This is a genomic window from Plantibacter sp. lyk4-40-MEA-4 (assembly GCF_030209415.1).
Lineage (GTDB): Bacteria > Actinomycetota > Actinomycetes > Actinomycetales > Microbacteriaceae > Plantibacter > Plantibacter flavus_A.
On record NZ_JARVSA010000005.1, the window covers coordinates 631379 to 687906 of the forward strand.

52 protein-coding genes and 2 tRNA genes (2 of these 54 running past the window's edge) are annotated in these 56528 nt (G+C 69.6%); 15 read left to right on the forward strand and 39 right to left on the reverse strand.

The window, feature by feature from the left end; genetic code table 11:
• On the forward strand, positions 1-540 hold the end of the coding sequence (locus QRN44_RS12895) for a class II fumarate hydratase (protein WP_079002052.1). It extends 864 nt beyond the left edge of the window; only the last 540 of its 1404 coding nucleotides appear in the window; its start codon lies off the left edge, out of view; it ends in the stop codon at positions 538-540.
• 72 nt (positions 541-612) lie between these two features.
• Here QRN44_RS12895 and QRN44_RS12900 read toward each other — a convergent pair whose 3' ends face one another.
• The 4 genes from QRN44_RS12900 to QRN44_RS12915 all read right to left on the reverse strand — a co-directional run bounded on the left by QRN44_RS12900 (position 613) and on the right by QRN44_RS12915 (position 4868).
• On the reverse strand, positions 613-1194 hold the full coding sequence (locus tag QRN44_RS12900) for a prepilin peptidase (RefSeq protein WP_121289946.1): 582 nt from the start codon (positions 1192-1194) through the stop codon (positions 613-615).
• A gap of 100 nt (positions 1195-1294) precedes the next feature.
• The gene (gene phoH2 / locus QRN44_RS12905; protein WP_079002048.1) at positions 1295-2719 is read right to left on the reverse strand and encodes an RNA 5'-3' helicase PhoH2; all 1425 of its coding nucleotides are present in this window, start codon (positions 2717-2719) and stop codon (positions 1295-1297) included.
• A gap of 203 nt (positions 2720-2922) precedes the next feature.
• Positions 2923-4089 carry an aminotransferase class V-fold PLP-dependent enzyme gene (locus tag QRN44_RS12910; protein ID WP_175116143.1) on the reverse strand — a complete coding sequence of 389 codons (1167 nt, stop codon included), beginning with the start codon at positions 4087-4089 and terminating at the stop codon, positions 2923-2925.
• Positions 4086-4868 carry an isoprenyl transferase gene (locus QRN44_RS12915; RefSeq protein ID WP_064296447.1) on the reverse strand — a complete coding sequence of 261 codons (783 nt, stop codon included), beginning with the start codon at positions 4866-4868 and terminating at the stop codon, positions 4086-4088. The genes QRN44_RS12910 and QRN44_RS12915 overlap by 4 nt, the downstream gene beginning before the upstream one ends.
• A 73-nt stretch (positions 4869-4941) precedes the next feature.
• On the opposite strand from QRN44_RS12915, the gene trhA reads away from it, so the two are divergent.
• Positions 4942-5658, forward strand: coding sequence for a PAQR family membrane homeostasis protein TrhA (trhA, locus tag QRN44_RS12920; RefSeq protein WP_121289943.1), 717 nt, complete (start codon positions 4942-4944; stop codon positions 5656-5658).
• 43 nt (positions 5659-5701) lie between these two features.
• Here the strand turns inward: trhA and QRN44_RS12925 are convergent, their stop codons facing one another.
• Both QRN44_RS12925 and mca read right to left on the reverse strand, forming a co-directional pair.
• Positions 5702-6025, reverse strand: a complete 324-nt coding sequence (locus tag QRN44_RS12925) for a hypothetical protein (protein ID WP_079002042.1) — start codon at positions 6023-6025, stop codon at positions 5702-5704.
• Positions 6022-6897, reverse strand: a complete 876-nt coding sequence (gene mca / locus QRN44_RS12930; RefSeq protein ID WP_285039314.1) for a mycothiol conjugate amidase Mca — start codon at positions 6895-6897, stop codon at positions 6022-6024. The genes QRN44_RS12925 and mca overlap by 4 nt, the downstream gene beginning before the upstream one ends.
• Positions 6898-7065: 168 nt before the next feature.
• On the opposite strand from mca, the gene QRN44_RS12935 reads away from it, so the two are divergent.
• Complete coding sequence (locus QRN44_RS12935; RefSeq protein WP_158596544.1) at positions 7066-7500, forward strand: DUF4307 domain-containing protein; 435 nt, start codon at positions 7066-7068, stop codon at positions 7498-7500.
• Between the two features lie 156 nt (positions 7501-7656).
• Positions 7657-8148, forward strand: coding sequence for a transcription elongation factor GreA (greA, locus tag QRN44_RS12940; RefSeq protein ID WP_240555708.1), 492 nt, complete (start codon positions 7657-7659; stop codon positions 8146-8148).
• 86 nt (positions 8149-8234) lie between these two features.
• Here greA and ilvA read toward each other — a convergent pair whose 3' ends face one another.
• Both ilvA and QRN44_RS12950 read right to left on the reverse strand, forming a co-directional pair.
• Positions 8235-9491 (reverse strand): threonine ammonia-lyase, encoded by a 1257-nt coding sequence (gene ilvA, locus QRN44_RS12945; RefSeq protein ID WP_285039315.1) that lies wholly within the window; start codon positions 9489-9491, stop codon positions 8235-8237.
• The gene (locus QRN44_RS12950) at positions 9488-10810 is read right to left on the reverse strand and encodes an AI-2E family transporter (protein WP_285039316.1); all 1323 of its coding nucleotides are present in this window, start codon (positions 10808-10810) and stop codon (positions 9488-9490) included. The genes ilvA and QRN44_RS12950 overlap by 4 nt, the downstream gene beginning before the upstream one ends.
• A gap of 109 nt (positions 10811-10919) precedes the next feature.
• Between QRN44_RS12950 and QRN44_RS12955 the strand changes: the two genes are divergently transcribed.
• Together QRN44_RS12955 and QRN44_RS12960 are read left to right on the forward strand one after the other, a co-directional pair.
• Positions 10920-12254 (forward strand): winged helix-turn-helix domain-containing protein, encoded by a 1335-nt coding sequence (locus QRN44_RS12955; RefSeq protein WP_285039317.1) that lies wholly within the window; start codon positions 10920-10922, stop codon positions 12252-12254.
• A gap of 44 nt (positions 12255-12298) precedes the next feature.
• On the forward strand, positions 12299-13816 hold the full coding sequence (locus QRN44_RS12960; protein WP_285039318.1) for a zinc ribbon domain-containing protein: 1518 nt from the start codon (positions 12299-12301) through the stop codon (positions 13814-13816).
• 80 nt (positions 13817-13896) lie between these two features.
• Here the strand turns inward: QRN44_RS12960 and QRN44_RS12965 are convergent, their stop codons facing one another.
• The 6 genes from QRN44_RS12965 to QRN44_RS12990 form a co-directional block, all read right to left on the reverse strand.
• Entirely contained in the window at positions 13897-14781 is an 885-nt protein-coding gene (locus tag QRN44_RS12965) for a M48 family metalloprotease (protein ID WP_121289934.1), read from the reverse strand.
• A gap of 19 nt (positions 14782-14800) precedes the next feature.
• Positions 14801-15367 (reverse strand): LemA family protein, encoded by a 567-nt coding sequence (locus QRN44_RS12970; protein WP_064296457.1) that lies wholly within the window; start codon positions 15365-15367, stop codon positions 14801-14803.
• Between the two features lie 134 nt (positions 15368-15501).
• Entirely contained in the window at positions 15502-16812 is a 1311-nt protein-coding gene (locus tag QRN44_RS12975; RefSeq protein ID WP_285039319.1) for a D-arabinono-1,4-lactone oxidase, read from the reverse strand.
• On the reverse strand, positions 16812-18056 hold the full coding sequence (locus QRN44_RS12980; protein WP_121289930.1) for an alanine racemase: 1245 nt from the start codon (positions 18054-18056) through the stop codon (positions 16812-16814). The genes QRN44_RS12975 and QRN44_RS12980 overlap by 1 nt, the downstream gene beginning before the upstream one ends.
• Positions 18056-19312: an MFS transporter gene (locus QRN44_RS12985; RefSeq protein ID WP_285039320.1), complete on the reverse strand. Its 1257-nt coding sequence runs from the start codon at positions 19310-19312 to the stop codon at positions 18056-18058. The genes QRN44_RS12980 and QRN44_RS12985 overlap by 1 nt, the downstream gene beginning before the upstream one ends.
• On the reverse strand, positions 19309-19938 hold the full coding sequence (locus QRN44_RS12990) for a TetR/AcrR family transcriptional regulator (protein ID WP_285039321.1): 630 nt from the start codon (positions 19936-19938) through the stop codon (positions 19309-19311). Before QRN44_RS12990 ends, QRN44_RS12985 begins: the two co-directional genes overlap by 4 nt.
• A gap of 197 nt (positions 19939-20135) precedes the next feature.
• On the opposite strand from QRN44_RS12990, the gene QRN44_RS12995 reads away from it, so the two are divergent.
• Positions 20136-22322, forward strand: coding sequence for an Ig-like domain-containing protein (locus tag QRN44_RS12995; RefSeq protein WP_285039322.1), 2187 nt, complete (start codon positions 20136-20138; stop codon positions 22320-22322).
• A 41-nt stretch (positions 22323-22363) separates the two neighbouring features.
• Here the strand turns inward: QRN44_RS12995 and QRN44_RS13000 are convergent, their stop codons facing one another.
• The 3 genes from QRN44_RS13000 to QRN44_RS13010 all read right to left on the reverse strand — a co-directional run bounded on the left by QRN44_RS13000 (position 22364) and on the right by QRN44_RS13010 (position 23517).
• Positions 22364-22675 (reverse strand): rhodanese-like domain-containing protein, encoded by a 312-nt coding sequence (locus QRN44_RS13000; protein WP_285039323.1) that lies wholly within the window; start codon positions 22673-22675, stop codon positions 22364-22366.
• 275 nt (positions 22676-22950) lie between these two features.
• Positions 22951-23205, reverse strand: a complete 255-nt coding sequence (locus QRN44_RS13005) for a hypothetical protein (RefSeq protein WP_064296578.1) — start codon at positions 23203-23205, stop codon at positions 22951-22953.
• Between the two features lie 96 nt (positions 23206-23301).
• Positions 23302-23517: a histone-like nucleoid-structuring protein Lsr2 gene (locus tag QRN44_RS13010; protein WP_350310099.1), complete on the reverse strand. Its 216-nt coding sequence runs from the start codon at positions 23515-23517 to the stop codon at positions 23302-23304.
• Between the two features lie 62 nt (positions 23518-23579).
• On the opposite strand from QRN44_RS13010, the gene QRN44_RS13015 reads away from it, so the two are divergent.
• On the forward strand, positions 23580-24266 hold the full coding sequence (locus tag QRN44_RS13015) for a HEAT repeat domain-containing protein (protein WP_285039324.1): 687 nt from the start codon (positions 23580-23582) through the stop codon (positions 24264-24266).
• Positions 24267-24502: 236 nt separating this feature from the next.
• Entirely contained in the window at positions 24503-24805 is a 303-nt protein-coding gene (locus tag QRN44_RS13020; RefSeq protein WP_285039325.1) for a hypothetical protein, read from the forward strand.
• A gap of 82 nt (positions 24806-24887) precedes the next feature.
• Here QRN44_RS13020 and QRN44_RS13025 read toward each other — a convergent pair.
• The 12 genes from QRN44_RS13025 to mfd all read right to left on the reverse strand — a co-directional run bounded on the left by QRN44_RS13025 (position 24888) and on the right by mfd (position 40182).
• Positions 24888-24964 (reverse strand) — tRNA-Leu (locus QRN44_RS13025).
• A gap of 102 nt (positions 24965-25066) precedes the next feature.
• Positions 25067-26620 (reverse strand): NAD(P)/FAD-dependent oxidoreductase, encoded by a 1554-nt coding sequence (locus tag QRN44_RS13030; protein WP_285039326.1) that lies wholly within the window; start codon positions 26618-26620, stop codon positions 25067-25069.
• A 66-nt stretch (positions 26621-26686) separates the two neighbouring features.
• Positions 26687-27925: a S8 family serine peptidase gene (locus QRN44_RS13035; RefSeq protein WP_285039327.1), complete on the reverse strand. Its 1239-nt coding sequence runs from the start codon at positions 27923-27925 to the stop codon at positions 26687-26689.
• Between the two features lie 104 nt (positions 27926-28029).
• Complete coding sequence (locus QRN44_RS13040; protein WP_064296467.1) at positions 28030-28551, reverse strand: DUF501 domain-containing protein; 522 nt, start codon at positions 28549-28551, stop codon at positions 28030-28032.
• 38 nt (positions 28552-28589) lie between these two features.
• Complete coding sequence (locus tag QRN44_RS13045) at positions 28590-29366, reverse strand: septum formation initiator family protein (protein WP_121289911.1); 777 nt, start codon at positions 29364-29366, stop codon at positions 28590-28592.
• 74 nt (positions 29367-29440) lie between these two features.
• The gene (eno, locus tag QRN44_RS13050) at positions 29441-30721 is read right to left on the reverse strand and encodes a phosphopyruvate hydratase (RefSeq protein ID WP_079002010.1); all 1281 of its coding nucleotides are present in this window, start codon (positions 30719-30721) and stop codon (positions 29441-29443) included.
• A gap of 116 nt (positions 30722-30837) precedes the next feature.
• Complete coding sequence (locus tag QRN44_RS13055; RefSeq protein WP_167620447.1) at positions 30838-31827, reverse strand: endonuclease/exonuclease/phosphatase family protein; 990 nt, start codon at positions 31825-31827, stop codon at positions 30838-30840.
• A gap of 151 nt (positions 31828-31978) precedes the next feature.
• The gene (hisS, locus tag QRN44_RS13060; protein WP_285039328.1) at positions 31979-33286 is read right to left on the reverse strand and encodes a histidine--tRNA ligase; all 1308 of its coding nucleotides are present in this window, start codon (positions 33284-33286) and stop codon (positions 31979-31981) included.
• Positions 33287-33345: 59 nt separating this feature from the next.
• Complete coding sequence (locus QRN44_RS13065) at positions 33346-34014, reverse strand: nucleoside triphosphate pyrophosphohydrolase (RefSeq protein WP_285039329.1); 669 nt, start codon at positions 34012-34014, stop codon at positions 33346-33348.
• The gene (locus QRN44_RS13070) at positions 34011-35462 is read right to left on the reverse strand and encodes an aldehyde dehydrogenase family protein (RefSeq protein ID WP_285039330.1); all 1452 of its coding nucleotides are present in this window, start codon (positions 35460-35462) and stop codon (positions 34011-34013) included. The genes QRN44_RS13065 and QRN44_RS13070 overlap by 4 nt, the downstream gene beginning before the upstream one ends.
• 77 nt (positions 35463-35539) lie before the next feature.
• Positions 35540-36484, reverse strand: coding sequence for an alpha/beta fold hydrolase (locus QRN44_RS13075; protein WP_285039331.1), 945 nt, complete (start codon positions 36482-36484; stop codon positions 35540-35542).
• Between the two features lie 86 nt (positions 36485-36570).
• Positions 36571-40182, reverse strand: coding sequence for a transcription-repair coupling factor (gene mfd, locus QRN44_RS13080; RefSeq protein WP_121289903.1), 3612 nt, complete (start codon positions 40180-40182; stop codon positions 36571-36573).
• A 124-nt stretch (positions 40183-40306) separates the two neighbouring features.
• Between mfd and folP the strand changes: the two genes are divergently transcribed.
• The 3 genes from folP to QRN44_RS13095 all read left to right on the forward strand — a co-directional run bounded on the left by folP (position 40307) and on the right by QRN44_RS13095 (position 44169).
• Positions 40307-41239 (forward strand): dihydropteroate synthase, encoded by a 933-nt coding sequence (gene folP, locus QRN44_RS13085; protein WP_121289901.1) that lies wholly within the window; start codon positions 40307-40309, stop codon positions 41237-41239.
• Between the two features lie 22 nt (positions 41240-41261).
• Positions 41262-42014 carry a pyrimidine reductase family protein gene (locus QRN44_RS13090; protein ID WP_121289899.1) on the forward strand — a complete coding sequence of 251 codons (753 nt, stop codon included), beginning with the start codon at positions 41262-41264 and terminating at the stop codon, positions 42012-42014.
• A gap of 112 nt (positions 42015-42126) precedes the next feature.
• Positions 42127-44169, forward strand: coding sequence for a DUF7933 domain-containing protein (locus QRN44_RS13095; RefSeq protein WP_285039332.1), 2043 nt, complete (start codon positions 42127-42129; stop codon positions 44167-44169).
• 7 nt (positions 44170-44176) lie between these two features.
• Here QRN44_RS13095 and pth read toward each other — a convergent pair whose 3' ends face one another.
• The 3 genes from pth to QRN44_RS13110 all read right to left on the reverse strand — a co-directional run bounded on the left by pth (position 44177) and on the right by QRN44_RS13110 (position 46179).
• A complete protein-coding gene (gene pth, locus QRN44_RS13100; protein ID WP_285039333.1) occupies positions 44177-44758 on the reverse strand; it encodes an aminoacyl-tRNA hydrolase in 582 nt (193 codons plus the stop codon).
• Between the two features lie 128 nt (positions 44759-44886).
• Positions 44887-45501, reverse strand: coding sequence for a 50S ribosomal protein L25/general stress protein Ctc (locus tag QRN44_RS13105; protein ID WP_064296478.1), 615 nt, complete (start codon positions 45499-45501; stop codon positions 44887-44889).
• Positions 45502-45675: 174 nt separating this feature from the next.
• Positions 45676-46179 carry a gluconokinase gene (locus tag QRN44_RS13110; protein ID WP_285039334.1) on the reverse strand — a complete coding sequence of 168 codons (504 nt, stop codon included), beginning with the start codon at positions 46177-46179 and terminating at the stop codon, positions 45676-45678.
• 265 nt (positions 46180-46444) lie between these two features.
• Between QRN44_RS13110 and gnd the strand changes: the two genes are divergently transcribed.
• Positions 46445-47905, forward strand: a complete 1461-nt coding sequence (gnd, locus tag QRN44_RS13115; RefSeq protein WP_121289895.1) for an NADP-dependent phosphogluconate dehydrogenase — start codon at positions 46445-46447, stop codon at positions 47903-47905.
• Between the two features lie 74 nt (positions 47906-47979).
• On the opposite strand, the gene QRN44_RS13120 is transcribed toward gnd, so the two are convergent.
• The 3 genes from QRN44_RS13120 to QRN44_RS13130 all read right to left on the reverse strand — a co-directional run bounded on the left by QRN44_RS13120 (position 47980) and on the right by QRN44_RS13130 (position 50592).
• Positions 47980-48957, reverse strand: a complete 978-nt coding sequence (locus tag QRN44_RS13120) for a ribose-phosphate diphosphokinase (protein WP_064296480.1) — start codon at positions 48955-48957, stop codon at positions 47980-47982.
• Between the two features lie 35 nt (positions 48958-48992).
• Complete coding sequence (gene glmU / locus QRN44_RS13125; protein WP_285039335.1) at positions 48993-50474, reverse strand: bifunctional UDP-N-acetylglucosamine diphosphorylase/glucosamine-1-phosphate N-acetyltransferase GlmU; 1482 nt, start codon at positions 50472-50474, stop codon at positions 48993-48995.
• Positions 50475-50520: 46 nt separating this feature from the next.
• Positions 50521-50592, reverse strand: a tRNA-Gln gene (locus QRN44_RS13130).
• A gap of 113 nt (positions 50593-50705) precedes the next feature.
• On the opposite strand from QRN44_RS13130, the gene QRN44_RS13135 reads away from it, so the two are divergent.
• Positions 50706-51200 carry a MarR family winged helix-turn-helix transcriptional regulator gene (locus QRN44_RS13135; RefSeq protein WP_064296482.1) on the forward strand — a complete coding sequence of 165 codons (495 nt, stop codon included), beginning with the start codon at positions 50706-50708 and terminating at the stop codon, positions 51198-51200.
• Here the strand turns inward: QRN44_RS13135 and QRN44_RS13140 are convergent, their stop codons facing one another.
• The 4 genes from QRN44_RS13140 to QRN44_RS13155 all read right to left on the reverse strand — a co-directional run bounded on the left by QRN44_RS13140 (position 51201) and on the right by QRN44_RS13155 (position 55839).
• Entirely contained in the window at positions 51201-51860 is a 660-nt protein-coding gene (locus QRN44_RS13140) for a methionine ABC transporter permease (RefSeq protein WP_056007493.1), read from the reverse strand.
• 1 nt (position 51861) lies between these two features.
• On the reverse strand, positions 51862-52890 hold the full coding sequence (locus QRN44_RS13145; protein ID WP_121289891.1) for a methionine ABC transporter ATP-binding protein: 1029 nt from the start codon (positions 52888-52890) through the stop codon (positions 51862-51864).
• 103 nt (positions 52891-52993) lie between these two features.
• Positions 52994-53902 carry a MetQ/NlpA family ABC transporter substrate-binding protein gene (locus QRN44_RS13150; RefSeq protein ID WP_175116165.1) on the reverse strand — a complete coding sequence of 303 codons (909 nt, stop codon included), beginning with the start codon at positions 53900-53902 and terminating at the stop codon, positions 52994-52996.
• 137 nt (positions 53903-54039) lie between these two features.
• Positions 54040-55839 carry an ABC-F family ATP-binding cassette domain-containing protein gene (locus tag QRN44_RS13155; RefSeq protein WP_121289887.1) on the reverse strand — a complete coding sequence of 600 codons (1800 nt, stop codon included), beginning with the start codon at positions 55837-55839 and terminating at the stop codon, positions 54040-54042.
• Positions 55840-55900: 61 nt separating this feature from the next.
• Between QRN44_RS13155 and QRN44_RS13160 the strand changes: the two genes are divergently transcribed.
• On the forward strand, positions 55901-56528 hold the 5' portion of the coding sequence (locus QRN44_RS13160) for a spermidine synthase (protein WP_121289885.1). It continues 248 nt past the right edge of the window; the window shows 628 of its 876 coding nt (coding positions 1-628); the start codon lies at positions 55901-55903; its stop codon lies beyond the right edge, outside the window.

Sequence of the window (56528 nt, forward strand, 5' to 3'; positions counted from 1 at the left end):
AAGATCTGCAACGACCTCCGCTGGATGGGCTCCGGCCCGAACACCGGTCTCGGCGAGCTGCACATCCCCGACCTCCAGCCGGGATCCTCGATCATGCCCGGCAAGGTGAACCCCGTGATCCCGGAGGCCGTCCTGATGGTCGGCGCACGGGTCGTCGGCAACGACGCGACCATCGCCTGGGCCGGCGCCTCTGGCTCCTTCGAGCTCAACGTCGCGATCCCGGTCATGGGCACGGCGCTCCTCGAGAGCATCCGTCTCCTGTCGAACGCGACCCGGGTCCTCGCCGACAAGACCGTCGACGGCCTCGAGGCCAACCTCGACCGCGCTGCGGCACTCGCCGGCTCCTCGCCGTCGATCGTCACCCCGCTGAACAAGATCATCGGCTACGAGTCGGCGGCGAAGATCGCCAAGCACTCCGTCGCCAAGGGCCTCACCGTCCGCGAGGCCGTCGTCGACCTCGGCTTCGTCGAACGCGGCGAGATCACGGAGGAGCAGCTCGACACGGCGCTCGACGTCCTCTCGATGACGCACCCCGGCTGAGTCGACCCGCTCGTCGAAACACCGAACGGCCCCGGAACCCTCGCGGTTCCGGGGCCGTCTCCGTCCGTGTGGTCACGCCGTGGCGGCGACCGCGCTCCAGCAGCCGAGGAGCAGGAACGGGCCGAACGGGATGCGGGTGCGCCAGCCAGCGGAGCCACCATGTGAGCGTGCGAGAAGCACGACGACCACACCCGCGAGGCCGGCCGAAAAGACCGACACCACCGCGAAGAGCAGCACCGCGGACGTCCCGAAGCAGCCGACCGCGAGGCCGAGCAGCGCGCCGAGCTTCACGTCCCCCATGCCCAGCCCGCCGAAGAGGGCGCATGCGTACAGGACGGCGCCGACCGCGGACCCCATCAGGAGCGGTTCGAGCGGGGCCACCTGACGCACTGCGGCATCGATGGCCGTGAGCGGCACCGCGATGGTGAGCGCCGGCAGCACGAGACGGTTCGGGAGCCGCCGCTCCGCGACGTCGATGCGCACGAGCGGCGGCGTGATGCAGGCGAGCCAGACGAGCACGATGACGACCGGACGCGGGTCGGGGTCGAGTCGGCCCAGAGTGACCGCCACGAGCAGCAGCGTCGAGCCGGCCATCGCCGCGGTGGCGACACGCGGGCGGAGCCGCCTGCCGGTGGAGGTCGGTCGCGAGGGCATCCCGTCAGGATAGGAGGATCATCGTGCCGGCCTCCGGCGTTCTCCACAGGCGGCCGGAGGCGGCGGAGCGAGCCTTGTCGGCCCGCTCCGCCGACGGCCGCTAGGCCAGCTCGTTCCCTTCGAGCATCTCGGTCACGAGTGCCGCGATGGCCGAGCGCTCCGAGCGCGTCAGCGTGACGTGCGCGAACAGCGGGTGCCCCTTGAGCGTCTCGATCACCGAGGCGACGCCGTCGTGGCGGCCGACGCGCAGGTTGTCGCGCTGGGCGACGTCGTGCGTGAGGACGACCCGCGAGTTCTGCCCGATCCGGCTGAGGACCGTGAGGAGCACGTTGCGTTCGAGCGACTGCGCCTCATCGACGATCACGAAGGCGTCGTGGAGCGAACGGCCTCGAATGTGCGTCAGCGGCAGCACCTCGAGGATGCCCCGCTCCACCACCTCGTCGAGCACGTTCTGCGAGACGACCGCGCCGAGCGTGTCGAAGATCGCCTGTCCCCAGGGGTTCATCTTCTCGCCCTGGTCGCCGGGCAGGTACCCGAGCTCCTGGCCGCCGACCGCGTACAGCGGCCGGAACACCATGATCTTCTTGTGCGCCTGTCGCTCGAGGACGGCCTCCAGACCCGCGCAGAGGGCGAGCGCGGACTTCCCCGTCCCGGCTCGACCTCCCAGCGAGAGGATCCCGATCTCGGGGTCGAGCAGGAGGTCGATCGCGAGCCGCTGCTCGGCCGAGCGTCCGTGCAGACCGAAGACGTCGCGGTCGCCGCGGACGAGCTTGTAGCTGCGCTTGCCCGTGACCCGCCCGAGTGCGGATCCCCGGTCGGAGTGGATCACGAGGCCGGTGTTGATCGGCAAGTCCTCGATGATCGGCGTCGTCCCCTCCTCGCGCTCCCACAGCGTGCTCATGTCCTCGGAGCCGAGGGTGATCTCGGACATGCCCGTCCAGCCGGAGTCGACCGCGAGTTCCGCCCGGTACTCCTCCGCCTGCAGACCGATGGACGCCGCCTTGACGCGCAGCGGCAGGTCCTTGGACACCACCGTGACCGTCAGGCCGTCGTTCGCCAGGTTCAGCGCGACCGCGAGGATGCGCGAGTCGTTGTCGCCGAGCTGGAGACCGGACGGCAGCGAGGCCATGCTCGAGTGGTTGAGTTCGACCCGCAGGGATCCGCCGTCACCGACCGGGATCGGGAAGTCGAGGCGTTCGTGCTCGATGCGGAGCTCGTCGAGGATGCGGAGTGCCTGACGTGCGAAGTAGCCGATCTCGGGGTCGTTGCGCTTGCCCTCGAGCTCGCTGATGACGACGACCGGGATGACGACGGCGTGCTCGGCGAACCGGAAGAGCGCCTTGGGGTCCGACAGCAGCACGGAGGTGTCGAGCACGTAGGTGATCTCGGCCTGCGCCTGATCTCCCCCGCTCACCGTGTGGTCGGCAGGTCGTCGGCTCGGTCTCGTCGACGCATCCCGCGTCTCGATGTCGGCTGACGTGTTCTGGATTTCTCGCGAGGCCACAACCACTCCCACCCCGAGCATCTGATGCTCGGATCACTGTGCGAAACGGCCGCCTGCAGGGTTTCGAGCCGAACTTGTGTGGCCGTCTCGACCGGGCTCCATGCCCGATGAGATGAACGTACGTCCGGCCACCGACATCGGTGCGACGACACGCCCCGTGTCCTGTTACGGGGAGGTGAACAGATGGGGGCCGTCTCCTGGACCGCCGGTGGTCGGACGGCGGCTCAGTAGCTCGCGGCCGTCGCGAACGAGAGCAGCGCACCGCGCAGTCGGTCCAGCGTCTGCCGACTGGTGCCGGCGTGCACGCTGAGCCGCACGGCCCCGGCGCGGATCGTCGCGGTGACGCCGTGGTTCTCGAGCGAGGTCCACAGCGTGTCGAGGACGGACTCCTCCGGCTCCAGGACGACGATGCCCGCGCGATCGTGTTCGTCTCGCGAGGAGACCACCGCGACACCGAACTCGTCCGCGAGCTCGATCACCTCGGCCGTGAGCTCGGCGATCGCCGCGTGCACCGTCGCGGTCCCGACGGCGACCGTGTCCTCCAAGGACGCCGCGAACCGCGCCGCCGCGAGCGGGTCGGGCCTGGTGATCGAGTATGCGCGCACGGATCGGCTCGGTGCCGGGGTAGCGCTGAACGGCCAGGCCTCGTCGGTGCCGGTCACGCCCGAGAAGACCGGCTCGAGCCGCTCGACGGCGCGGTCGCTCAGGGCGAGGAATCCGGTGCCCCAGCCTGCGCGCATCCACTTCTGCCCGCCCGAGGCGACCACGTCGGCGACGGCGTAGGGGGCGTCGACCACGCCGAAGCCCTGGATGGCGTCGACGATCAGGAGGCGGTCGCCGATCACCTCGCGGACGGCTTCGAGGTCGCAGACGTATCCGGTGCGGTAGTCGACGAGGCTCACGGCCACGGCGGTGACGGTGTCGTCGAGCTGTTCGTGCACGCTCTCGGCCGTCACGTGTCCGCGTCGCGTCTCGAGCCATCTCGGCGTGAGCACGTGCCGGTGCTCGGCGGCCCGCTCCGCGGCGAGCGGCAGCGTGGGGTATTCCAGGCGGGAGAGCAGGACCGTGCCGCTCAGACCGAACATCGCGTGCATGAGGCCCTGCGAGGTGTTGGGCTGGGCGACGACCTGATCGGCGCGGAACCCGGTGAGCGTCCCGACGGCGGTCCGCATCCGTTCGTCTTGCCCGTCGACCGCGCCGAGCGTTCCGGGCGTCGCACTCGCGAGCACGTCGTTCCAGCGGGCGGCCTCGAGGACGACGGACGCGGCCAACGGACCGACACTGCCGTAGTTGAGATAGCCGTCGACCTCACCGAATCCTGCTTGGAAGGTCTCCAACCGGGACGCCGTCTCCGGCTCGTCCGGCTCCGAGGCGGGCGTGGACCGGCTCATCCGCCGAACCGCCGCTGCCGCCTGGAGAAGTCGCGGAGGGCGCGGAGGAAGTCGACCTCGCGGAGGTCGGGCCCGAGCGCCTCGACGAAGTAGAACTCGCTATGGGCGCTCTGCCAGAGCATGAAGTCACTCATCCGCTGTTCGCCGCTGGTGCGGATGACGAGGTCGGGGTCGGGCTGGCCTCCCGTGTAGAGGTGCTCACCGATGAGGTCGGGGGTGAGCAGCGCCGCGAGGTCTTCCAGGCTCCGACCCTCGAGGTGGTGCTTGGCGACGATCGCGCGCATCGCGTCCACGATCTCGGTGCGACCGCCGTAGCCGACCGCGAGGTTGATGTGCATGCCGGCACGGTCGGCCGTGCGCTCCTCAGCACTCGTCAACGCCGTGCGCAGCGACTCCGGGAGACCGTCGCTCGAACCGACGTGCTTCACGCGCCAGTCACGGTAGTGCGACAGCCCCTCGGCGAGGTCGGCGATGATGTCGACGAGGTCGTCCAGCTCGTCCGGCGCGCGGTTCACCAGGTTGTCGCTCGACAGCAGGTACAGGGTGACGACGCCGATGCCGAGATCGTCGCACCAGGTCAGGAACTCACGCATCTTCGCCGCACCGGCCCGGTGGCCGTGCGCCGCGGTGTCGTACCCGAGCTGCTTGGCCCACCGCCGGTTGCCGTCGATGATCATCGCGACATGGTGCGGCAGCGTCTGCGGAGTGAGCGCCTTCCGGAGGCGCCGTGCGTAGACGCCGTACAGGAAGCCGTCCACCGGTGCGGAATGCCTCGTCATCACCCTGCAACGCTAGTGCAGTTTCCTGCATCGCTCCCAGTACGGGTTCCGTGCCACCCCGTATCCTGGACCCATGACGAGTGGAGATCCCGAGCTGCCGAAGCTGCCGTTGCTCGAGGTCGCCGCCGACGATGCCGCCGCACCGGAGGAGGTCAAACCGACCTGGCGCGGATGGCTGCACGCCGGGATCTTCCCCATCTCGATCGTCGCCGGCATCGTCCTCGTCGTGCTCGCACAGGGTGCGGCCGCGAAGTGGAGTTCGACGGTGTTCGTGCTCACCTCGATGCTGCTCTTCGGGAACTCGGCGCTCTACCACCGGTTCTCCTGGCGACCCTCGGTCAAGCTCCTCCTCAAGCGGATCGACCACGCCAACATCTTCCTGTTGATCGCCGGCACCTACACGCCGCTCGCCGTGCTCGCGCTACCACCGGCGCAGGGCAACCTCCTGCTCGTGCTCGTCTGGGGCGGCGCGCTCCTCGGCATCGGTTTCCGCGTGTTCTGGATCAACGCCCCGCGGTGGCTGTACGTCCCGCTCTACCTGGCACTCGGGTGGGGTGCGGTCGCGTACCTCGGCGACATCGCCCGCGGCAACCTCACCACGATGGTGCTCGTCGCCGCCGGTGGCCTGTTCTACACGGTCGGCGCGGTCATGTACGCGATGAAGCGCCCGAACCCCTGGCCGGGGCGGTTCGGGTTCCACGAGCTCTTCCACCTGTGCACGGTGCTCGCGTTCCTCTCCCACTGGACCGGGATCCTGCTGATCGCGATCGACCCGGTCTACAACCGCTGACGACCCGCCTCCCGGCGAGCGGCGAGGCGTCGCGGTGGTGGTGTCAGCGGGCCGACCGGTCCGACGGCGGGCGAGGGTCGTCCTCGACGCCTGCGGGGGCCGCGTCACCGGTGTCGCTCCCAGCGCGGTCCGCGGCTGCCCGCTCGGCGACCTCGGCCTGGAGCCGCTCGTCGATCTCCGCGCGATAGTTCACACGGCGCACGCGACGCACCATGTCGATGACGAGGAAGACGACGATGCCGGCGATGGCGAAGGTGATCACGAAGCCCCACGGTCCCGGCGTCACCTGGTTCTCGTCGAACGCCGGCGAGGGCGACGGCGACGGCGTGACCGCCAACAGGACCTCGGTGAACAGGTGGTGCATCATGCGGTTCCTTCGCTGGTGTCGATGCCGTCGAACAGCTCCGACTCTGGAGTGGTCGACGCGACGTGCGACGTGACCAGTTGGTAGTCCTCGAACGGCCATGCGGCACGGAGGACGTCGTTGGGCCAGAAGAAGAACGGTGAGTCCGGCGGCACCTGGCTGCCGTGCGCCCGGAGCGCGGCGTCGCGAGCCTCGAAGAAGTCGCCGACGGGCACGTGCGTCGTCGCGAGATCGGGCCGGCCGGCCATCCACTCCCGCATCTCGGCCAGCCGCTCGACCGCCGGGTCGTCGGGGTGGTGCTCCAACAGGTAGGCGTACACGGCCTCGAGCCGGGCGGGGCTGAACGAGCGGTCGTAGTACAGCTTGTCGACGCGCCAGGGCTCGCCCGCTTCGGGATAGCGCGCGGGATCGGCCGCCGCTTCGAACGCGGCGACGCTCACCTCATGGCACCGGATGTGGTCGGGGTGCGGGTAGCCCCCGTTCTCGTCGTAGGTGATGATGACCTGCGGTCGGAAGGAGCGGACGATGCGCACGAGCACACCGGTCGAGACCTCGAGGGGGATGTCGGCGAAGCTCGCGTGTGGGACCGTACCGTCGTCACGGGCCATCCCGCTGTCCTGGTAGCCGAGCCACCGGTGCTCGATGTCGAGGATGTCCTGCGCCGCAGCCATCTCGAGGCGACGGTACCCGGGGAGGTCGCGCTCGATCATCGCGACGTCGGCGAGCCCGGGGTTCTGGAGATCGCCGCGTTCACCACCGGTGCAGCTGACGACCATGACCTCGGCGCCGAGGCTCCGGTAGTGCGCGAGGGTCGCCGCGCCCTTGCTCGACTCGTCGTCGGGGTGCGCGTGCACGGCGAGCAGTCTCATGGTCATGGTGCTCCGCCTTCCGGCTGGTCTGCGCGAGGGGACCGCTTCGCGACTCGTGACGTGACGACGCGGTCGGGACTCCGCATCCAGGAAGAGGCAATACGCTTGAGGTGTCGACCTCGAGGCGTCTCGCACTCCTGGTCCAGCTTAACCGTTCGAACCGGAGCCCGTGACGTGACCTCTCCCCTGCAGGATGCCGGCCCTCAGGACGCCATCGCGGCGCGTTACGGACGCACCCCTGGCAACCGTGCCCGTGACCGCCGCCTGATCTGGCTGGCCGCCGCAGCGTTCGCCGTCGTCTTCATCGCGTGGGTCGTGTGGGCCGGTCTCGACGGCAGTCGGCCGAGCATCGAGTCGCGCAACACGGCGCACGAGATCGTCGACGACACGATGGTCAGCGTGTCCTTCGAGGTCACCGGTCCGCAGGACACCCCCATGGCCTGCTCGGTCCAGGCACTCAACGAGCAGTTCGCGGTCGTCGGATGGAAGGTCGTCGAGCTGCCGCCGTCTGAGCAGCGCACCCGCACCTTCACGGAGAGCGTCCGCACCACGGAGCTCAGCAACACCGGCGTCGTCGACACCTGCTGGGTGGTCGAGCACCGCTCCTGACCAGCGAGGGCGTCGGCGCGCGAGCCACACTCCCGCGCCGATCGTGCGATACTCGAAGACAGTACTTCATACGCCCCGGCATTCCGCCGGGGCGTCTGGCATATGACGGGCGTTTCGGCCGTCATGTGCGGACCCACCATGCAAAGGAGTTCCATCGTGTCCGAGCAGATCCAGGAGACGTTCCTCACCCAGCAGGCCTTCGACCGACTGCAGGCGGAACTCGAACACCTCAGCACGACGGGCCGCGAAGAGATCGCCAAGCGCATCGAAGCGGCTCGCGAAGAGGGCGACCTCAAGGAGAACGGCGGCTACCACGCCGCGAAGGACGAGCAGGGCAAGCAGGAGGCCCGCATCCGGACGCTCACGCAGATGTTGCGCGACGCCAAGGTGAGCGAGGCACCGCAGTCCACCGGTGTCGTGGAGTCCGGCACCGTCATCACGGCGGTCGTCGCGGGCGGCGAGGAGCGGTTCCTGCTCGGCAGCCGCGAGATCGCGGGCAACACCGACCTCGACGTCTACAGCGAAGGCAGCCCGCTCGGTGCCGCCATCCTCGGTCTGAAGATCGGCGACAAGACCACCTACGAGGCGCCGAACGGCAAGGAGATCACGGTGTCGATCAGCGCGGTGGAGACCTACACCGGTTCCTGATCCGGCAGGTCGCGTCGTTCGCGACCGACCAGACGCAGCAGGGCCCCGCCGACACGGCGGGGCCCTGCTGCGTTCCGGCAGTCGGATCAGTCGTCGACGATCTGCGGGTCGTACCCCGCCTCGCGGAGCGTCTGCACGACGAGGTCGCGGTGGTCGGGCCCGCGCGTCTCGATGCTGAGCTCGAGTTCGACGTCGCTGATCTGCAGGCCGTGTCCGTGTCGGGTGTGCAGCACCTCGATGACGTTCGCATTGGCCTGCGCGACGAGCTCCGCCGTCCGTGCGAGCTGGCCCGGCCGGTCGGGCAGTGGGATGCGCAGGGTCAGGTAGCGGTCAGAGGCTGCGAGTCCGTGACTGACGACCCGCTGCAACAGGAGGGGGTCGATGTTGCCGCCGGAGAGGATGGTGACCGTCGTGCCGGTCGGCTCGATCTTCCCGGCCAGGATCGCCGCGACGCCGGCGGCTCCGGCAGGTTCGACGACGAGCTTGGCGCGCTCGAGGAGGACCACGATGGCCCGGGCGAGGTCGTCCTCGCTGACGGTGACGACCTCGTCGACGAGCGCGCTGATCATCTCGAAGTTGAGCTCGCCGGGACGGGCCACGGCGATGCCGTCGGCGATGGTGGGCTGCACGGCGATGGTCGTCGGGGTTCCGGCTTCCAGCGACACCGGGTACGCGGCCGCGTTCGCCGCCTGGACGCCGATCACCCGGATGGTGCGTCCTTCGAGGGCCGCGCGCTGCTTCATGACCCCCGCGACACCCGAGATGAGCCCGCCGCCGCCGATCGGCACGATGACCGTCTCGACGTCGGGGACCTCCTCGAGGATCTCGAGCCCGAGCGTGCCCTGCCCGGTGATGACGTCCGGGTGGTCGAACGGCGGGATGAGGATGGCACCGGTCTCCGCGGCGAACTCGGCGGCGGCGATCAGCGGTTCCGCCACCGTGTGGCCGCGCAGGATGACGTGCGCACCGTAGTCGCGCGTGGCGGCGAGCTTCGGGAGCGGGACGCCGACCGGCATGAAGATGGTCGCGGTGATGCCGAGCTCGCGGGCGGCGAAGGCGACGCCCTGCGCGTGGTTGCCCGCCGAGGCGGCGACGACGCCGCGCGCCCGCTCCTCGGGGGTGAGGCTCGACATGCGGTTGTACGCGCCGCGGATCTTGTAGGAGCCGGTCCGCTGGAGGTTCTCGCACTTGAGATGCACGGGCACGCCGAGGACGTCGGCGAGGTAGCGGGAGCTCTCCATCGGCGTGCGCTGGACGGTGCCGACGAGGGTGTCCCTGGCTTGCTCGAACGCGGCGAGCGACGGGCCGGGGAACACGGGTGTGGTGGTCGTTGTATCGGTCATGGTGTGCGGGGTCCTGGACTTTCTGGGGACGAGGTCTCTCGGAGGTCTTCGCTGGGGTGCTGGGGCTCCTGATCGCCTGGGTGATCCTGCGGCTCGTGGGACGAGCGGGAGCCCGGACGGATTCGCCTGGGGCTCGGGACGGTCTGCCAGATGGCGCCGTCGGTACCCGGTTCCGGCGGCGCACTGCCGCCGGTCCGCCATGTGCCGCTGGCGATGGTGTGGACCATCACGTTGATCACGGCCACCACGGGCACCGCGAACAGGGCGCCGGGGATGCCGGCGACGAGTGTGCCGCCCGCGACGGCGAGGACGACGGCGAGTGGGTGCACCTTGACGGCCGTACCCATGATGAGCGGCTGCAGGACATGCCCCTCGAGCTGCTGGACGAGGAGCACGACACCGAGCATGAGCAGCGCGATGACCGGACCGTTGTAGACGAGCGCGAGGAAGACGGCCACGGCTCCGGTCACGACGGCACCCACGATCGGCACGAACGAGCCGAGGAACACGAGCACGGCGACCGGGATCGCGAGCGGGACGCCGAGGAAGAACGCGCCGAGTCCGATACCGACCGCATCGATCGAGGCCACGAGGATCTGCGTGCGGACGTAGTTGCCGAGCGTCCGCCATCCTGCGCGACCGGCGCTGTCGACGGCGGGGCGTGCCCGCTGCGGGAAGACGCGCACCGTCCAACGCCAGATCGTCCGACCGTCGATGAGCATGAACAGCAGACAGAAGAGCGTCAGGAAGACGCCCGTCGCGACATGGCCGAGCGTCGAACCGATCGACAGGGCGCCTGAGAGCAGGACCTGGCTGTCCTGCTGGAGCGAGTCGAATGCCTGGGCGATGAAGTCGTTGAGCTGCGTCTCGGTCACGTGCAACGGGCTGGCGAGCAGGAAGGCCTTGAAATCGCCGTAGGCGGTCATGGTGCGGGCCTGCACGGAGGCGAACTGCGAGGTGATCTGCGAGATGGCGAGGAAGATCAGTCCGCTCACCACGGAGAGCGTGCCGACCATCGCGAGTGCGATGGCGAGGCCCTTCGGCCAGCGGTGACGCACCAGGACGTCGACGAGAGGCTTCAGCAGCGCGGAGACGAGGACGGCGATGAGGAGCGGGATGACGATGAGGCGGAGCTGCACGACGAGGAAGACGAGCAGCGCGACGACCGCGGCCACCAGCAGGATCCGCCAGGACCACGCTGCGGCCACGCGCATGCCGCGCGGGACGCTGCTCGATCCGCTCAGGTCCGGTTCGCGCACGGGCGAGGCCGCTTCGGGGAGGAAGCGTCCCCACCAGGTCTTCGGAGTGTCGTCCGCCATTGCTCAAGTGTAGGGCTGGCACATGCCGGTGAGCGCATGCGGACGCCGGTGGGCGGCGGCGCCTCCGCAGTGCACGGCGGGTGTCCGACGCCGGTGCTAGCGTCGGGCCGTGTCCGCTTCCCTCTCCCCCGCCCTCGCCCGACGGATCGCGCTCGGTGCGCAGGGACTCGGCGCCCCGCAGCGCACGACCCCGGCGGGTACCCGCACCCTGCGCTCGACGATCGACCGGCTGGGGCTCCTGCAGATCGACTCCGTCAACGTGTTCGAGCGCAGTCACTACCTGCCGCTGTTCGCGAGGCTCGGCGGGTACGACAAGACACTGCTCGATCGCTTGACGCTCGGAGCCGACGCGCCCTACCTCGAATACTGGGCGCATGAGGCGGCCTTCATCCCCCGCGACTCGTGGCCGCTGTTCCGGTGGCGGATGGACGCGCACCGCGCGAAGCATGCCGGCGACGAGACCACCTGGGCGAGCCAGAACACGGAGATGTTGGACTGGGTGCGAGCACTCCTCCGCGTCGAGGGGCCACTGAAGGCGAGCGAGATCGAACACGACGCGAACGTCCGACGCGGACCCTGGTGGGGATGGTCCGATGTGAAGCGGGCGTTGGAGGTCCTGTTCCTCTACGGCGAAGTGGTCACGGCCGGTCGCGACCGGTTCGAACGCCGGTACGCACTGGCCGAGCAGGCGCTCCCGCAGCACCTCCTCGACCTCGACGTCGACCGGGCCGATGCGATCCGTGCGCTCGTCGAGCAGGCCGCCGCAGCGCACGGCGTCGCGACCGTCGCCGACCTCGCGGACTACTTCCGGATCAAGCCGCAGACCGCGGTCCGCCGGGCGGTCGACGAGCTGGTGGACGCCGGTGTCCTCGAACCCGTGACCGTGGCCGGCTGGGAGCGACGCGGCGGGCCGCAGGAGGCATGGTTGCACCGCGACGCCCGACGGCCGCGGCGGATCGAGGGGGCCGCGCTGCTCAGCCCGTTCGACCCGGTCGTCTGGTTCCGCGAACGCGCCCTCCGCATGTTCGGGCTCCACTACCGGATCGAGATCTACACGCCGGAGCCCAAGCGGGTCTACGGCTACTACGTGCTCCCGGTCCTCATCGACGGCGAAATCGTCGCGCGCGTCGACCTGAAGAGCGACCGCCAGGCCGGGGTTCTGCGGGTCCAGTCCGCCTGGTTCGAGCGTGGGCACCAGGATGCCGTCGTCAGGGGGCTGCGTCCCGTCGCCGACGACGCGATCGCGGGACGCCTGGCGGAGCTCCTCGAGCAGACGGCCCACTGGCAGGGACTCGACGCGGTGGTCGTCGTCGACCGCGGGACGCTGGCGGCACCGTTGGCGCATGCCCTTGGCACCCGGCTCCTCCCACTCACGCCGGACATGGGCACTACTCCCCATGCTCAGCCTGCACAATCACTCTCAGGAGATACACAACAACTATAGGATTAGGGGGCACCTTCATGGTCCGAAACGAGGGGAACCCGCCCATGAGCAACGACGACACCACACCACAGCAACCAGGCCCGCCGAACCCGGGCGAGCAGCAGCACCAGCCGCCCCAGGGCGACCAGCAGCCCTCGTACCAGCAGGGTCAGGAGCAGCCCAACCCGTACCAGTCCGGACAGCCGCAGACGCCGAACCCGTACCAGTCGGGCCAGCAGCAGACCCCGAACCCGTACCAGTCCGGACAGCAGCAGACCCCAAACCCGTACCAGCAGGGTCAGCAGAACCCGTACCAGTCCGGACAGCAGCAGACTCCGAACCAGGCACCCCCGGCTCCCTACGGTCAGCAGACCGGACAGCAGACCGGCGCGCAGAACCCGTACCAGCAGGGCCAGCAGCCCAACGGCCAGTACGCGACGGCGCAGAACCCGTACGCGACCGGCGCTCCGAAGCAACCGATGGACCCGAAGCAGAAGAAGCGGATCATCCTGTGGTCGTCGATCGCCGGTGGCGCACTCGTGCTCATCGCTGCAGCCGCCATCACCATCGGTGTGCTGAACACCACGGCGTTCGGCCCGCAGGCGAAGGTCGAGGAATACCTCAAGGCCATCGCCGTTGGAGACGCGAAGCTCGCGACGAGCCTCGTCGCGCCGGACCCGTCGATCGTCGGCAGCACCGACGACGAGTCTGCAGAGCCCGAAGCCACGCCGGACCCCTCCGCGTCGGCCGATCCCGACGCCGAAGCGGCAGCCCCCGAACCCGTCAAGCCGACCGCACTGCTCACCAACGAGGTCCTCAAGGGCGCCGACGAGCGCATCAAGAACCCCGAGGTCGGCCGGGTCTACAACCGCAACGGCGAGGCACGCGTGCAGGTCACGTACGAACTCGCCGGCAAGAAGTACGAGGACTCGGTCACGCTCGAGAGCGAAGGCAAGCAGTTCCTGTTCTTCGACCAGTGGAAGCTCGCCAGCTCCCTCGTCGGCAGCATCAACGTCTACACCGGTCTCGGTGGCACGGCGTTCAGCGTCAACGGCGTCAACTTCGACGGCGCGTCCGACGAGAGCCTCTTCGCCTACCCGGCGGTCTACACGATCGCTCCGCCGGAGAGCAAGTTCCTGCAGGGCGACGCGCAGACCGTCACCCTCACGTCGTACACGGCCGGTGAGGGCTCAGCCTTCATCGACATCGACGTGACCGCCACCGAGGCGCTCACGACCGAGGTCACGAAGCAGGTCGTCGCGATGATCGAGAAGTGCCTCGACGTCACCACGCTCGACACCAGCTGCGGCGTCATGCCGGACTGGCAGCAGAAGCAGTTCACGAGTGTCGGCCCGGTGACCTGGACGCTCACCTCTCCCCCGACCGTCGAGGTCGATGAAAGCGGTTCCTACTTCTACACCTCGGACGGCCGCATCGACGGCTCGTTCGACGCCTCCTGGTACGGCAGCGCCGTGGCTGGTCAGCAGGTGTGGGACACGTACCTGAACTTCCCCGGCAAGATCACGATCGACGCCGACGACAAGGTCACGGTGACGTTCGACTCCGACGAGCAGACCGAGTAACGGTTCTCGCCTGAACGCCGAATGGGGCGGCACCTCCGGGTGCCGCCCCATTCGTGTGTCCGGGGCCGGGATGTCCTCGCCTAGAAACCGTCGCCGATGGTGCTCAGGCGCTTGATCCGCTCGACGAGCGGCGGGTGGGTGCTGAACAGGCGGGCGACCGTGCCGGGCTTCAACGGGTCGGAGATCCAGAGGTGCGCCATGGACGAGTTCTGCTTCGCCATCGGTCGGCCGTACGCGGCGAGCTTCCCCAGCGCGCTCGCGAGCGCTTCCGGATGACGGGTCGTGAGGGCCCCCGTCGCGTCGGCGAGGTACTCACGCTGCCGCGAGATGGACAGCTGGACGAGCGTCGCGAGCAGCGGCGCCACGAGCATCGCCACGATGCCGATGATGAGCATCACGGGGTTGCCGCCGTTGTTGTTGTTCCGGTTGCCGCCTCCCCAGATCGTCATCCGGAGGAGCATGTCGGAAAGGAACCCGATCGCGACGACGAGGCCGAAGACGACCATGGACACGCGGATGTCGTAGTTGCGGACGTGACCGAGCTCGTGGGCCATGACCCCCTCCAGCTCGGCGTCGTTGAGGATCTCGAGGAGGCCGGTCGTCGCGGCCACCATCGCGTGCTGGGGGTCGCGACCCGTCGCGAACGCGTTGGGTGCCGGGTCGGCGATGAGGTACACCTCGGGCATCGGTGTCCCGGTCGTGATCGCGAGGTTCTCGACGATGCGGTACAGCCTCGGGTTGTCGGCCAGCTCGATGCGCTGCGCTCCGGTCATCGCGATGGCCTGCCGCCCCGCGAAGAAGTACTGGATCACCGCGTACACGACGGCCACGACGAGGACCACGATCGTGATCGTCAGATTCTGGTAGAGATACCCCGCGAGCCAACCGAGGCCGCCGATGATGACCAGGAAGACGACGAAGATCAGGACCGTGTTGAGCTTGTTCCTGGCGATGGCGCGGTACATGGGACTGCGCTACCGCACGTCAGAACTGGACGCGCGGCGGTTCGGCGATCGCCGCGTTGTCGGTGACCTCGAAGAAGTCGTGCTCCGAGAACCCGAGGCCCTTGGCGAACAGGTTGTTCGGGAACACCTTGACCTTGGTGTTCAGCTCCCGGACACCGCCGTTGTAGAAGCGGCGCGAGGCTTGGATCTTGTCCTCGGTGTCGACGATCTCGGACTGGAGCTGGAGGAAGTTCTGGCTCGCCTGGAGCTGCGGGTAGGCCTCCGCGACGGCGAAGATGCTCTTCAGCGCCTGCTGCATGTGGGTCTCGGCCTCACTCACGGCCGCCGGTCCCTGGGCGGTGAGCGTTTCGGCACGAGCCTTCGTCACGTTCTCGAACACCGCCTTCTCGTGCGCCGCGTACCCCTTGACCGCCTCGATGAGGTTCGGGATCAGGTCGGCGCGCCGTTTCAGCTGGACGGTGATGTCGCTCCACGCCTCCTCGACTCGCACGTTCAGCGTCACGAGCGAGTTGTACGTCACCCAGAAGTAGATGCCGACGATGACGACCAGGGCGACGACGATGAGGACTGGGATCAGCCATTCCATGAGGATGGGCTCCTTGTGAGTCGATGGAAAGCGGGTCCGCCCATTCTACCTGCGACCCGCCGGTGCCCTTGGGGAGTTCGGAGGAAGCACGCAGCAGGCGTGCAGCGCGGACGCACCGGACTCCCGGCCGGCTGTCACTCGCCGAGGACGCGGGCGAGGTACCGGTTCCCGAACAGGCGGCCGGGGTCGAGGTGATCGCGGAGGCGGGTGAACTCGTCGAAGCGAGGATAGGTGCCACGCAGGGACGATGCGTCACGGCCGTGCAGTTTGCCCCAGTGGGGCCGACCGCCCAGCTCGATCATGATCGCCTCGACGGCGCGGAAGTACTCCCCCGGGTCCTCGCGGAAGAAGCGATGCACGGCGACGTATCCGGTCGCGCGTCCTGATGCGGTGGAGAGCCACAGCTCGTCCGCCGCTGCGACCCGGACCTCGATGGGGAAGGAGATCCGCCACCCCCGCTCCTCGATGAGCGTGCGGATCCGGGCGAACGCGGTCGGGAGGTGCTCGAGCGGCACCGCGTACTCCATCTCCACGAACCGCACCGTGCGGCTCGTGGTGAACACCCGCGGCGCCCGATCGGTGAACTCTCGGTCGCCGACGAGGCGGTCCGCGAGCCGGTTCACGCGCGGGACGATGGCCGGCGCGGCGACGCCCGTGTTGCAGAGGACCCGGTAGACCCCGTTGGCGAGGAGCGTGTCGTCGATCCACTTCGCTACCGGGCGGAGTGGCTGCGTGGGCGCATCACCCGGCAACCGGTGGTTCGTCTTGGTCAGGGCGGTCGCGGTGTGCGGGAACCAGTAGAACTCGAAGTGGTCGACGGCGGCGGCCCGGTCGAGCAGCACGGGCAGCAGCTCGTCGAGCGCCTCCGGCCGTTCCACCGCGTGCAGCACGAACGACGGGACGCACTGCAGCGTCACCTCGACGAGGATCCCGAGCGCCCCGAGCCCGAGCGCCAGCGCCGGGAGGAGCCCTGGTTCCTGCTCGGCGTCCGACGTCAGCAGCTCGCCGTCCGCCGTCACCATCGTCACCCCGACGACCTGCGTCGCGATGCCGCCGAACGCCATCCCGGTCCCGTGCGTGCCGGTGGAGATCGCGCCGGCGACGGACTGACGGTCGATGTCGCCGAGGTTCGGCATGGCGAGACCGAACGGTTCGAGGAGACGCGGGATGTCGTGGAGGCGCGTGCCGGCGCGGAGGGTCACCCGGCTGCGTTCCCGATCGACCCTGATCAGTCCACTCAGGGCGTCGAGCTCGAGCAGCACACCGGGCGCCACGGCGATCCCGGTGAAGCTGTGTCCAGCTCCGACCGCCTTGATCGGGAGGCCCGCTCCCGCTGCAGCACGCACGAGGCGCTGCACCGCGCCGACCGAGTCGGGCCGCTCGACCCGCACGGGCCACGCCCGCTCGGTGCGCGCCCAGTTCGTCCACGCCGTCGCCCTGCCCATCAGATGAACCCCTGCCCTTCGCCGCGGTACGTCGGTAGGACGGCTTCCACCCCGTCGTCGCCGACCACGTGGAAGGCGTCCACCCGTTCACTGAGCTCCCCGGACTTCGTGTGCCGCAACCAGACGCGGTCGCCGAGCCTGAGCGACGCCGCCTCAGCCCCGGCGACCGGCGTCTGCACTTCGCCGGCCATCTCGCGCGGGAGCATCTCGAGGCCCTCCGGCCACGCGATGAGCGGGAGGCGGTCGAGCCCCGGCGGACCGGAGGCGACCCATCCGCCGCCGAGGATCGTCGCCAGTTCCGGCGACGGCTTCCGGACGACCGACAGACCGAACGCCGCAGCCGGTGCCGGCGTGAACGCCCGGTAGTGGTCGAAGAGGTGTCCGCCGAAGACGCCACTCCCCGCCGCGATCTCGGTCACCGAGTCGTCGGACGCGGTCAGCTCCAGGGATCCCGTCCCGCCGCCGTTGACGAACTCCAGATCCGCGACCGCTCGGACCTCCTCGACCACGGCGGCACGACGTTCCCGGAGTTCGGCCCACGAGCGTCGCTGGATCGCGCGGAGCGCAGCCGACCACGCCGGTCGCCCCGCGAGGTCGTCCCCCTGCCCGGCGATCTGCGCCTCATAGGCCATGATCCCGACCAGGCTGAAGCCGGGTCGGGCGACGACCGCCTCGGCGAGAGCCCGGACCTCGTCCGGCGTGCGCAGGGGCGAGCGGCGGACACCGACGTGGCCGAGGGCGGGTGCACGGAAGGAGGCGTCGAGCTCGATGCACACGCGGATCCGCGCGCGTCGCTCCGGTGGTGTCACCGCGTCGACGAGGTCGAGGTGGTCGAGGGAGTCGATCATGAGGGTGACCCGCGAGGCCGCACGTTCGTCGGCTGCCAGCCGTGCGATGGCACCGCGCTCCGCCGTCGGGTAACCGACCACGATGTCGTCCACCGTCTCGGACAACCAGAGCGCCTCGGACAGGGAGTAGGCCAGCACACCGGCGTACCCGGGTTGTCTGAGGAGCGCGTCGATCACCGCTCGCACGCGGATGGACTTGCTGGCGACGCGGATCGGTTTCCCCGCGGCACGTCGGAGCATGTCGTGCGTGTTGTGGCGGAGGGCTCCGAGATGCAGGACGGCGACGGGCGAGTCGACGTCCGAGACGGCCCGCTCGATACCGCCCCAGTACCGTCTCGGGTCGAGCCAGGGCATCGGCTCGGACACCCGGCCGCCGGCGGTCAGTTCGATGGTCATCAGCGCACTCCTCGTACTCGGGTGACAGCGACCGCCCCTGCGACGGCGCAGGCCGCGGAGACGAGGTAGAGGCCGGCGAATCCGCCGAGCCAGGCGACGAGGCACGCGCCGATGAGCGGGGCGACCGCCTGCGGCACCGCCTGGGCGATGTTCATGATGCCGAGGTCTTTGCCGTGCGACGCCGGGTCCGGCAGGACCTGCGTCGCCAGCGCCTGGTCGACCGACATGAAACAGCCGTAGCCGAGCCCGATCAGTGCCGCCGAGACGAACCCCATCGGCAGTGAGGGCCAGATCGCGAGCAGGAGTGCGGCGAGCCCCTGTGAGGCGGAGGCCGCGACGACGAAGACGCGTCGTCGTCCGATGCGGTCGGACAGACGGCCGAGCAGGATCGAGGACCCGACGACGAACACCGTGTAGACGATCGTGACCAGCAGCAGGTCGGTCTCGGCGTCGGCGTCCCCCAGCCCGAAGAGCAGGAAGTAGAAGAGCAGCGAGGTGCTGAAGGCGTTGCCGAGGTTCACGAGAACGCGGCTGAGCATGGTCCAGGCGAAGTCGGGGTGCCGTCGCGGTGAGATCCAGAGGCTCTCCAGGAGCGCGTGCACGGTGAGCGTCACGGGTCGATCAGCCGTCGGGAGTGGATCGGGCAGCCCGAGGAACGGTACGACGAGCACGATGAGGAGGACGGCGAGTGCCAGGTACCCGACGGCCATCCGGGTGCCGAGCAGGAGCAGGAGGGCGATGCCGAGGATGACCCCGACGGCCTGCGGAGCGGAGATCCAACCCGAGACGAAGCCGCGCTGTCCGACGGGCACCTGATCGGAGATGGTCGCGGTGAGCGCCGCTCCCAGGATGCAGAAGCCGATGATGGCGAGGCACCAGCAGACGCCGATGCCGACGATGCCGGTCTGGAGGCCGAGGAGGACGAGCCCCAGGGCGAAGACGAGCGCACCACCTGCGATCCACGGGCGGCGTCTCCCGAACCGCGACCGGGTGCGGTCGGACAGGGCGCCCGTCAGCGGATACACGATGATCGAGCAGAGTCCGGCCACCCCGGCGACGACCCCGAAGGCGACGACGCTGTCCACCCAGTGCTCGGGAGCGAGCGTCGCGTCGATCTGCGCGGGCAGGAGGAGCTGCAGCGGGGCCAGCTGGGCCATCCACACGCCCAGCCAGGCGACTGCGAAGGCGGCGACCCAGCGCCCGGTGACCCGTCGGTCTGCCGAGTGGTCGACTGCTGCGGCACCGAGGCCGCTCATCTCGGCCCCGGTTCGGCGAGGGTTGCGACGAGGTGCGCCACCGTCCCGACGAGTCGCCGGGCCTCGGCATCGTCGCGTCGCACCAGCCAGCCGAGTGTCAGCCCGTCGGTGAAGGCGATGACGGTCCGCGCGATCTCGTCGACCGGCTGGGTCCAGGTGCTGCCGCTGACCGTTGCGGCGAGCGCGAGCGCCTCACACGCGAGCTCCTCGTACCGCCGGTACTGTTCGAGCGCGAGGTGCTCGAGGCCCGGCGTCCGCATCGCGTAGGCGCTGAGCTCCTGCATCGCCGCCTCCCGAGCCGGATCGGCGCGGAGGAGGTCGACGTAGCGTTCGAGGCCGGCACGGACGACGGCCTCGAGGGTGGGCGGATGCTTCTGACCGGCCTCAGTGTCCGTCAGCAGCTCGCCGACGTCGAGGACGACGCGTTCATGCTCGACGACGTGTGCGACCAGTTCGGCGAGGAGCTCGTCGCGGGAGGTGAAGGCGTAGTGGAAGCTGGCGAGCGACATCCCGGCCTCGGCCACGATGGCCCGGGTCGTGGCGGCCGCGACGCCCTCGGCTGCGACGACGCGGAGGGCGGCCCTGATCAGCTCGGCTCGTCGGTCGACAACGGAGATCCTCGGCATCGCAACCCTTCCCGGGGCGCCTGCGGGTCGTGCCGCTCCATCGCGGTCGACTCGACTGGGACGGATGACCCAGTCGCGCCAGTATGGCGGACCGCCGGCCCGAGCGCACCTGTCGCGACGATTTTTCCGTGCGGATCGGCCTGGAATGTGACCCGATCTGGCGCGGGAGGTTGACTTCCCGCGGTGATCTTGGGGGAATGGAGACGGTGACCGGGGAACACGCGCGCGCAGGAACAGCAGTCCGATCGAATCGCTCGATCGGACGCGTCGCGATCCTTCTCGCCGTCTTCCTCTCGGCCGGACTCTGGACGACGACCGTCGCGGGTCCTGCATCCGCGACGCCCGAGCCGCTCCCCACCCCGAGTGAGAGCGCGGCGACGCCGACTCCACCGCCCCTCGACGGGCCGACCATCACGAGTCCCGATTCCGGTTCCTTCATCGGCAGCGGCAGCACCACGGTCACCGGGACGAAGGACGCCGGCACGGGTGTCCAGTTGCAGGTCGGCGACGGTCTCGAGCCGGTCTGCATCCTGCCGCAGGACGACGGCACCGACTGGTCCTGCACGATCGACCTGCCCGACGGCGGCGGACTGCTCATCACCGCCGTCGAGGTCGGCGGTCCGGAGACGCTCTCCGCGCAGATCTCCGTTTCCGCGCTCGGCCCGCCCACCATCACCGCGGGGACGCCGAGCAACGGCGGCGTCCGCGGCACCGCCTACCCCGGGGCGACGGTCACGGTCCGTGCCGACTCCGGTGCCACCTGCAGTTTCGCGGCGGACAGCTCCGGAAGTTGGTTCTGCGTGCTGGGCGAGCCGCTGCCGTCCGGCGACCTCTCCGTGACGGCGACGCAGCAGGCGTCGTTCAGCGGCAGTGAGCGCTCCGACGCGTCCGCCCCGGTCGTGCTCACCGTCGACCGCGACGCTCCGGCCCCGCCCGTGATGTCCTCACCGACGGCCGGACAGGCGATGCCGATCTCGGCGGCCAGCTACGCCGGCACCGGCGAGGAAGGCGCGACCGTCACGGTCTTCGCCGACTCGACGTCGGTCTGCTCGGCGGTCGTCACCGGTGGCGCCTGGAGCTGCTCGGGTGGTGGCGTGCCGGCGGGCGCGCACGTCGTCCTCGCGATCCAGCAGGATGCCGCCGGCAACACGAGTGGGGCGAGCAGGGCGATCACCCTGACGTTCGGCGATGCATCGGCCACGCCGGCACCGTCCGCCTCTCCCTCGCCGTCCGACGGCACCGAGCCCGCGCCCGCGCCTGGTACACCCGCTCCGGGCACGCAGCAGCCGACCCCGTCGCCCAGCGGCGAGCCGTTGCCCGGCGCCGCCCCGCCCAGCGGCGGTGGCGGCCTCTGGTCGGGGACGACGCCGTTCACGCAGACCCTCGCCTCCACGATCGACGGCCGTGGCCAGCCGGTGTGGTGGCTCGCCGCCCTCCTCGCCCTCGCGGCGGTGGCGCTCATCGCGATCCCGGCCCGACTCCTCGCGACCTCCATCGCCCCCTGGCGCGCCACGATCGCCGACCGTCGTCGTGCAGCGGTGACCGGGCGCAATCGACCGAGGGACGAGTTCGAGCGGGTCCCGTCGGTCCCGCTCCCGAGTCGCACGGCGCTGGCCGTCGTCACCGCCGTGCTCGCGGCAGGCATCCTCATGTTCGCGCACCCCGTGAGCGGTCAGCCGGCGTATCTCCGACTGTGGTTCGCCTCGCTCGTCGCCGTGGTCGCGATCAACGTCGCGGGCCTCCTCGCGCAGCTCGTTGTCGCCCGCCGAGCCGGGCTGGGCTCGATGCGCGTCAGCGTCCGTGTCGGCGGACTGGTGACGGTCGGCATCGTCACCGCGCTCTCACGCCTGCTGGCCCTCCAGCCGGCTCTCCTCTTCGCATTGCTGACCGAACTCCGGCCGACCCGGAGACCCGAAACGCATGACGCCGGCTCGACAGCCTCGGTGGAGACCGATTCCGAGGCCATCACGCCACGCATCGCGGGCCGCCTCGCGCTGGCCCGGATCGCTGCGGCCGCCGGGCTCGGTTCGATCGCCTGGCTCGGTTCGACCTTGGCCGGCGAGCCGAACGGTGGTGTCGGCGCGATGCTGGTCGAGGCGGTGAACCTGACCGCGATCGCGGGGATCGGATCCGCGTCGATCGCGCTCCTCCCCCTCGGGCCGCTCGGTGGACGCGCCATCCTCGCCTGGTCGAAGCCGGCGTGGCTCGGCAGCGCGTTCGTGGGCTTCACGCTGCTGTTCGGGCTCCTGGGCCCGACGGCGACGGTTCCGGGTGCGGGTGACACGCTCGTCGGACTCCTGCTCGGTTCACTCGCGTTCGCAGCGGTCGGAGCGGGGACCTGGGCCTGGAACCGTCACCTTCGGCCGCTGATCGACGCACGCTGACCGACGGCCCGACGCTCGACGGTCGGTCGGCCCGTCAGGCCTCAGACGGCGTCGGCGGGACGCTCGACCGGCAGGCCGCTCGCAGCCCACTCGGAGATGCCTCCGGTGACGTTCACGGCGTCGTAGCCCTGCTGCTCGAGGTAGCCCGTGACGCGGGCGCTGCGGCCACCGGAGTGGCACATGACGTACACGGTCTCTTCGCGGGGTACCTCGTCGAGGTGGTCGAGGAAGGACGACATCGGCAGGTGCCGGGCACCGGGCACGCTGGCGACGGCGACCTCATCGGCTTCGCGGACATCGATGATGACGGCCTGCTCGAGCTTGCTCAGTTCGGTGGGGGTGATCTCCTGCATCGTTTCAGCCTACCGTCGAGGACGTGCGGTCGGGCCGGGAGATGCGGCGGGCAAGCGTGAGGGCGAGGTAACCCGAATACCTCGCCCTCACTTGAGGCGTCTAGCAACCGGTCGACCAGGAAGCTTGCGGCTTCCGGGACCGGCTCACGGGTGACGCCCCCACCTCGAAGGTAGCGGACAGGAGGCACCTTGCGTGACGCAACACCGCCGTGTCGCGTTCGCGTCGTCCGTTTTGCGAACCCCATTCAGGGGTCAACACCCGAAGCATCGTTGTCTCAGTGCGCGCTGTCGGGATCGCGAGGGATGTGGAGCTCGCCCGGGTCGACGTCGACGTCGCCGTTGTCGTCAGGACCACCGGTGCCGGGGGCGACATCGATCATGCCGGAGGCGATGTCGGGATCGCGGACGACGGGCTGCCCGTCGTCCTGCTTGGCCGCCGTCTCCGCCTCGCTGGAGGGGCTGTACGCGCGGTCCTTGCTCGTCTGCTCGTCGTCGTTCAGTGCGTGGTCGTGGTCGCTCGGAGTACTCATGCTGAGCACGCTAGTCGCGCTCCCTCGCCCGGCAGGGACCCTTGCAGGATCGAGGCGAACGTGCAGACCGGTACAGCGCGCCGTGCGAGCGTCCGCTCAGTGCAGGCGGCGGAGCGACGCCGACACGATGACGGGTCGTGCGGCCTCGACGTACGACGCCAGCGTCTCGCGCAGTGCCGCCGCGTTGTCGTCGGTCAGGTCGATCTCGTAGTTCTCGCCGTCGATGCCGAATCGGACCGTCTCCCCCAGCCCGCGGGGGATGTCGGAACCGTCGAGGTCGTCGACGAGCGTCGTGATCGTGCGGGTAGCCATGCATCCATCCTTCCATGGGAACGGCGGTGCGACGGAGACTCGAGGCACCATATGCTCACGTCATGAAGGGTGCGGCGAAGTGGGACGCGACGTTGCGAAACGTCCCTCGCAGTGCGTGGCCCCAGCTCCTCGGCGAGCACTCCGGGCTACCCGGTCCGCGCGCGAACCTCAGTCTCCTGGAGGCGCTGCTCGCCCAGGCGGATGAGGCCGATGCCCGCATCCTCCTCGCTGACGGCGGTGAATACCAGGCGATGTGCGCTGCCGCAATCCTCGGGAGCCGTGCCGACCGGTCGGGGCCCGAGGGCGTCGCCCGCGAGCTGGCCGCAGACGCCCGCTGGCGGGTCCGCGAAGGGGTGGCCATCGGTCTGCAACATCTCGGAGACAGGAACGCAGCAGCGCTCACGGACGTCGCTCGCAGATGGGCTGCAGACGCGTCGCCGCTCGTGCAACGCGCTGCCGTCGCAGGGATCTGTGAGCCGCGACTGCTCCACGACCCGGCTGTCGCAGCGGTGGCCATCGAGGTGTGCCAGATGACGACAGCGTTCCTGGCCGCGTTGCCGCCAGAACGAAACCGACAGCACGACGCCAGGACGCTCCGACAGGCACTCGGGTACTGCTGGAGCGTCGCGGTGGCTGCCCGACCCGGAACGGGCCTTCCCGCGTTCCGCGAGCTCGAGGAGCGGCACCCCGATGTCGCGTGGATCATCCGGGAGAACCGACGGAAGGCGCGGCTGTCGTCGTTGCTCTGAACGCCGCTCGGTCGTCGCCATGGGCCCTCGGAGTCGGCGAAGCGCTCGACAAGCGGCGAGCGCGGTCGGAGCTATCCTCCGAGCATGGGGTTTTCCTTGTGGGGTCTGGTCGTCGGGCTCGCGGTCCTGGCACCGAACCTCTTGCTGTTGTGGTTCCCACCGAGCGTCACCACCCCGCCACGCGGGCACCTCGTCCGCGGATCTGGCTCGAACGTGCAGGTCAAGCGTCGTGCCTGGTGGTCCCGGCCATCACCGCGCCGGGAGTTGTCCTGTGGGAGTGGGCGATCCCGGCGCTCGTCGCGTTGGCGGGGTACTACGCGATGTGGGGTCGGTATCTGTTCGGCGGTCGCGACGGGACGCTGCTCTACCAGCGCTGGTGGTGGGTGCCGATTCCGATGGCAGTCCTCCCGGTCGTGGTGTTCTTCTGTGCTGCAGCGTGGTTGAGCAACCCGTGGATCGCCGTCGCGGCGGCAGTCCTCGCTGCGGGGCACCTCCCGGTGTCCGCGATGGCCGCGCCGTCCGGTCGAACTCGGCGGTGACCCGCTCGCACAACCCACGACCCGTGCATCCCATCAGGAAACGGGCTGACACGGTGGGGCGGTCTGGGTCGAGGAGGCAGAGTGGTACCCCCGGTGGGGTTCGAACCCACACTGCGGCGATTTTAAGTCGCCTGCCTCTGCCAGTTGGGCTACGGGGGCGTGCACCTCATCGTATCGAGGCGTCGAACGCCGAGAGGCGCATGCCCCGGCGGACCGGATGACATGCGCCTCTCGAGGAACGGAGCTGGGCTCCGGACCGGACTACTTGTTCGCGCTGACTTCCTCAGCGGGCGTCGCGTAGGCCTGCTCGTCGTCGGCACCCGTCGGCGCGCCAGCAGCAGCGGGAGCCTCGGCCGCAGGTGCCTCGGCGGCGGGCGCCGCGGCCTCGGCCGGGGCGGCGGCCTTCGGCTTGCGCTTCACGGGAGCCTTGCGAGCGGGCTTCTCAGCCGCTGCGGGAGCCGCCGGAGCTGCTGCGGGGGCCGCAGCGTCTGCCGGGGGCTTCGGGCGCGATGCGAAGGTCTCGAAGGCCTCACGCGGGTTCTGCACGGCCGACAGGGAGACGATGTCGCGTCCGAGCCAGAAGTTGTTCCACCAGCCACCGAACACGCGGAACTTGCGCTCGAAGCTCGGCATGGCCAGCCCGTGGTACCCACGGTGAGCGAACCAGGCCGGGAGGCCCTTGATCGCGAGGTTGCCGGACTGGAAGACGCCGACGCCGATGCCGAGACCGGCGACCGCACCCATGTTCTTGTGGAAGTAGTTCTTCGGCTCCTCGCCACGGAGGACCGCGGTGATGTTCCTCGCGAGGAGCTTGCCCTGACGGACGGCGTGCTGAGCGTTCGGCACGCAGAAGCCGCCGACGCCACCACCGCTGAGGTCGGGGACGGCGGAGACGTCGCCGGCCGCCCAAGCACCCTCGACGATGTCGTCGTCGGTGCCGACACGGAGGTCGGCGCGGGTCTTGATGCGGCCGCGCTCCTCGACGGGGAGGTCGCCACCGCGGACGACGCCGGGGTTCGCCATGACACCGGCGGTCCAGACGATGAGGTCGGACTCGAACGATTCACCGGTCGAGAGCTCGATCTTGCCGTCGACAGCCGACTGCAGCTGCGTGTCGAGGTGCACGAGCGCGCCGCGCTCGGCCAGGTTCTTGAGGACCCAGTGGCTCGTCTCGATCTTGACCTCGGGCATGATGCGACCCATGGCCTCGATGAGGTGGAAGTGCGTGTCCTCGAAGGACAGCTGCGGGTAGAACTTCAGCAGCGAGCTCGCGAACGAACGCAGCTCGGCGAAGACCTCGATACCGGCGAAGCCGCCACCGACGACCGTGAACGTCAACAGGCGGTCGCGCTCGGGACCCGCCGGCAGGTTCGCGGCCTTGTCGAAGTTGGAGAGCACGCGGTCGCGGATCGCGACGGCCTCTTCGATGGTCTTGAGCCCGATCGCGGTGTCGGCGACACCGGGGATCGGGAAGGTGCGGGAGACGGCTCCGGCGGTGACGACGATGATGTCGTAGTCGACCTCCCAGGGCTCACCGACCTCAGGCGTGATGGTCGCCTTCTTCTCGGCGTGGTTGATGCCCGTGACCTTGGCGGTGATCACGTTGGTGTGCTTCAGGTGACGACGCGGCGAGACGACCGCGTGACGCGGCTCGATGGAACCGGCGGCGACCTCCGGCAGGAAGGGCTGGTAGGTCATGTAGGGCAGCGGGTCGACCATGGTGACTTCGGCCTCACCACGACGAAGCTGCTTCTCGAGCTTCCATGCGGTGTAGAACCCGGCGTAACCACCACCGACGATCAGAATTTTGGGCACGGCGAACGATCTCCTACGTCAAGACGATTGGTTCAGATGAGTGTCTGAGAATATCGGAACAGAGTACTACTTCTGCAGCACCCGCTTGAAATGCCTGGTAGCGCCTATGACACCGAGCGTGACCAGGCTACCAGTTCCGAGGAGGAGCGCCAGTGGCAGCGAGCCGTAGAGCAGGGTGCTCGGCGTCGGGAGGAAGGGGTTCGCGCGCACCTCGACGGCTTCGTTCTCCGGGATCGCCGGGGGTACCGGCTCCGGTGTCGGCGACGGCTGCTCGGCACTCGGATCGGGATCGGGGACCTGCGGTGCCCGTCGGTAGAGCGTGATCCAGTCGGACAGCTGCTGCTCCGGCGAGGTCGTCGCCGGACCGACGGAACCGCTGACCGCCTTCGCGGCGTCGATGAGACCTGCACCGTAGATGGGGCTCTGCGCGGAGTCGCCCACCTGCTTCGCCGTCGCCGTCACGCGCTTGATGGCGTCGGCGGCGCTGAGCTCCGGCCAGGCGGAGCGGACGAGGGCCACGAGTCCGGAGACGATCGGCGCCGCCCCGCTCGTCCCCTGCCACTGCACGTAGGACCCGGCGGGCGTCACCCCGACGAGTTGCTCACTCGGCGCAGCGACGGCGATCGTGATGCCCTGGCTCGAGGCGTCGAAGCTCGCCGACCCCGTGCGATCCACACCGGCGACGGTCAGCACGCCCGGGATCGTCGCCGGAGCGCCGACCTCGACCGTCCCACTCCCCCGGTTGCCCGCTGCAGCAACCACGACGACATCGTGCGAGAAGGCGTAGAGGAAGGCGTCGTCCCAGCTCGTCGGCCAGTCGAGACTGTTGCGCGTCAGGGACATGTTGATGACGTCCGCGCCATTGTCCACCGCCCAACGGACAGCGGTCGCGATCTGGTCGTCCCAGGGGACGACGGCCGACCCGTCGGAGCCGAACCCGACCGAGACGGAGAGCAGGCGCGCCTCGGGCGCCACGCCGATGACCCCGGCACCGCCCGTGCGACCACGACCGGCGATCATCGAGGCGACCAGCGTCCCGTGCTCGCTCCCCTCGGAGCCCACCGGAGTCCGGCCGTCGGGACTCCCGAGCCCGGAGACGTCGACGCCTCCCGCGACCGCGCCGGTCATCTCCGCGGGACCGCTCGCGATGCCGGTGTCGATCACGGCGACGGTGACACCGGCGCCCTTCGTCGTCTCCCAGGCCGTCGTGAAGCCGTAGTCGCCGAGCCAGTACTGCATGTCGCGCACCGTGTCCGCAGACGCCGGGAGCGCCTGCGTCCCCACGAGCAGGAGCGTCAGGAGCATCGCGGACAGCGCCGACAGCGCACCTCGGAGGCCGCGCGGACGACGACGGTCTCCGCGTCGCGGTCCGTCACTCCCCCACAGGCGACCCCCGTCGCGTGCGGGGCCTATCCCTGCCCCGCCTGGCCGTCCGCGCATGCGCACACCTCGGGGCTCCAGCTCGCGCGGTCGAGCGCGAGGTCGCCGATGGGGTTGACGCCCGGACCAGCCGCAAGGGCGTGGCCGACGAGCGCGTGGAGGCACTTGACCCGCACCGGCATGCCGCCGGCGGAGATCCCGTCGATCTCGGCGACCTCGGCGATGGAGGTGCGGTCGGCGAGGTAGGCCGTGTGCGCGGTGGCGTAGGCAGCGCGGACCGCTTCGTCCTCGGCCAGGAGCTCGTTGTACTCGTTCATCACCTGGGTCGCCTCGAGCGAGGAGACCGCGGCCGTGGCGGCCGGGTGGGTCAGGTAGTAGAACGTGGGGAACGGCGTGCCGTCGGCCAGGCGAGGAGCGGTGGAGACGACCGTCGGGGCGCCGCAGACACAGCGCGCCGCGATGCCGACGACGTTCCGCGCCGGGCGTCCCAGTTGCGCCGACACGATCTCGACGTCGCGCTCGGAGACGGGGCCGAAGGGAGGGGTGCTCATGGTTCCATTATCGCCGGGTTCACCACTGCGTCCGGACGTCAGCCGCCGGCGGGAGGCGTCGTCTGCGTGGGAGCAGGGGTCTCGGTCGCGACCGGGGCCGGCGAGTAGCCGGTGGCGACGAGCGAGGACAGCAGCCCGTCGAGCCAGTCGGACTGCGAGTCGACGAGCGTGTCGCTCACGGGTGTCTCGGTGGTGGGCAGCGAGGCCGGGTCGACGTCGTTGATGATGATGTAGCTGACCTCGCCGGGTAGGGCGTAGAACAGGCGGTCGCGCGCCTGGGTCATGACGTAGCTCTGGTCGTTCCAGCGCTCGCGTTCGGCCTGCTGCGCGTCCACCTGCTTCTGGGTGTCGGCGACACCGGCCTCCAGCGCGGCGATCTGCTGCCGCTGCTCGAGGAAGGTCTTGAGGTTCGGCGCGAGGACGACGACCCCGAGCACGAGGATCCCGAGGAGCAGGACGCTGAACCCGGACAGTCGCAGACTCCGCAACCAGCCACCGGCGTCCGACTGGCGTGCCGGGGTGGTCCGTGTCGAGCCGGTCCGCGAGCGCGGTGCCGAGGAACCGGCCGATGCGGATCGCGGTGCCTTCGTCGTCGACCGCGGGGCTGTGGCTGCGGAGCGTGCGGGCTTCGCGGTGGCTCCCGCCGGGCGCTTGGAGGACGAGGAGGAGCGCTTGGCGGAGGCATCCGCGGAGTTCGATCGGGGCTTCGACGCCGGTCGCTGCTTCGACGAGCCGGAGGACGAGGAGGACGCTGCTCCGCTGCCGGACGGCGTGCGCTTCGACTCGCCGCCGGCCGGCATCGATGGCTTCTTCACAGGCGCCTCCCGCACACGACGAAGGCTCTCAGGGGTGCCGATCGGCACCCCTGAGAGCCTTCAGGTGACGATGCTTAGGCGGTGAACCGGGGGAAGGCGCTGCGGCCGGCGTAGACGGCTGCCTGGCCCAGCTCCTCTTCGATCCTCAGCAACTGATTGTACTTCGCGACCCGCTCGCTGCGCGCAGGCGCACCGGTCTTGATCTGACCCGCGTTCGTCGCGACCGCGAGGTCGGCGATCGTGGTGTCCTCGGTCTCGCCGGAGCGGTGCGACAGGATCGTCGTGTAGCCGGAGCGCTGAGCGAGGGAGACCGCGTCGAGCGTCTCGGTGAGCGTCCCGATCTGGTTGACCTTGACGAGCAGCGAGTTCGCCGCACCCTTGGCGATGCCGTCGGCGAGACGCTTCGGGTTCGTGACGAACAGGTCGTCGCCCACGATCTGAACCTTGGAGCCGAGCTCGGGGGTGAGGTGGGCGTAGCCCGCCCAGTCGTCCTCGGCCAGCGGGTCTTCGATGGTGATGAGCGGGTAGTTCGCGACGAGGTCGGCGTAGTACGCGGTCATCTCGGTGCTGTTGAGCGCCTTGCCCTCGAACTGGTACGCGCCGTCCTTGTAGAACTCGCTGGAGGCGACGTCGAGGCCGAGCGCGATGTCGGTTCCGACCGTGAAGCCGGCCTTTTCGATGGCCTCGACGATGAAGTCGAGGGCCGCACGGTTGTGCTCGAAGTCGGGGGCGAAGCCGCCCTCGTCGCCGAGGCCGGTCGCGAAGCCCTTCGACTTCAGCAGGCCCTTGAGCGTGTGGTACGTCTCGGTGCCCCAGCGGAGCGCCTCACGGAAGCTCGGGGCACCGATCGGGAGGATCATGAACTCCTGGATGTCGACGCCGGTGTCGGCGTGCGAGCCACCGTTGATGATGTTCATCATCGGGACCGGGAGGACGTGGGCGTTGGCGCCGCCGACGTAGCGGTAGAGCGACAGGTCTGCGGAGTCCGCAGCGGCACGGGCGACCGCGAGGCTCGCACCGAGGATCGCGTTCGCGCCCAGGCGGCTCTTGTTCTCGGTGCCGTCGAGCTCGATCATGGTGTGGTCGACGAGGCGCTGGTCGTCCGCCTCGATGCCCTCGAGTGCCGGGCCGATCTCGTCGAGGACGGCGTCGACCGCCTTCTCGACACCCTTGCCGAGGTAACGCGCGGCATCGCCGTCACGCAGCTCGTACGCTTCGAACGCACCGGTCGATGCGCCGGACGGGACTGCTGCACGGCTGACCGTGCCGTCTTCCAGGAGCACCTCGACCTCGACGGTCGGGTTGCCTCGGGAGTCGAGAATTTCGCGAGCGCCTACTGCCTCGATGAGTGCCACTGATGTTCTCCTTGTGGGGATTGGGACGTGGGACGGGTACGACGGCCGCCCGCGCTCAGTCTAGTGACATCGGCTGAACGGGCGCAGAGCCGCGGATCGTCGCCCGAGGCGCGCGGTCAGCGGTCGAGCCGGAAGCTCGACACGATGCCGTGGTGGTCGCTGCCCTCGGCGTCGCCGACGGCGTTGTGGGTCGCGGTCATGCCGCGGACGAAGACGTGGTCGAGTCGCATGAGCGGTGTCCCGGCCGGCCAAGTGAGTCCGAAGCCGCCCTCGCTCTGGTTGGGCTCAGACACCTCGCTCTGGAGTGCGGCGAGCGCCCGGTCGGAGGCAGAGGCGTTGAAGTCGCCCATGACGACGATCCGATCGCGGGTGTTCGCCGCGACGGTTTCGGCCAACTCCGCGAGCATCACGTCCCGTTCGGCGTGCGCACCCGGACGCGCGGAGTCGGCGTGGATCACGTAGACGCTCACGGCCCCGGACGGGGTGTCGACGACGGCGTTGATCGCCCGGTACCAGTCGAGGCCGAGCTTCAGCCCGACCGAGTCGGCGATCGGATAGCGGCTCCAGAGACCCACCGTCCCCGTGAGCACGGAGTACGGGTACTGCTCGTCGAGCGTCGCGGCGAGTGGTTCGCGGTCGTGGTCCTCGATCTCCTGGAGCGCGATGAGATCCGCACCGCTCGCCTGGAGGGAACCCGCGATGACCGCGGGGTCGCCCTCCGGCCCGAGGTTCTGGCTGGCAACCGTGAGGGAGGCCTCGGCCGGGACCGCCGAGCGCCCGTCGCCCATGGGGACGACGCCGGGGCCGAACAGGAAGGCCCAGACGAGCGTCGGCGCGAGGAGACCGATGACGGCGCCCGGCGTGCGGGCGACGAGGAGGACGAGGAAGAGCACCGGCAGCAGGACCCACGTCCACGGCAGGGCGTTGTCCCAGACGAGCCCGAGGCCGAGGATGTCGGGGACGAGGGCGTGGGCGGCCGTCAGCAGGGCGAGCGGGACTCCGACGGCCAGCGCGAGCGTCGTCGCCCGGCGCCGCACGAGGCTCACCCGGCGGCGCGTGGGGCCGGTCGACTCCGGGGCGCGCTGCGGGCGCGCTGCAGGGGCCATGACGCTCATCGGGGGAACCAGTTCTTCGATCGGGGGCAGAGCGGTCGGATCGCTCGAGGGAGGCGATCCGGCCGAATGGTCCATCCTGCACCGACGAGCTGGGCAGCGGCTCGGAAGCGCGCCGAGGATCGGGAAGCGGACGCGGGAATCGTCAGTCGAGCGATTTGAACTCGAGCGACTCGAGCGTCGAGTCGGCCGAGACGAACGCGAAGGCGCCGAAGCCGGCCGCCGACACGCGGTCGAGGAGGGCCTTGAGGTTCTTCACGCGGGCTTCGAGGCGCACCCGACGCCCCTGGGCGACGAGCTTGGCCTTCAACGCGACCAGCGTCACCGGCGGCACGTCGCGGTCGTGCACGAGCACGACGGCATCCGCGGCCGCTCCGGCGGGGAGCTCGATGAGGTCGACGATGCGCTCGAAGCCGATCGAGAATCCGACCGCCGGCACGTCCTGACCGAGGAAACGACCGATCATGCCGTCGTAGCGACCACCGCCGCCGAGCGAGTACCCGAGGTCGGGGTGCGCGATCTCGAAGATGGCGCCCGTGTAGTACCCCATGCCCCGCACCAGGAAGGGGTCGAACACCAGCGGGTTCGCGAAGGGGTCGGCCGGCTGACCTTGGAGGGAGGTCGCCGCGGCGACGCCCTTCCCGAGCGCGTCGAGCTCCGCGACGACGGCGTCATCGGCACCGAGCGGCAGCGCCTTGCGGATCGCCCGCTCGCCGAAGGTGTTGAACTCCATCGTCTGCGGACGGGAGAAGAAGGCCTCGAGTGCGTCGACGGCGGTGGCGTCGACGCCACGGTCGCGCATTTCGGCGACCACGCCCTGCTGACCGATCTTGTCGAGCTTGTCGATCGTGATGAGCACCTGTGCGTGCTCGTCGGCGGGGAAGCCCAGCGATTCGAGCATCCCGATGAGGAGTCGGCGGTCGTTGATCCGCACGCTGCAGCCGGTGATGCCGAGCTCGGCGAGGGCCCCGAGGGTCGCGATGATGAGCTCGGTCTCCGCGAGGTTCGACGACTCTCCGATGATGTCGATGTCGCACTGCACGAACTGGCGGTACCGGCCCTGCTGCGGCCGTTCGCCGCGCCAGACCGGAGCGATCTGGATCGATCGGAACACCGGCGGGAGCTCGGCCCGGTGCGTCGCGTAGAACCGGGCGAGCGGCACGGTGAGGTCGAAGCGCAGGCCGAGGTCGGTGAGTTCGGTCTGGTTGTCCGCTGCGGCCACGATGGCCTCCGGGGTGAGCTTCCGCCGGAGGATGTTGAACGCCATCTTCTCGTTGTCGCCGCCGAGCCCGGAGTGTAGCCGCTCGTACTCCTCCACCACGGGCGTCTCGATCTCGTCGAAGCCATGCGCGGTGAAGACGCGACGGATGGTGGCCAGCGCGTGCTCCCGGCGGGCCTTGTCGGCGGGGAGGAAATCGCGCATGCCGCGCGGCGGGTTCACTGGAGCTGCCATGCCTCAATTCTGGCATGGCGGGGAACGGGCACCGTGAGCAGGCGCCCGGTGACCCTCGCTCAGTCGTCGGTCGGTGATGCCACCGGACGCTCGGCGTCCCGCACCCGCGCGCTCAACCGACGGACGGCACCCCGGAGCGCCCGTTCCGCGTCGAGCCCGTTCGCCCGTGCTGCAGCGACCACGGCGAGGAGCTGCTCCCCCAGGGCGTCCTCGTCGTCGACGACATCGGCGACGGCCATCGGTCCGACTCCGAGCGGCACGGCCCTGCCGAGCACCTTGTCGGCCAGGGCGAGCGACGGCATCCCCTGCGGGATCCCCTCGAGCGCGCTGCTGCGCTTCGCCTTCTCCTCGGCCTTCGCGGCGTTCCAGACGCGCACCACGTCCTCCGGGGTCGGCGCTGCTTCGTCGCCGAACACGTGCGGATGACGGTGGACCATCTTGTGGGTGACGGCCTCGGCGACGTCGTCGAAGTCGAACGGTGCATCGGCGTCACGGGATGCGATCTCCGCATGGAAGACGACCTGCCACAGTACGTCGCCGAGTTCCTCGACGAGTTCGTCGCGCGTCCCGGCCTCGACCGCTTCGACGAGCTCGTAGCTCTCCTCGATGAGGTACGGCACGAGCATGTCGTGATCGATGCCCTGCGTCCACACACAGCGGTCGCGGATCTGCCGCATGGCGTCGACGAGGCGCTCAGCGGAGGTGTCGCCGACGGGCTCGCTGCTCACCGACGGGCTCCCCACGGGCGGCGGCCGTCGGTGCTGCCGGTCTTCGAGATCAATCGCGCGATCCGGTCGCGCGCTTCGGTGAAAGGCGGGTAGACGAGCGACAGCGTGTCCGGAGACAGCGGCTTGGAGAACACCGCCTTCGCGTGACTGAACGTGTCGAAGGAATGGCGACCGTGATACGCGCCCATTCCGCTGGCCCCGACACCGCCGAACGGCAGACCCGGCACGAGGAGGTGGGCGGCCGGCACGCCGAACGCCAACGCGCCGGAGGAGGTGTCGCGCGTGAACCGCTTCCGCGTGGCGCGGTCATCGCTGAAGACGTAGAGCGCGAGCGGTTTCTCCCCCGCCCGGATGTGCGCGATGGCCTGTTCGAGCCCGGACACGTGGAGGATCGGCAGGATCGGACCGAAGATCTCCTCCTGCATGATCGACGCCGAAGCGTCGACGCCGTTCACGACGGTCGGGGCGATGTACCGTTCCGAGGCGTCGACCTCGCCGCCGAGGGCCGGTTCGAGACCGTCGAGCAGACCGCTGACCCGGTCGAAGTGCCTGTCGGAGATGATGCGGCCGTAGTCGGCACTGTCGGCGGGGTCCGGGCCGTAGAGGGCTGCGATCGCGTCGCGCAGGTACGGGACGAGCCGATCGGCGACCGACCGCGTCGCGAGCAGGTAGTCGGGGGCGACGCAGGTCTGGCCGGCGTTCATGAGCTTGCCCCAGACGATCCGGCGGGCCGCATCCGCGAGGTCGACGGTGTCGTCGACGTACACCGGCGACTTCCCGCCGAGTTCCAGGGTGATCGGGGTCAGATGCTCCGCCGCGGCCCGGGCGACGACCTTGCCCACGGTGGCGCCACCCGTGTAGAAGATGTGGTCGAACCGCTCGGCGAGGAGGGCGGTGGCGACCGCCGCATCGCCCTCGACGACCGCGACGGCACGGTCGTCGAGGTACTCCGGGAGGAGGCGCGCGAGTGCGGCGCTCGTGGCGGGGGCGAGCTCGCTGGGCTTCAGCAGGACGGCGTCACCCGCGGCGAGCGCCCCGATGACGGGACCGATGCAGAGCTGGACCGGATAGTTCCACGGGCCGATGACGAGGACGACGCCGACCGGTTCCGCCACGACCGATGCCGACGCCGGGGCGAGGGTGAGCGGCACCGCAACGCGTCGAGGCCGTACCCAGCGCTTGAGGTGTTTCAGCGTGTGATCGATCTCGCCGACGAGGAGGCCGATCTCCGTGATCTGCGCCTCGGTGCCGCTCTTGCCCAGGTCGGTCGCCAGCGCCCGCTCGAGCTCGCCACCGCGTTCGAGGAGCAGTTGCTTCAGCGCTCGGAGTTGACGGAGCCGCCAGGCCACGGGCTTCGTGGTGCCGCGGTCGAAGGTCTGTCGGAGCCGGGCCACGGCGTCGGCCACGACCACCTTCGGCTCCTGCTTCGTCCGGATGCTGGTCGCCATGGGTTCCTCCGACTCGACGGGATCGTGGGCACCAGCATACGTCCGTCCGCAGGCCGACGGCCTGGCCCGTCGACCGGCTACCCGACGCCCGGAGTCGCGAGGAAGCGGTCGACGTCCGCGGCGATCTCGCGGGACTTCGTGTGGTGCAGGTAGTGGTCGGCGTCGAGCGGCACGACCTCGCCTCGGTCGACGGTCGCGGCCTGCTCCTCATGGAGCGGCAGCCACCCCTCCACCGTCGGGTTGTCCCGCTGGGCGAAGAGCAGCACCGGGAGTTCTGCCGGGAAGGTCTTCCCCTTCGCCGCTCGGAAGTTCGCCCCGATGCGCGACATCTCGTCCGAGGACGTCGCACTCGAGGTGTTGCGCAGCGAGATCATCCCGAGCTGCTCACGCGTGTGCTGGTCGTACGGCGGATCCGGGTACGGGTCGCCCGACAGCGCCGTGACGACCCGGGTGATGCCGAGCGCCTTCGCCGCACGCAGGGCGTCGACCGGCAGCGCGGCGTCCATGCCCGGCTGATCGGGCACGCTGCTGTCGATACCGACGAACGCCGTCACCTCGTCGCGGAACCGCTCGACGTAGTCCAGCGCGTAGATCCCCGCGATGGAGTGCCCCATCAACACGTACCGGTCGATGCCGAGCCCGGCGACCGCCTCGTGGATCTCGGACACGATGTTCTCGGTCGTTCGCGGCACGTCGGTCTGGTCGCTCAGCCCGTAACCGAAGGGCTCGACCACGATCACCCGGTACGACGACGAGAGCTCCCCGACGAGCGGCGAGAAGTCGAGCACGGGCGAACCGGTGCCGAAGCCGGGCAGGAGGACGATCGTCTGGTCACCGTCTCCCGTCACCGACACGTTCATGCGTTTACCGTCGACCTCGACCCGCTGCCCGTACTCCTCGATGCGCGTGGCTTCAGCAGCCGATGCGGCGGTGTTGACGATGGTGGTCGTGAGGAGCCCGGCGAGCACGAGCGCTACGAGCGCCACGACCCCGGTGAGGACGATGCGGAGGAACTTCTTCATCCCTCCACGCTAGGGATGGACGACGGCTGTCGGATCGGCCGCGGGTACCGACGCTGTCGTCCCGCGGGCCCATCTCCTGCTGCCCGCTAGGACGACGTCGAGCCCTCCGGCAGCGGGTAGATCGCGTTCAGGAACTGCTGCACCCAGGCGATGAGGTCGGTGTCGGCCAGCGGTTCGTCGCCGACGCGCGGCAACGGCACGATGACGGTGTTCGTCTGGGCCAGGTACTTCGCGCCGGGATACATGCGTCGCAACCGCGTCTGAATCGAGTCGGGGAGGTCGGCAGGGGTGACCCGCAGGTTCGGTCCGACGGCGATGAGGTCGCTGAGTCCCGAGCGCTGCGCACGCTGGCGGAGCCTCGAGACGGCGATGAGCGTGCTCACCTGCGCCGGCGGCTCGCCGTAGCGGTCGGTGAGTTCGTCGATCACGAGGTCGATCTGACCGTCCTTCGCCGCCGGCCCGGACGCGGCCGACAGCTTCTGGTAGGCCTCCAGCCGCAGCCGCTCACTGTCGACGTACTCCTCGGGGATGTGTGCGTCGACGGGTAGCTCGAGCCGGAGCTCGGTCTGCCCCTCGGCGACGTCGCCTCGGAAGGTGGACACGGCCTCGCCGATCATGCGGAGATAGAGGTCGAAGCCCACTCCCGCGATGTGGCCGGCCTGCTCACCGCCGAGCATGTTGCCGGCGCCACGGATCTCGAGGTCCTTCAGGGCGACCTGCATACCGCTGCCGAGCTCGTTGTTGGCCGCGATGGTCGAGAGCCGGTCGTGGGCGGTCTCGGAGAGCGGCTTGTGCTCGTCGTAGAGGAAGTAGGCGTAGGCGCGCTCACGACCTCGCCCGACACGACCCCGCAGCTGGTGCAGCTGGCTCAGTCCGTACTTGTCGGCGCGGTCGATGATGATCGTGTTGGCGTTCGAGATGTCGAGGCCGGTCTCGATGATCGTCGTGCAGACGAGGACGTCGAAGCGGCGCTCCCAGAAGTCGACCACGACCTGTTCGAGCGCGGCCTCGCCGAGCTGACCGTGAGCGATGGCGATGCGTGCCTCGGGGACGAGCTCCGCGAGGTCCGCCGCGACCCGGCTGATGGACGAGACCCGGTTGTGCACGAAGAAGATCTGGCCTTCGCGCAGGAGCTCGCGCCGGATCGCCGCACCGACCTGCTTGCCGTTGTACGGACCGACGAAGGACAGGATCGGGTGGCGGTCCTCCGGTGGCGTGGCGAGCGTGGACATCTCCCGGATGCCGGTGACCGCCATCTCGAGCGTGCGCGGGATCGGGGTCGCGCTCATGGCCAGGATGTCGACGTTCGTCTTCAACTTCTTGAGGGCGTCCTTGTGCTCGACACCGAACCGCTGCTCCTCGTCGATGATCACGAGACCGAGGTCCTTGAACTGCACCTTGTCCGTGAGGAGCCGGTGGGTCCCGATGATGACGTCGACCGTGCCGTCGGCGAGTCCGGCGAGCGCCTCCCGAGCCTCCTTGTCGGACTGGAACCGGCTGAGCGGCCGCAGGTGTACCGGGAACCCGGCGAACCGCTCCTGGAAGGTCTCGAAGTGCTGCTTGACGAGCAGCGTGGTCGGCACGAGCATCGCGACCTGTTTGCCGTCCTGGACGGCCTTGAACGCGGCACGGACGGCGACCTCGGTCTTCCCGAACCCCACGTCGCCGGAGAGGAGGCGGTCCATCGGGATCTCGCGCTCCATGTCGGCCTTGACCTCGTCGATGGTCTGCAGCTGGTCGGGGGTCTCCGCGAACGGGAACGCCTCCTCGAGCTCGCGCTGCCACGGGGTGTCGGGGCCGAAGGCGTGCCCCTTCGACGCCATGCGCGCCGAGTAGAGCTTGACCAGTTCGACGGCGATGTCGCGGACGGCCTTGCGCGCTTTGCTCTTCGCCTGCGACCAATCGCTGCCGCCCATCTTGCTGAGCTGCGGAGCCTCGCCGCCCACGTAGCGGGTGAGCAGGTCGAGCTGGTCCGTGGGGACGAGCAGCTTGTCGCCCGGGTAGCCGCGCTTGGAGGGTGCGTACTCGAGGACGAGGTACTCGCGGGTGCTCTTCACCGGGTTGCGTCCGCCGCTCGAGACCTCGCGCTGGGTCATCTCGACGAACTTGCCGATGCCGTGGGTCTGGTGCACGACGAAGTCGCCGGACCGGAGCTGCATCGGGTCGACGACGTTCTTGCGTCGGGTGGCGAGCTTCTTGACCAGGCGCGAGTCGTACCCGGCGGTGCGTCCGTAGAACTCGGTCTCGCCGAGCAGCATGAGCTTCGACGTCTCGAGCTCGAAGCCGCCCTCGACGTCGGCCTGCAACAGGTAGGCGACGCCGGGCTCCGGGTCGGCCGGCAGCTCGTCGACCATGCGAGCGGCGATCTCGTGCTCGGCGAGGACGTCCGCCGCGCGCTCGACGAGACCGACCCCGCGGGCGGCGACGACGACCGTCCACCCCTCGCGGATGCGGTCGGCAACGTGTTCGATGGCACCCTCGACGTTGCCGTGGAAGCTCGGCACGGTGTCGCCGTCGACCGTGACGGTGAGGAGCTCGTCGAGTTCGAGGTGCTCCGGGAGCGTCTCGACGTCGGGGCCGGCGCGGAAGCCGCTGAACGTCCACCACGGGTGGTCGGCTGCCGGCTGGCCGGGAGCGCTGAAGGTGACGGACTCCTTCAGGGCGCCCAGCGAGATGAAGTCGCCGGAGGCGAGGTCGATCGGCGCGTTCGCACCGACGGTCGCGGCGCTCCATGCGGCGGCGAGGAACTCGCGGTTCGTCTCGGCGAGGCTGATCGACCGCGTGACGACGCGCTCCGGCGACACGACGGCGACGGCCGCTCCATCCGGCAGGTAGTGGGTGATCGGGACGAGGCGGTCGACGAGGGCCGGGGAGAGCGACTCCATGCCCTCCACCGCGATGCCCTCCGCGATCTTCTCGAGGATCCCGGTGAGGCTCGGGAACTCGTGCTGCATCTCCGCGGCGCGCTGCCGGACGGCCGGGCTGAGGAGCAGTTCCCGAGACGGCGGCAGACGGATCGCGTCGACCGGCTCGGGCAGCGATCGCTGGTCGGCGACCGAGAACGCCCGGATGCCGTCGACCTCGTCGCCGAAGAACTCGACCCGGTACGGGTGGTCGGCGACCGGCGGGAAGACGTCGAGGATGCCACCGCGCAGCGCGAACTCACCACGCCGCGACACCATGTCGACCCGGGTGTACGCGAGTTCGACGAGTCGCAGCGCGATCGCGGCGAGGTCGTGTCCGCGACCGCCCTGGACCAGTTCGATCGGAGCGGTCTCGGTGAGATTGTCGGCCACGGGCTGCAGCGCGGCGCGCACCGACGCGACGAGGAGGAACGGCCGCTCCCCCGTCCAGGCGCCGAGCCGCCGCAGCGCCTCCAAGCGTCGGCCGACGATCTCGGCGCTCGGGCTGAGGCGCTCGTGCGGCAGGGTCTCCCAGGCCGGGAACTCGACGATCTCGGCCTCGGGCATGAGGTCGCTGAGCGCGGAGCGGAGGCGCTCGGAGTCGCGGCCGGTCGCGGTGACGACGAGGGCCGCCTGTGCGGCGCCCTGCCGACCGCGCTCGTCCATGAGCGACGCGAGGAGCGGTGCACGCAGCCCGTCGATCACCGAGAAGTCCGCGCTCTTGCCCGCGTACGCGAGGGCATCGTCGATCGTTGCGGCGCGCCGAAGCGCGTGAGTCAAACCCTGAAGCGTCACCGGGACAGCCTACGCCGAGCCACCGACACCCATGACCCCATCGCCCATCGGCCACCGCTGTCAATCGGCTGCGGACGACGCGTCACGCGGCATCCTCTCGCGCCGGACGCGTCATGATTGACCCATGACGAGCACGGAGCCCCGGTCAGACCGACACCCCGAACGGACCGGCGGCTTCCCGCTCCCCCCGATCCGCCAACCGGTCCGCCGGATCGGAGCGCGGACGTTCGACTTCTCGAAGCAGGTCGCGGTCATGGCGATCATCAACCGCACCCCGGACTCCTTCTTCGACCAGGGCGCGACGTTCTCACTCGACCGAGCCGTCGACGCCGCCGTGACCGCCGCAGAACAGGGCGCCGACTGGGTCGACATCGGCGGGGCCAAGTTCGCCCCCGGGCCGGAGATTCCCACCGCCGAGGAGATCGACCGCGTGCTCCCCGTCGTCGAGGCGCTCGCCGCACGGAGCGACGTCGTGATCTCCGTCGACACCTTCCGCCCCGAGGTGGCGGCGGCCTGCATCGCGGCGGGCGCCTCCGTCATCAACGACACCACGGGGATCCACGATCCGGCGCTCGCGGACGTCGTCGCAGCGAGCGAGGCCACCCTCGTCATCACGCACAGTCTCGCCAGGCCCAGGCAGCCGCATCCCCGTCCCCACTACGACGACGTCGCCGGTGAGGTCGCCGCCTTCCTCGCAGCCCGCGTCGACCTCGCGCTCTCGCGCGGCATCCCCGAGTCGCGGCTCATCGTCGACCCCGGGCACGACCTCAACAAGAACACCGTGCAGACGCTCGAACTCACCCGGCGGTTCGACGAGATCGCCGCGCTCGGGCTGCCGACGCTCGCCGCGGTCTCGAACAAGGACTTCATCGGCGAGTCCCTCGACCGGCCGAAGTCGGAACGGCTCGAGGGCTCCCTGGTGTCCGCCGCGGCGTGCGTCCTCCTCGGTGCCCGCATCGTGCGGATGCACGCCGTGCCCGAGTCGATCGCGGCCGTGCGGATGACCGAGGCGATCCTCGGCTTCCGCGCACCGGTGGCGCCCGTCCACAACGTCTGATCCGGAACCCTCGAGGAGTCACATGAGCACCCCCAGCATCACGAGCCTGGTCCCCGCGCAGGACCGACCGCTGTCGGTCGACGAGCTCGTGGCGGCCTACACCGTCGAGGACCGCTCCGTCACGACCGTCCGCGTGAACTTCGTGACGAGCCTGGACGGTGGAGCGACCGTCGACGGGGTCTCCGGCGGGCTCGGTGGCCCGGCCGACAAGACCGTGTTCGACATCCTGCGTCGACTCGCCGATGTCGTGCTCGTCGGTGCCGGGACCGTGCGCGACGAGGGCTACGGTGCCATGCGGCTCGATGTCGACGCCGCGATGTGGCGCGACGACCACGACCTCCCCCTGCACCCGGTGTTCGCGATCGTGTCGGGCTCGCTCGACCTCGACCTGCGCTCGGAGGTCTTCACCCAGGCTCCGGTCAGGCCGCTCGTCGTGACGACCGACCGCGCCGACCCCGCGAAGCGCGCGGCACTCGAGGCGGTCGCCGACGTGGTCGCGTGCGGCGAGGAACACGTCGAACCGGCGCGAGTCGTCCAGGCACTCTCCGACCGTGGTCTGCGGCAGATCCTGTGCGAGGGTGGGCCGGCGCTCTTCGGCTCGTTCATCGCCGCCGACGCCGTCGACGAACTCTGTCTGACGATCAGTCCGGCGCTCGTCGGCGGAGAGAGCGTCCGGGTCGCTGCGGGTCCCGCGTCCGAAGCACCGCGACCGATGCGGTTGCAGCACCTCCTGCGCGCCGAGGAGCTGCTGATCTCGCGGTACGTGCGCGCCTGAGCCGTCGGCTTCCGCTTCATCGGACTTCCAACCCTCGATCGTCTGATATCTCAGCACACCAGTACTGCTACGCTGGCGGCCTCCCCCATCCGATGATCTCCTGGGATGCTGCATGCGCGTTTCGACCAGCCCACTCCGTCCGATCCTGACCACGACGCTCGTGCTGGCAGTCGGATGGACCCTCTCGATGATCCAACCGGCCCCGGCCGGGGCGGCGGCCTCCGGGCCACCGACTGAGGCAGCAGGCACTCCACGCGGTGAGGTCTTCCACGAGGACTTCGAACGCGCACCCGACACCGGCACGCCCATGTCGATCCGCGATTATCTGGGCCATTCGGACCTGCGGTTCGACGCCGACGACTTCTGGACGGACCGGGCGGCATGCAACGGCTTCATCCTGTCCGCCTCGGTGACGGGCGCCGAGCCCGGCGACTGCCTCGATGCCGCGAGCGCCATGGCGAACGTCCGCGCCCTCGCCGGAGTGCTGGGCGTCCTCAACGGCACCGGTCCCGAAACCAACTCCGCCGTTGCGGCCTACACCCAGACGAACGGTCCAGACGGCGCGGTCGAACTGGAGACGACCACGCCGATCCCACTTGCCACCGGCACCGGCCGCTTCCTGACCGCCTCCGTGAACGTCGCGTCCCTGAACTGCACCGCAGCGGTGCCGACCGCACTGCAGCTGGCGCTGCGAACCTCCGACGGCGTCGAACACCCGGTGTCCGAGCAGGCGATCGATCCGTGCACGGACGACCGTGCCGAATCGTTCAGCCACGGCGGCGTCTCGGCTCATGCCGGCCACTTCGCGGCCGACTCCTCCATCCTCATCGACGGCGATTCGATCGGCGTCGTGATGCGAAACGGACGTGGCGGCGGATCGGGCAACGACCACGCCTTCGACGATCTGAGCATCATCGACGTGACCCCGACCCTCGATGTCGAGCTGCCGCAGGACACCGCCGTCGTCGGTGAGACGGTCCGTCTCCGCTTCGTCGTGCGCAACACCCCGGAACTCGCCGCGAAGGCCGGCTGGTCCGTGCGGACGGTCCTGCCCGGCGGACTCGCGGTCTCAGCGGATCCGCGAGTGACCACGAGCTGCACGGCAGAGGTGACCGCTCCTGGGGCCGGGGCCGACATCGCGTTCACCGGCGACCTCGCGGCGGGACAGGAGTCCTGCACGATCGAGGTCGACGTCACACCGGTCGCTCGCGGCTCGCTGACCGTCGCCGTGGAGGGTGATGCCGTCCGCGGGCTCGACCTCGGCTCGCAGCCGGCCCTGAGCGCCGTCGACCGGGTCGTGATCGAGAGCCCGGCATCCGGCGCCGTCGTGGAGTCCTCACGACCGACCTCCGCCGGAACGGGCGAGCCGGGCGCCGACATCGCCGTGCGCGACGGCGAGGGCCACACCCTGTGTGAGACCACCGTGGACCCGGCCGGCCGCTGGAGTTGCGCAAGCACCGATGTCGTCGAGTCCGGCGAGGCGGTCGTCCGCGTGGAGCAGACCGCCGCGGGGCTCAGCAGCACGGACGAGACCACCTATCGCGTGCTCGTCCCCGCGCTGGCCGTGGAGGGCACCGTCCACCTCGAGATCCAGGGTGCCGACGGATCGTGGGTTCCGGTCGAGGGCGAGACCGTCACGATCGACCCCGGTGACCGCTTGCGTGTCATCGCGACGGTCACGAACACCGGCGAGAACGCGCTGGGCGACATCACCCTCGCGGAGACGCCGGACACCCGCCTCACCTGCAGCAGCGAGTTCATCGAGCCTGGTGCCTCGACGGTCTGCACCAGCACTGAGCCGCTCGTCCTGACACCGACCGCACTCGACCACGGCTCGTTCTCCCACACGTTCGAGGCGGTCCTGACCGGGTATTCGCGCGCGTCGGACCTCGCCCCCACCGGGTCGGTGACGTCCGCCGTCGCCGGTCGCCTACCGCTCCCGGACGCACCCCGTGTCTCGACGGGGGCGCTCCACACCTCGCTCGGCATCGTGTGGGGGCTCGCTCCACTCCAACCGGAGGCTCCGTTGGCCCGGACGGGAGCCGAGGTCCCCAGCTCAGCCGCACTGCTCATCAGCGGGCTGCTCCTGGTGGGCGCGACGCTCGTCGGCGCCGGCACGCGTCAGGCCCGACGCGACCGCTCACCGCTCAGCTGAGCGGGCGTCAGGCGCCGTGGAACCGGGTCTGTGCAGCCAACAGGCCCTCGTTCACGAGGAGTTCGACCGCGTCCGCGGCGTCCGAAATCAGCATCGGGAGCTGCTCCCGTTCCGTTCCCGCGAAGTCCTTGAGGACGAAGTCGGCGGCGTCCTGGCGGCCCGGCGGCCTCCCGATTCCGACCCGGACCCGCAGAAATTCCGGGGTCTTCAGCGCTGAGGCGATGTCGCGGACACCGTTGTGCCCACCGTGCCCGCCGCCCTGCTTGAGCTTGATCGAGTCGAACGGGATGTCGAGCTCGTCGTGGACGGCGATGACATGGTCGGGGTCGACGGAGAAGAACTGGGCGAGCGCAGCGGTCGGGCCGCCGGAGAGGTTCATGTAACTGTTGGGCTTGCCGAGCACGAGTCTCGGGCCGCCGGGCACGAGACGCCCCTCAGCCACGCGCGCGTTGCCCTTGTGGGTCTTGAAGGTCCCGCCGATGCGCTTCGCGAGCTCGTCGAGGACCATCTGCCCGACGTTGTGCCGGTTGCGGGCGTACTGCTCGCCCGGGTTCCCGAGCCCGACGATGAGCCACGTGTCTGCAGCCATGCTGCCTTCCTGATCGAACGCCTCGGCCCGTCCGGTGAGACCGGCCAGAAACCGAGCGAACCTGCCGCCTGCCATGCTCCGAGACTATCGGGGCGGGCGGGCGACAGGTTCGTCTGCTGGAGTGGTGACTACTCGGCGGCCTCGGCCTCGGCTGCGGTCTCCTCGGCGGCGGCCTCAGCGGCCTCCGTCTCCTCGTCCACCGGAGCGGCCGGCACGGCGATCGCGACGATGAGGACGTCGGCCTCGGTGATGAGCGACGCGCCCTTCGGGAGCTCGAGGTCGCCGGCCAGGATCTGGGCGCCCTCTTCGAGGCCCTCGACGCTGACGGTGACGCGCTCGGGGATGTGGGTCGCTTCGACCTCGAGGCTCACCGTGGTGGCGTCCTGGTTGAGGATGGTGCCGGCGGCGGACTCGCCCTCGACGTGCACGGGGATGTCGACCTGGACCTTCTCGCCCTTCTTGACGACGATGAGGTCGAGGTGCTCGATGATCTGGCGCACGGGGTCCTTCTGGACGTCCTTGACCAGCGCGAGCTGGCCCTTGCCGTCGATGTCGAGCTCGAGCACCGCGTTGGACTTGCGGAGGATGAGCAGCATCTGGTGGCCGGGCAGCGAGACGTGCACGGGCTCGGTGCCGTGGCCGTAGAGCACGGCCGGGATCTTGCCGAGGGCACGGAGCTTGCGGGCTGCGCCCTTGCCGAACGATTCGCGGAGTTCCGCGGTGACCTTCAGGTCATCGGACATGATGTTCTCCTCACGGGTCTTGCACCCGGTTGGTCGTGCCGCGACGGTGCGCGGCGGAATGGATGAGTCAACTCGAACGCGTATCTGCGTGAGGAAAAGCCGGAAGCCAGACCACCGCGTCGATCACGGAAGCTGCCACGGGCCGCTTCCCTCGCCGAAGTTCAGTGGGAGAGTCTATCGCACCGCGCTGAGGCCCGCGACCGCCTCGTCCACGATCTCGTCGACGGTGGCGTCGACGTCCACGACGAACCCCGGCTCGTCGGCGTCCAGGTCCTCGAGGAGGGCGAACTGGGAGTCGAGGAGCGACGGCGGCATGAAGTGACCGCTCCTGCCCTCCATCCGGCGTCCGAGTACCTCGCGCGAGCCGTGGAGGAGCACGAACCGCACCCCTGGCGCCTCCGCGAGGATCGCCTCCCGGTAGACCCGTCGGAGTGCGGAGCAGGCCATCACGAGCCCGGTGTCCGAGGCGTCTGCCAGTGCTTTGCCCACGAGGGCGAGCCAGGGCCAGCGGTCGGGGTCCTCGAGCGGCGTGCCGGCGGCCATCTTCCGCACGTTCTCGAGCGGGTGCAGGGCGTCGGCGTCGATGAAGGGCACCCCGAGCCGGTCTGCGATCAGCACTCCGGTCGTGCTCTTCCCGGACCCGGACACGCCCATGACGACGACGAGCGGTGCATTCACACGGAACCCCCTGTGGTCTCCGGCCGTCGGCCGGTCGGCCGGCTCGTCCGACCCGCACAGCACGATACCGGACACGCCCGCACGGCCCGCTCGGACCTCACCCGCACGCGGGGTCATCAAGCGGTGGAGCGACACCTCCCTTTGCTACGGTTGCAGGACGGGCCGTGCCCGGATCGACGAGGATGTCGCCGCTGTCTGCAGCCGCCCCGTCGACTCCTGAGCACTCGGAACGCTTCCCGCATCACCCACTCTGAAGGAGAACCACATGGTGAACACCGCCGAAGCTCGCGCCAACATCGGCGTCGTCGGTCTGGCCGTCATGGGCAGCAACCTCGCGCGCAACCTGGCGAGCCGCGAGGGCAACACGGTCGCCGTGTACAACCGCTCCCCCGAACGCACCGACCTGCTCGTGAGCGAGCACCCCGAGGCCGGCTTCGTCGCGTCGAAGACCATCGAGGAGTTCGCCGCGTCGCTCTCGAAGCCACGTACCGCGATCATCATGGTGCAGGCGGGTAAGGGCACCGACGCCGTCATCCAGCAGCTCACCGAGGTCTTCGAGCCCGGCGACATCATCGTCGACGGCGGCAACGCACTCTTCACCGACACCATCCGCCGCGAGAAGGCCGTCCGCGAGACGGGCATCAACTTCGTCGGCGCCGGTATCTCCGGCGGCGAGGAGGGTGCGCTCAAGGGACCGTCGATCATGCCTGGTGGCTCCGCCGAAGCGTGGGAGACCCTCGGCCCCATCCTCAAGTCGATCGCCGCGATCGCCGAGGGTGAGCCCTGCGTCACCCACGTCGGCACCGACGGCGCCGGCCACTTCGTCAAGATGATCCACAACGGCATCGAGTACGCGGACATGCAGCTCATCGCCGAGGCCTACGACCTCATCCGTCGCGGCACCGGCAAGTCGCCGGCCGAGATCGCGGAGATCTTCGCCGAGTGGAACCGAGGCACGCTCGAGAGCTACCTGATCGAGATCACCGCCGAGGTCCTCAAGCAGGTCGACGCGAAGACCGGGCAGCCGCTCGTCGACGTGATCCTCGACCAGGCCGGCGCCAAGGGCACCGGCGCGTGGACCGTTCAGACGGCACTCGACCTCGGCATCCCGGTGTCGGGCATCGCAGAAGCCGTGTTCGCCCGTTCGCTCTCGTCGAAGCCGGCGCAGCGCGCAGCGGCCCGCGAGCTCGCCGGTCCCTCCGAGGAGTGGACCGTCGCCGACCCCGACCAGTTCGTCGAGGACGTTCGCCAGGCGCTCTACGCGTCGAAGATCATCGCCTACTCGCAGGGCTTCGACGAGATCGTCGCCGGTGCCGAGCAGTACGGCTGGGACATCAAGAAGGGCGAGATCGCGAAGATCTGGCGTGGCGGTTGCATCATCCGTGCGCAGTTCCTCAACCGGATCACCGAGGCCTACGAGGAGAACCCCGAGCTGGTCGCCCTCGTGACGGCGCCCTACTTCAGCGACGCCGTCGCGGAGGCGCAGGACAGCTGGCGCCGCGTGGTCGTCGCGGCCGCTCAGGCGGGCATCCCCTCGCCGGCGTTCTCGTCCTCGCTGTCGTACTACGACGGCCTCCGCGCCGAACGTCTGCCCGCAGCGCTCGTCCAGGGCCAGCGCGACTTCTTCGGTGCGCACACCTACAAGCGCGTCGACCTCGACGGCACGTTCCACACCCTCTGGTCGGGCGACCGCAGTGAGGTCGAGCAGGAGGGTTCGAGCCACTAGCTCGCAGCCAGCAGACGCAGAACGCCCGGTCCGAGTCGGACCGGGCGTTCTGCGTACCAGCGGAAGGTGACGCGCTACGCGGCGCCGTCGAACATGCTCGTCACGGAGCCGTCGTCGAAGACCTCGTGGATCGCACGGGCGATGAGCGGCGCGATCGAGAGGACGGTCAGCTTGTCGAAGCGCTTGGCCTCGTCGACCGGGAGGGTGTCGGTGACGACGACCGAGTCGATGGCGTCGCTCTGCAGGAGCTCCACCGCCGGGTCGGAGAACACCGCGTGGGTGGCCGCGACGACGACGCCGATGGCGCCGGCGTTCTTGAGTGCCTCGGCAGCCTTGACGATCGTGCGTCCGGTGTCGATCAGGTCGTCGACGAGCAGGCAGACCCTGCCCTCGACCTGGCCGACGATCTCGTGGACGCTGACCTGGTTGGGGACCAGCGGGTCGCGGCGCTTGTGGATGATAGCGAGCGGTGCGCCGAGCTTGTCGCTCCAGATGTCGGCCACGCGGACGCGGCCCATGTCGGGTGAGACGACCGTCAGCGTCGACGGGTCGAGCTTCGCGCGGAAGTGCTCGAGGAGGACCGGCATGGCGAAGAGGTGGTCGACGGGCCCGTCGAAGAAGCCCTGGATCTGCGCGGCGTGGAGGTCGACCGACATGATGCGGTCGGCACCGGCGGCCTTGAAGAGGTCTGCGACGAGGCGGGCGGAGATGGGCTCGCGTCCGCGACCCTTCTTGTCCTGGCGCGCGTACGGGTAGAACGGGGCGACCACGGTGATGCGCTTGGCACTCGCGCGCTTGGCCGCGTCGACCATGATGAGCTGCTCCATGAGCCACTCGTTGATCGGAGCGGTGTGCGACTGGATGACGAAGACGTCGGTGCCGCGGATGCTTTCGTCGTACCGGGCGTAGATCTCGCCGTTGGCGAAGGTCCTGGCATCGGTGGGGAGGAGCTCGGAGTCGAGCTCCGCCGCGATCGCCTCGGCGAGCTCCGGGTGGGCTCGTCCGGAGACGAGGACCAGCTGCTTCTTGTTGTCCGCCGTGATGCCTGACACAGACCCTGCCTTCTGCCGGAGTCCTCCGGCCTCACTCACGAGTCGACGTTACCAGCCGCAGCCGCGTCGTCCGACACGGCATCCGCGGTCGGTGCCGCTGAGGCGGCGCCGGCTGCCGTCGCAGCCGCCGTACCCGGGCGCTTCTGCTCGACCCAGCCCTCGACGTTGCGCTGCTGCGCAACCGTCAACGCCAGCGCCCCTGCCGGGACGTCCTTGCGGATGACGGTGCCGGCACCGGAGTATGCGCCGTCGCCGACACTGACCGGGGCGACGAGCGTGTTGTGCGCGCCGGTGCGGACGTGCGATCCGATGGTCGTGCGGTGCTTGTGCACACCGTCGTAGTTCGAGGTGATCGTGCCGGCGCCGACGTTCGACTCGACGCCGATCTCGGTGTCGCCGATGTAGCTGAGGTGCGGGACCTTGCTGCCCTCGCCGATCTGCGCGTTCTTCGTCTCCACGAAGGTGCCGATCTTGCCGCGCTCGCCGAGCACCGTGCCGGGTCGCAGGTAGGCGAACGGCCCGACCTCGGCGCCGGCGCCGATGACCGACAGCGTCGCGTCCGTGCGACGGACGCGCGCGCCCTCGCCGACCTCGGTGTCGATGAGCGTGGTGTCCGGGCCGATCGTCGCACCGGACTCGACGACCGTCGCGCCGAGGATCTGCGTCCCGGGAAGGAGGGTGACGTCGGCGTGCAGCCGCGCCTTGATGTCGATCCAGGTCGTGGCCGGGTCCTGGACGGTCACGCCGGCGAGCTGCCAGGCGCGCACGAGGAGGGCGTTCAGCTTGGCCGCGGCCGCGCTCAGCTGGGCGCGGTCGTTGATGCCCTCGACCAGCCAGGAGTCGCTCACGGGAAGCGCCGAGACCTCGGAGCCTGCGCGCCGCAGGAGGCCGATGACGTCCGTGAGGTACTTCTCCCCCTGGGCGTTGTCGGTGGTGACCTCGGCGAGCGCGTCGCGGAGCTGGCTCACACCGAAGAGGTACACGCCGGCGTTGATCTCGTTCACGGCCCGCTCGGCGTCGGTCGCGTCCTTCTGCTCGACGATGTAGTCGAGGGCGCCGGCCTCGGTGCGGATGATGCGTCCGTAGCCGGTCGCGTCGTCGGGCAGGGCCGAGAGGATCGTCGCAGCGACGTCGTGGTTGCGGTGGCGCTCGATGAGCGTGGTGAGCGTGGCCGCGTTCAGCAGCGGGACGTCGCCGTTGACCACGAGGACGTCGCCGTCGAAGTCGTCGGGCAGTGCCAGGAGCGCCTGCTCCACCGCGCGACCGGTGCCGGGCACCTCGTCCTGGTCGACGATGGTCGCACCGGGGAGCTCCGACTCGATGGCCTCGACGAGGCGGTCGCGCTCGTGGCGGACCACGGCGATGACGTGCCCGGCGTCGAGTGAGCGGGCGGTCGCCAGCACGTGCCCGACGATCGGCACGCCGCCGAGTGGGTGCAGGAGTTTCGGCAGCGCCGACTTCATTCGGGTTCCCTGGCCAGCAGCCAGGATGATGATGGCCAGACGGTCGTCGGTCACGTGTGCTCCCCCTCGGTCCGGGACTCGCCCGGTCGGTGATCGGTCGCTCCGCCACCAGGATTCGAACCTGGACCGAACAGCTCCAAAGGCTGCCGTGCTGCCGTTACACTATGGCGGACCACTCAGCCTGACGGCGGAGCGTGGTCAATTCTGCCATGGATGGACGACCATCGATTCAGCACCCGTCGCCCGATTCAGGCCGACCGGCGTCCGTGCCTCGATAATGGTGGGATGCCAGCTAGCACCGATGAGGTCGACCGGATCGTCGACGCCTGGAACCGCGAGCGCCCGGACCTCGACTTCTCGCCCCTCCAGATCCTCTCCCGTGTCGCCCGGCTGTCACGCCACCTCGACCGTGCGCGGCGGGCGGCCTTCACCCGGTCGAACCTGGAGCCGTGGGAGTTCGACGTCCTCGCGGCGCTCCGTCGCGCCGGCTCCCCCTACCGGCTGAGTCCGAAGGCCCTCCTGCTCCAGACGCTCGTCTCGAGCGGCACGATGACGAACCGCATCGACCGCCTCGTCGAGCGCGGACTCGTCGAACGCCAGGGCGACCCCAATGACGGCCGCGGCATCCTCGTGCAGATGACGAACGCGGGACTCAACACGGTCGACGCGGCCATCACGCGCCTCGTCGACGCCGAGGCGGACCTGCTCGACGGCCTGAGCTCGACCGAGCAGGCCCGGCTGACCGTCCTGCTGCGGAAGCTCAGCCTCGACTTCGACTAGCTACCGCCGGAGGACCTTCCGGGCCAACCAGTTGCCGAAGAACTGGATGAGCTGCACGAGCAGGATGATGATGATCACCGCGGCCCACGTGACGACCGGCTCGAACTGCCGGAAGCCGTACTGGATCGCGAAGGCACCGAGCCCGCCGCCGCCGATGAAGCCCGCGACCGCCGACATGTCGACGATGACCACGAACACGAAGGTGTAGCCGAGGATCAGCGGACCGAGCGCCTCCGGGAGGACGATGCTCAGCAACGTCCGGAGCCGGCTCGCTCCCGCGGCACGCGAGGCCTCGATGACACCGGGCGACACCGTCAGCAGGTTCTGCTCGACGATGCGGCTGATGCCGAAGGTCGCCGCCAGGGAGATGATGAAGATGAAGGCGTTCGCTCCGATGCCGGTGCCGATCACGAGTCGTGAGAGCGGCTGGGCGGCTGCGAGGAAGATGATGAACGGGATCGGCCGGAAGATGTTCACGATCACGTTGAGCACGCCGTAGAGCACCGGGTGCGAGTACAGGTTGCCGGGCCGCGTCACGTAGAGCCCGGTGCCGACGACGAGTCCGGCGATCCCACCGAAGAGCAGGCTGAAGGAGACGAGGTAGAGGGTCTCGACGGTCGCGTCGCCGAGCTTCGGGAGCAGATCGATCAGTGCGTCCATGTCAGCGCACCTCCGTCACGGTGGCCTGGGATCCGATGGCGGTCAGCGCTCCGTCGATCGTCTGGTCATCGCCGCGGAGGGCGAGCGTCAGGTGGCCGAACGCGCGACCCTGGATGTCGTTGATCCCGCCGTACACGAGCTCGAAGTCGACGCCCGCCTGCGCGAGCGTGAGGAAGACGCCCGCCTGCGAGGCGTCGCCGTCGCGGAAGGACAGGGTGACGATGCGCCCGACGTGTCGTTCCTTGAGCACCGACAGCTCGGCCGGTGACGGGACGCCCTTGATGACCGTCGACACGAAGCGCTTGGACGCGGCGTGCTGCGGGTCGGAGAACACCTCGAAGACGTCGCCCTGCTCGATGACCTTGCCGCGCTCCATGACGGCGACCTTCGTCGCGAGCGACTGGATCACCTCCATCTCGTGGGTGATCACGACGATGGTCACACCGAGGTCGCGGTTCACCTGCTTGAGCAGCGCGAGGACCTCCTGCGTGGTCTCGGGGTCGAGGGCGCTCGTCGCCTCGTCCGCGAGCAGGATCCGGGGCGAGGTCGCCAGCGCGCGAGCGATGCCGACGCGCTGCTTCTGTCCGCCGGAGAGCTGGTCGGGGTAGTTGTCGGCCTTGTCGGCCAGCCCGACGAACGTGAGCAACTCGTCGACCCGGGTGCGGATCTCCGCGCGGGGACGTCCGGCGACCTCGAGCGGGTACGCGATGTTCTTCCGCACCGACTTGGAGTTGAAGAGGTTGAACTGCTGGAAGATCATCCCGATGCCGAGGCGGAGGTCGCGGAGACCGCGCTCCGAGAGCGTCGTCACCTCGGTGCCGTCGACGACGATGCTCCCCGACGTCGCGGGCTCGAGCGCGTTGATGAGGCGGACGAGGGTCGACTTGCCGGCTCCCGAGTAGCCGATGATCCCGAAGACGTCACCGGCCTCGATGTCGAGGTCGACGCCGTCGATCGCGGCGATCGGTGCGGCGCCCTTCTGCGGAGACGGGTAGCGCTTGGCGACGTCTCGGAGGCTGACGAGTGGCATGGGGGTGTCCTCGGTGTGTCGGGTGATCAGGAGGCGGTGGAACGACGAAGCGTTCCTGTGGGAGCGGATGACAGCCTCCCACAGGAACGCTCTGAACGTCGGATCAGCCCTTGGCCTTGATGTCCTTCTGGACGGTCTCGAGCGACTTCACGAGGTCCTTGACCGGGGTCTTCAGCGGAACCGCGGTACCGCCGGAGTTCTCCACGACGCCGTCGATGACGGACTTCGTGTCCTGGTAGATCTTCACGAGCTTCGCGTACGTCTCGTTGTCGGCGTCGGCGGCCTTCGCGGCGAAGATGTTGACGTACGGCAGCGCGTTCGGGTCGGACGGGTCGTCCTCGGCGATCGCGTCGGACGCCTTCAGACCGGAGTCGTTGATGAAGTCGTTGTTGATGATCGCGCCGGTGACGTCAGGCAGCGAGGTCGGCGTCAGCGAGGCCTCGAGCGAGGTGACGGTGACCTTCGACTTGTCGGCGATGATGTCGTCGGGCGTCGAGAAGATGTTGCCGCCGTCCTTCAGCTCCAGCAGGCCTGCGGACTGCAGGACCAGGAGCGCACGAGCCTGGTTGCTCTCGTCGTTCGGGATGGCGATCGTGTCGCCCTTCTTGATGTCCTTGACGCTGTCGACCTTGGTCGAGTAGAGGCCGAGGGGGTAGATCGCCGTCGAGCCGATGGGCGTGAGGTCCTCTCCGGAGGCCTCGTTGTACTGCGCGAGGTAGACGATGTGCTGGAACTGGTTGAGGTCGATCTCGCCCTCGGTGAGCGCCGGGTTCGGCTGCGTGTACTCGCCGAAGTCGACGATGTCGACGAAGATGCCCTCCTTCTCGGCGGCCTCCTTGTACGTCTCCCAGTAGGGGTCGCTCGCGCCGACGACGCCGATCTTGACGGGGTTCGCCTCGGTGCCCTTGTCTTCAGCGGCGGCGCCTGAGCCTGCGCCGCCGGCGCATCCGGCGAGGAGCGCGAGGGCGGGGATGATGGCCAGTCCGGCCAGAAGCTTCTTCGAGAAGGTCATTGCTGTGATTCCTCTTTCGGGTGGTGCGCGCCGGTGGACGCTGATTCGACGGTACGTCGGCCTAGCAGGGATGACGAACCGGTGCGTAACACTTCGGAACAGAGCGGCGATCGACGGATCGGCGTGCGCCGAGTGGGCTATTCGACGAGCTCGGAGAGCTCCAGCCAGCGGACCTCGAGGTCGGCGATCTCGCCGTACATGGCCTGGATCTTGGCACCGAGCGCGGTGATCCCGGCGAAGTCGCTCTGGTCGTGGACCGCGACCTTCTCGTGCGCCTGCTCGATCTGGCCGTTGAGCTTGTGGAGCTTGCGGTCGATCGCCTTGATCTCCTGCTGCGCGTTCCGGAGCTCCGCACCGCTCAGCTTCGGCGTCTTCTTGGTCGGGCCACCGCCGGAGGCCGTCGGGCGGTCGTGCTCCTGCGAGCGACTGCCTGCCGTCCCGGCGTTGAGCTCCAGGTATTGGTCGATGCCGCCGGGCAGGTGCCGGAAGTGGCCGTCCATGATCGCGTACTGCTGGTCGGTCACCCGCTCGAGGAAATACCGGTCGTGCGAGACGACGAGCAGCGTGCCCGGCCACGAGTCGAGGAGGTCCTCCATGGCGGCGAGCATGTCGGTGTCGAGGTCGTTGGTGGGTTCGTCGAGCACGAGGACGTTCGGCTCGTCGAGGAGGATGAGCAGGAGCTGCAGGCGGCGGCGCTGACCACCCGAGAGGTCCTTGACGGGGGTGGAGAGCTGAGCGCTCGTGAAGCCGAGGCGTTCGAGCAGCTGCCCCGGGGTCATCTCCTTGCCACCGGCGACGTAGCTCGTGCGCTTCCGCCCGATGACGTCGCTCACGCGGTCCTGCTCGTACTCGGCGAGCTCGTCGAGCTGCTGCGTGAGCGTCGCGACCTGGACGGTCTTGCCACGCTTGACGCGACCCTCGGTCGCTTCGACCTCGCCCGTGACGAGCCCGAGCAGGGTGGACTTGCCGGCGCCGTTCACGCCGAGGATGCCGGTGCGCTCGCCCGGGGCGATGCGCCACTCGACGTCCTTGATGACCGTCCGGTCGCCGTAGGACACGGTGACGTCGAGGATGTCGACGACGTCCTTGCCCAAGCGGGCGGTCGCCATGCCGGCCAGCTCGACCGTGTTGCGCACGGGCGGCTCGTCGGCGATGAGCGCGTTGGCGGCCTCGATGCGGAACTTCGGCTTGGCCGTCCGGGCGGGAGCGCCGCGGCGCAGCCAGGCCAGCTCCTTCTTCATGAGGTTCTGACGCTTGGCCTCGGAGACCGCGGCGGAGCGGTCGCGCTCGACGCGCTGCAGGACGTACGCCGCGTACCCACCCTCGAAGGGTTCGACGACGCGGTCGTGCACCTCCCACGTGGCCGTGCAGATGGCGTCGAGGAACCACCGGTCGTGGGTCACGACGAGCAGGCCGCCGGAGTTCTTCGACCAGCGGCGGTTGAGGTGCTGCGCGAGCCAGGTGATGCCCTCGACGTCGAGGTGGTTCGTGGGCTCGTCGAGGAAGAGGATGTCGTGGTCGCCCACGAGTAGGGCGGCGAGCGCGACCCGGCGACGCTGCCCACCGCTGAGGTCGGCGACGAGGGCGTCCCAGGCGATGTCGGAGGCGAGGCCGGAGATGACGTCGCGGACCTTCGGGTCGCCCGCCCACTCGTGCTCGTCGAAACCGCCGACGATGGTCTGGCCGACGGTTTTGTCGTGGTCCAGGGTGTCGGACTGGTCGAGCACGCCGACCGTGACGCCGTTGCGCACCGTCACGCGGCCGGAGTCGGGCTCCTTGCGGCCGGCGAGGAGGCCGAGGAGCGTGGACTTGCCGTCGCCGTTGCGGCCGACGATGCCGATGCGGTCGCCCTCGTTCACCCCGATCGTGATGCCGTCGAAGACGACCTTGGTCGGGTACTCGAGGTGGAGCGCTTCAGCGCCGAGAAGGTGTGCCATATCCGGTCAACGATACCGGGCCCGGACGTCGACCACCGCCTGTGCACCGTAGGCTGCACGGGTGCCTCTGTTCTCCCGTTCCCGCCGACTGCCGTTCGGCGGCCGCGACGCCCGGATCACCCTCCTCGACAAGCGGACGCTGCGCTACGAACTCAGCGTCGACGACATCCCGCAGTCGGTGGTCTCCCTCGCGGATCCCCGCTCGCTCGAGTACCCGTACATCCGGCACATCGCACGAGTGATCGACGCCGAGGCCCCGGCGGGCGAGGAGCTCTTCGTCGTCCACCTCGGAGCCGGAGCGCTGACGCTCCCCCGCTACGTCCAGGCGACGCGTCCGGGATCGCCGCAGCTCGTCGTCGAGTTCGAACCGGAGCTGTTCACCGGGATGCTGGAGGCGCTGCCGCTCCCGGACGGTCATCGGGTCGAGGTCCGCTTCGGTGACGCCAGGGCCGTCGCGGACGAGCCGATCGACGAAGCCGCCACCGCCGGCGCGGACGTCCCAGCGTGGCGGGACGCGAAGGTGACCGTCGTCGACCTCTGGGATGCGGCGGTGATCCACCGTCGGGTCGCGAGCCTCGAGTTCTACCGCCGAGTGGCGGCGCGCTCGGCGGACGACGGCGTGATCGCGGTGAACCTGCTCGACGGCAGCCCGTTCGACTACTCACGACGCCAGGCGGCGACGCTGCGAG

Excerpts from the sequence above, each read along its gene's own strand:
- QRN44_RS12900 (WP_121289946.1), bottom strand. The coding sequence starts at position 1,194 with ATGCCCTCGCGACCGACCTCCACCGGCAGGCGGCTCCGCCCGCGTGTC.
- phoH2 (WP_079002048.1), bottom strand. The coding sequence starts at position 2,719 with ATGCTCGGGGTGGGAGTGGTTGTGGCCTCGCGAGAAATCCAGAACACG.
- QRN44_RS12910 (WP_175116143.1), bottom strand. The coding sequence starts at position 4,089 with ATGAGCCGGTCCACGCCCGCCTCGGAGCCGGACGAGCCGGAGACGGCG.
- QRN44_RS12915 (WP_064296447.1), bottom strand. The coding sequence starts at position 4,868 with ATGACGAGGCATTCCGCACCGGTGGACGGCTTCCTGTACGGCGTCTAC.
- trhA (WP_121289943.1), top strand. The coding sequence starts at position 4,942 with ATGACGAGTGGAGATCCCGAGCTGCCGAAGCTGCCGTTGCTCGAGGTC.
- QRN44_RS12925 (WP_079002042.1), bottom strand. The coding sequence starts at position 6,025 with ATGATGCACCACCTGTTCACCGAGGTCCTGTTGGCGGTCACGCCGTCG.
- mca (WP_285039314.1), bottom strand. The coding sequence starts at position 6,897 with ATGACCATGAGACTGCTCGCCGTGCACGCGCACCCCGACGACGAGTCG.
- ilvA (WP_285039315.1), bottom strand. The coding sequence starts at position 9,491 with ATGACCGATACAACGACCACCACACCCGTGTTCCCCGGCCCGTCGCTC.
- QRN44_RS12950 (WP_285039316.1), bottom strand. The coding sequence starts at position 10,810 with ATGGCGGACGACACTCCGAAGACCTGGTGGGGACGCTTCCTCCCCGAA.
- QRN44_RS12960 (WP_285039318.1), top strand. The coding sequence starts at position 12,299 with ATGAGCAACGACGACACCACACCACAGCAACCAGGCCCGCCGAACCCG.
- QRN44_RS12965 (WP_121289934.1), bottom strand. The coding sequence starts at position 14,781 with ATGTACCGCGCCATCGCCAGGAACAAGCTCAACACGGTCCTGATCTTC.
- QRN44_RS12970 (WP_064296457.1), bottom strand. The coding sequence starts at position 15,367 with ATGGAATGGCTGATCCCAGTCCTCATCGTCGTCGCCCTGGTCGTCATC.
- QRN44_RS12975 (WP_285039319.1), bottom strand. The coding sequence starts at position 16,812 with ATGGGCAGGGCGACGGCGTGGACGAACTGGGCGCGCACCGAGCGGGCG.
- QRN44_RS12980 (WP_121289930.1), bottom strand. The coding sequence starts at position 18,056 with ATGACCATCGAACTGACCGCCGGCGGCCGGGTGTCCGAGCCGATGCCC.
- QRN44_RS12985 (WP_285039320.1), bottom strand. The coding sequence starts at position 19,312 with ATGAGCGGCCTCGGTGCCGCAGCAGTCGACCACTCGGCAGACCGACGG.
- QRN44_RS12990 (WP_285039321.1), bottom strand. The coding sequence starts at position 19,938 with ATGCCGAGGATCTCCGTTGTCGACCGACGAGCCGAGCTGATCAGGGCC.
- QRN44_RS12995 (WP_285039322.1), top strand. The coding sequence starts at position 20,136 with ATGGAGACGGTGACCGGGGAACACGCGCGCGCAGGAACAGCAGTCCGA.
- QRN44_RS13000 (WP_285039323.1), bottom strand. The coding sequence starts at position 22,675 with ATGCAGGAGATCACCCCCACCGAACTGAGCAAGCTCGAGCAGGCCGTC.
- QRN44_RS13005 (WP_064296578.1), bottom strand. The coding sequence starts at position 23,205 with ATGAGTACTCCGAGCGACCACGACCACGCACTGAACGACGACGAGCAG.
- QRN44_RS13010 (WP_350310099.1), bottom strand. The coding sequence starts at position 23,517 with ATGGCTACCCGCACGATCACGACGCTCGTCGACGACCTCGACGGTTCC.
- QRN44_RS13015 (WP_285039324.1), top strand. The coding sequence starts at position 23,580 with ATGAAGGGTGCGGCGAAGTGGGACGCGACGTTGCGAAACGTCCCTCGC.
- QRN44_RS13035 (WP_285039327.1), bottom strand. The coding sequence starts at position 27,925 with ATGCTCCTGACGCTCCTGCTCGTGGGGACGCAGGCGCTCCCGGCGTCT.
- QRN44_RS13040 (WP_064296467.1), bottom strand. The coding sequence starts at position 28,551 with ATGAGCACCCCTCCCTTCGGCCCCGTCTCCGAGCGCGACGTCGAGATC.
- QRN44_RS13055 (WP_167620447.1), bottom strand. The coding sequence starts at position 31,827 with ATGGCCCCTGCAGCGCGCCCGCAGCGCGCCCCGGAGTCGACCGGCCCC.
- hisS (WP_285039328.1), bottom strand. The coding sequence starts at position 33,286 with ATGGCAGCTCCAGTGAACCCGCCGCGCGGCATGCGCGATTTCCTCCCC.
- QRN44_RS13070 (WP_285039330.1), bottom strand. The coding sequence starts at position 35,462 with ATGGCGACCAGCATCCGGACGAAGCAGGAGCCGAAGGTGGTCGTGGCC.
- QRN44_RS13075 (WP_285039331.1), bottom strand. The coding sequence starts at position 36,484 with ATGAAGAAGTTCCTCCGCATCGTCCTCACCGGGGTCGTGGCGCTCGTA.
- folP (WP_121289901.1), top strand. The coding sequence starts at position 40,307 with ATGACGAGCACGGAGCCCCGGTCAGACCGACACCCCGAACGGACCGGC.
- QRN44_RS13090 (WP_121289899.1), top strand. The coding sequence starts at position 41,262 with ATGAGCACCCCCAGCATCACGAGCCTGGTCCCCGCGCAGGACCGACCG.
- QRN44_RS13095 (WP_285039332.1), top strand. The coding sequence starts at position 42,127 with ATGCGCGTTTCGACCAGCCCACTCCGTCCGATCCTGACCACGACGCTC.
- pth (WP_285039333.1), bottom strand. The coding sequence starts at position 44,758 with ATGGCTGCAGACACGTGGCTCATCGTCGGGCTCGGGAACCCGGGCGAG.
- QRN44_RS13105 (WP_064296478.1), bottom strand. The coding sequence starts at position 45,501 with ATGTCCGATGACCTGAAGGTCACCGCGGAACTCCGCGAATCGTTCGGC.
- gnd (WP_121289895.1), top strand. The coding sequence starts at position 46,445 with ATGGTGAACACCGCCGAAGCTCGCGCCAACATCGGCGTCGTCGGTCTG.
- QRN44_RS13135 (WP_064296482.1), top strand. The coding sequence starts at position 50,706 with ATGCCAGCTAGCACCGATGAGGTCGACCGGATCGTCGACGCCTGGAAC.
- QRN44_RS13140 (WP_056007493.1), bottom strand. The coding sequence starts at position 51,860 with ATGGACGCACTGATCGATCTGCTCCCGAAGCTCGGCGACGCGACCGTC.
- QRN44_RS13145 (WP_121289891.1), bottom strand. The coding sequence starts at position 52,890 with ATGCCACTCGTCAGCCTCCGAGACGTCGCCAAGCGCTACCCGTCTCCG.
- QRN44_RS13150 (WP_175116165.1), bottom strand. The coding sequence starts at position 53,902 with ATGACCTTCTCGAAGAAGCTTCTGGCCGGACTGGCCATCATCCCCGCC.
- QRN44_RS13155 (WP_121289887.1), bottom strand. The coding sequence starts at position 55,839 with ATGGCACACCTTCTCGGCGCTGAAGCGCTCCACCTCGAGTACCCGACC.